The organism is Micromonospora sp. NPDC023888 (assembly GCF_040639415.1).
Lineage (GTDB): Bacteria > Actinomycetota > Actinomycetes > Mycobacteriales > Micromonosporaceae > Micromonospora.
Genome location: NZ_JBEZZW010000040.1, coordinates 1 through 56136, shown reverse-complemented (window position 1 = coordinate 56136; position 56136 = coordinate 1). Strand labels below are relative to the sequence as shown.

Genomic DNA, 56136 nt, shown 5'->3' with positions numbered 1-56136 from the left:
GCCGAGCAACCGCTCTCGGATCGCGTCACGCTCGCTGGCGGAGAACACCGCGCCACCCTATCGCCCTGGTTCCGGCGAGCGGACCAGCAGAAGCAGAAGGGCCCCCTCCCGACGACGCTGTCGGGAGGGGGCCCTTGCCTGCGGTGTGACTACGGCTTGACGTACGCGTTCACGAACGACGCGTAGCCGAAGACGCTGGAGATGAAGACCCCGCCGGCCTTGGACCCGTGCACGTTGTAGGCCACGTCCACGAAGAGCGGCACCACCGGGGCGTGCTCCTTCATGATCCGCTCGTCGAGCTTGGCCCACTCCGGGCCCTGGTCGGCGGCGGGCATCGCCTGGATGCGGTCCATCTCGGCGTTGATCGTCGGGTCGTTGAAGTAGGACTGGTTGCTGTTGCCCTCGGCCTTGATGGAGCGGCCGTCGTAGAGCACCGGCAGGATCGACGCCCCGCTCGGCCAGTCCGCCGCCCAGTTACCGATGTACAGGTCCCAGGGGTTGTCCTTCTTCTTGATCTCGTCGAGCTTCGCGTCGTCGGAGATGTTCCGCAGCGTGATCTTGAAGCCGGCGCGCTCCAGGTTGGCCTTGAGCTGTGCGCCCTGCTGCTGCTCGGTCGAGTTGTCGGCGACACCGAGGACCAGCTCCGGCGTCTTTCCGCCGAGCAGTTCCTTGGCCTTGGCCACGTCGCCGTTGGCGCCCGCCGGGTACGCCTCGTACGACTTGTAGCCGATGGTGGCCGGCGGCATCAGGGTGGTCAGCGGCGCGGCAACGGTCTGCCCGCCCATCGCCTTGATGAAGCCCTCGCGGTCGATGGCGTAGTTGAGTGCCTGGCGGACCTTCAGGTCGGTGACCCGCTGGTTGTTGATCACGAGCTGGTTGGCGCTCGGGGTCGGCGAGAGGATCGTCCGGGACTTGAGCGCGGCGTCCCCGGCCACCTTGGCGACGAGCGAGGCGGGCACGAAGTTGAAGGCGAGCGCGCTCTGGTCGGCGCCGTTGTCGGCGATCACCCGGTTGTTGGCGGCGTCCGCGGTCGGGCCGAAGCTCCACACGAACTGGTCCGGGTACTGGTGCCGGACCGGGTCGGTCTTCGGGTCCCAGTTGGGGTTGCGGTCCAGGGTGATCTGCACACCGACCTGGTTCTTGGCGACCTTGTACGGGCCGGACGAGAACGGCTGCTTGTCCAGGTTGACGCCGGTGTCCTTGTCGGCGGGCAGCGGCGCGGTGGTCGGCAGCGAGACCGCGAACGGCAGGTCACAGCGGGGCTTGGCGAACTCGAAGCGCAGCGTCTTCGCGTCCGGCGTGCTCAGGCCGGGCGGCAGCGACGTCTTGTTCTTCTTGAAGTCCCACTTGGTGTCGAACTGCGGGGTGTCGGCCAGCCACTCCTGGATGTAGGTGGGGCCGCCGGAGAGGTCCGGGTCGAAGGACCGGGCGATGCCGTACGCGATCTCCTTGGAGGTGATCGGGCGGCCGTCCTCGAACTTCACCCCGTCCTTGATCGTGAATTCCCAGACCTTGCAGTCGTTGTTGACGTTCTTGCCCGGCGTCTCGGCCAGGTCGCCGACGAGGACCAGGCCGCCCTTGCCGTCGTCCTTCCAGGTGGTCAGGTAGCGGGCGAAGAGCGGGTTGGTCATCAGACCGGCGAACGAGTACGTCCGCTGCGGGTCCAGGTGGGAGATCGGCGACTCCCGGATGATGGTGAAGGTGCCGCCCTTCGCGGCGCCGCTCACCTCGGCCGCCGGCCCCTGCGAGTCCTTGGGGTCGGTCGCGATGACCCCGGTCTGCTGCCGTTCGGTGTCCACGGTGGTGCCCTCGCCCGTGTTCTTCGAGCACGCACCCAATGCCACAACCAGAGCGATCGCGCCGCCTGCGGCAGCCGCCACGCGTGGTCTCATGAAGTACCTCCTTCACCCATGTGCCGTGCGGTTTCGCCGGGGCGAGAACCGCCGACGTCCCGAGGATCGTAAGGAAGAAAACCTACGAGTTGTGTAACAGTTGTCGATAAATTTCGCCAGCAGCCACGTGCTGGACAGCGGCCGGGTCAGCGCAGCCGGACCCGGGGGTCGATGGCCGCGTAGAGCAGGTCCACGAGCACGTTCGCCAACACCACGAAGACGGCCGCGATCAGCACCGTAGCCATGATGGTGGGCAGATCGCCCGAGCGCACCGCGTCCACCGCCGTACGCCCCAACCCCTGGATGCCGAACGTCGTCTCGGTGATCACCGTGCCGCCCAGCGCCCCGCCCACGTCCAGGCCGGCGATTGTCACCACCGGGGTGATTGCCGCGCGCAGCGCGTGCCGCCCGTACACCTTGGGTTTGGCCAGGCCCTTGGCCCGCGCGGTCCGGACGAAGTCCTCCGAGAGCGTCTCCAACATCTGCGCCCGGGACAGTCGGGCGTAGATGGCCGAGAAGAGGAAGGCAAGCGCCACCCAGGCGAGCACCAACCCGCTGGCCCACTTCGCCGGGTTGTCGAAGATGGAGGTGTAACTGGGCACCGGCAGCAGCCGCAGGTTGTAGACGAAGACCAGGAGCAGCACCGCGCCCACGAAGTAGAGCTGCAACGACGCTCCGGTGAGCGAGAAGCCGATGGCCGCCCGGTCGAGCCAGGTGCCGCGGCGCAACGCGGAGACCATGCCGAGGCCCACCCCGAGCAGCAGCCAGAGGACGGCCGCCGGGATGACGATGCTCAGCGTCACCGGCAGCACCCGGCCGATGGTGTCCGAGACGGCCTCGTTCGTGACGTACGACCAGCCCAGGCAGGGCGCGTCACACCGGCCGCCCTGAGCGCTGCCCAGGTCGCGGCCGGTGACGATGCCCTTCATGTAACCGGCGTACTGGCTGACCAGCGGGTCGTTCAGGCCCAGGTCGTCGCGGACCCGCTCCAGCCGCTCCGGGTTGCAGTTCTTCGGGCACATGCCGGTCACCGGGTCCCGCGGCAGGGCGAAGAACATCAGGAAGGTCAGCACGCTCACCGCGAACAGGGTGAGCACCGCGGAGAAGAGCCGCTTGATCAGAAATCGTGACATGAGCCCACCCCTACCGGGACGACTTCGGGTCGAGCGCGTCCCGCAACGCGTCGCCGAAGAGGTTGAAGGCGAACACCAGCGCGAAGATCATGATGCCCGGGAAGAACACGTACGCCGGGTCGGTCTGGAGAAAGTCCAGACTGTCGTAGATCATCCGGCCGAAGCTCGGCGTCTCGTCGCTGAGGCCGACGCCGATGAACGACAACGCCGCCTCGCTGGTGATGAACTGCGGCACCGCGAGCGAGAACGAGACAAGGATCGGCGCCCAGATGTTCGGCAGCAGTTGCCGGAAGATGATGTGCCCCAGCCCGGCCCCGCTGGCCTTGGCCGCCTCCACGAACTCCCGCTCCCGCAGCGCGATCACCTGCCCGCGGACCAGCCGAGCCGTGCTGGTCCATCCGAAGATGGCGAACACGGCGATCAGCACGCCGATCCCGAAGGCCGACGACACCTGCCCTCGCTCGCCGTAGAACCGCAGCGTGATGGTGGGGGTGAGCGCCAAGGCGATGATCAGGAACGGCATGGCCAGGGTCAGGTCGGTGATCCAGTTGATCACCGCGTCGAGCCAGCCGCCGAGGTAGCCCGCGAGCGCGCCGAGCGCAATACCGATCGTCGCGGTGATCAACGCGGCGGCGAACGCGATGAACAGCGACGTCCGCAGCCCGTAGATCAACCGGATGAAGATGTCCCGGCCCAGCCCCGGCTCCAGGCCGAACCAGTGCTCGCCGGTGACCCCGCCGGCGTAGCCAAGCGGCATGCCGAAGCCGTCCAGCAGGTTCTGGAACTGCTCCCGCGGACCGACGCCGTAGGCCATCTCGATCAACGGAGCCGCCAACCCCACGAGCATGAAGAAGACAAGCAGCACGCCGCTGACCATGGCCGTCCGGTCCCGGCGCAGCCGCAGCCAGGCGAGCTGACCGGGCGACCGCCCGACGACACCCTTCGTCACCGGCCCGCCCGCGTCCGTGCCGGACTCGATCTCGGCCAGCGCCACACCCTCCACCGGGGACAGGCTCACGACGGCACCTCCTCGACGACCTGGGTGATCGACCCCGCGACCTCCGGGAAGTGACACGCGGTGGCCTGGTTGCCGCCGTCGCGTGGCACCAGCGCGGGCTCCTCGCTCGCGCAGATGTCCTGCGCCTTCCAGCACCGGGTACGGAAGCGACAGCCCGACGGCGGGTCCAGCGGGGTGGGCACGTCACCGGTCAGCCGGATCCGGCCCGCCGGCCCGAGCTGGGTGACGTCCGGGATCGCCGAGAGCAACGCCCGCGTGTACGGATGCTGCGGGCGCTCGTAGATGTCGGCGCGGTCGCCGATCTCCACGATCCGGCCCAGGTACATGACCGCGACCCGCTGGCAGAAGTGCCGCACCACGGCCAGGTCGTGCGCGATGAACACGAACGCCAGGCCCAGCTCCCGTTGCAGGTCACGCAGCAGGTTGACGACCTGCGCCTGGATCGAGACGTCGAGCGCGCTCACCGGCTCGTCGGCGACGATCAGCCTGGGCCGCAACGCCAGCGCGCGGGCGATGCCGATGCGCTGACGTTGACCGCCGGAGAACTCGTGCGGGTACCGGTTGTAGTGCTCCGGGTTCAACCCGACCAGCTCCAGCAACTCCTGTACCCGGGCCTTGATCCCACCCGGCGGCTTGATCCCGTTTACCTGCAACGGCATCGCCACGATCCGCCCGACGGTGTGCCGGGGGTTCAACGAGGCGTACGGGTCCTGGAAGATGATCTGGAATTCCTGGCGCAGCGGGCGCAACTCCCGCCGGCCGGCGTGCGTGATGTCCCGCCCACCGAACTCGATGCTGCCGCTCGTCGGCTCCAACAGCCGCACCAGCATCCGGCCGGTGGTGGTCTTGCCACAACCCGACTCCCCCACCAGGCCGAGCGTCTCGCCGGGGCGCACGTCGAAGTCGAGCCCGTCCACCGCCCGCACCAGACCGGTGGCACGCAGCCCCTGGCGTACCGGGAAGTGCTTGGTCAGCCCGCGTACCCGCAGCAGTGGTTCGTCGGTCATCGGGCCACCCCCACGGATGCGATGTCCTCGGCGTAGAACGTGGCGCGCTCCTCGGCACCGAGGTGGCAGGCGACCAGGTGGCCGTCGTCCCCGGCCGCCCGCAGTTCCGGCACCTCGCTGCGGGACCGGCTGCCGACCCGGTCCGCGTACCGGCAGCGGGGGTGGAACGCGCAGCCGGACGGCAGGTTGATCAGGCTGGGAGGGTTGCCGGGGATCGGCACCAGGTCCGCGTCCGCGTCGCCGTGCAGCGACGGCACGCTGGAGAGCAACCCCCAGGTGTACGGATGCTGCGGCGAGCGGAGCACCTGCTCGACGCTGCCCCGCTCGACGGCACGCCCGCCGTACATGACAAGCACGTCGTCGGCGACCTGACCGACCACGCCGAGATCGTGGGTGATCAGGATGATCGCGGAGTGGAACTCGGCCTGGAGGTCGGCGAGCAGGTCCAGGATCTGCGCCTGCACGGTGACGTCCAGCGCGGTGGTCGGCTCGTCGGCGATCAGCAGCGCCGGGTCGTTGACCAGGGACATCGCGATCATCGCCCGTTGGCGCATACCGCCCGAGAACTCGTGCGGGTACTGGTCGAAGCGGCGCGCCGGCTGCGGGATGCCGACCCGGTCCAGCATGTCGACAGCCCGTTGGCGGGCCTCGCGCCGGTTGGCCTTCGGGTGGTGCACCCGGTACGCCTCGGCGATCTGCCGGCCCACCGTGTAGTAGGGGTGCAGCGCCGACAGTGGATCCTGGAAGATCATCGCCATGTCCCGGCCGCGCAGCCGGCGTACCTCCTCGTCGGCGAGGCCGACCACCTGCCGGCCGCCGACGGAGATCTCCCCGCTGATGGTGGTCCGTTTGGGATCGTGCAGGCCGAGGATCGCCAGCGAGGTGACGCTCTTGCCGGAGCCGGACTCGCCGACGATGCCGAGGGTGCGGCCCCGCTCGACCGCGAACGACACCCCGTCGACCGCGCGCACCACGCCGTCCTCGGTGTCGAACCGGACCCGCAGGTCACGTACCCGCAGGTAGGCGTCCTGGTCGGAGCGCTGGGCCGGCACGGTGGGGCGGTCGTCCGGTTCCCCGGACGGCACCGGTTCCGAGCTGTCCACGGCCACCTCCCTCAGTGACGAAGAGAACTTACAGGAAAGTCCTGAGGGTGAAAATAAGCTACAAAGCCGGCACGTGTCAGCGGGCCCGAGCGTAACGAGTCCGCATCGGCCCCGCACCCCCGTCACCTCGCCATCCACACCCGTTCATGCCACGACCGCACCGCGCCCCGCGCCAAGATCTACACAACTTCCCCGATGTTGCTGCCTCCGACACGCAGAGAGACAGCAACATCCCCGATGTTGCGTGGATCTTGACGACGAACACCGTCCCGGAGGGACCGGAAGGCCACCATCCGGCCGGAAGATCTGCTCCCCTGACGGGTGTCGGGCGGCTGGCCTAGGGTCGGTCCATGACCGAGTTCGACGCGGCCACCGCCGCCGTCCAGGCCGCCCTCGACGCGGGCGCACGGTACGCCGACGCCCGGGTGATGCACCGCCGCTACGAGTCGATGACCGCGCGCAACGGCGACGTGGAGGAGTTGACCCAGGACGAGAGCATCGGGCTCGGTGTCCGGGCTCTCGTCGGTGCGAGTTGGGGCTTCCACGCCGTACCCGATCTCTCTGACGCCGCCGCCCGCGACGCCGGCCGGCGCGCGACGCGGACCGCCATGGCGAGCGCGCGGGTTCCCGGCCCGCCGGTCGACCTGGTTCCGGCGCAGGCGGTCACCGCGAGCTGGGCGTCCGGTTGCGACATCGACCCGCTCGCGGTGCCCCTGTCGGACAAGGGCGACCTGCTGGTCGGCGCGACCCGCACGATGGCCGAGCACGGCGCGGACCTGGCCGAGGGCCTGTACCAGATCTGGGACACCGCGAAGTGGTTCGTCTCCAGTGAGGGTCACCGGATCGACCAGCGGATCCGCGAGTGCGGCGGCGGCATCTCGGCCACCTCGATCGGCGACGGCGAGACGCAGCGCCGGTCCTGGCCTAGCTACCGGGGGCAGTACGGGACCACCGGCTGGGAGCTGGTCGAGTCACTGGACCTGGCCGCGCACGCCGCGCAGATCGCCGAGGAGTCCCGGGCGTTGCTCACCGCGCCGCTCTGCCCGGCCGGCGAGACGGATCTGATCCTCGGCGGCGAGCAGTTGGCCCTGCAGATCCACGAGTCGGTCGGGCACGCCATCGAGTTGGACCGCATCCTCGGCTGGGAGGCCGCCTTCGCCGGCACGTCCTGGCTGGACCTGGCGCAGCTCGGTTCGCTGCGCTACGGCTCCGAGCTGATGAACATCACCATCGACCCGACCATCCCCGGCGCGCTGGGCAGCTTCGGTTTCGACGACGAGGGCTCCCCGGCGGTCAAGCGGGACGCGGTGCGCGACGGTCGCTGGGTGGGGGTGCTCGCCGGCCGGGACTCCGCCGCCATGGCCAGCCTCGACTACGGCGGCAGCGTACGGGCCGACGGGTGGGCGCGGCTGCCGATGGTGCGGATGACGAACGTCGGTCTGGAGCCCGGCCCGCACACCCTGGACGAGATCATCGCGGCGACCGACGACGGGGTGCTGATGGACCTCAACCGGTCCTGGTCGATCGACGACAAACGGCTCAACTTCCAGTTCGGCTGCGAGGTGGGCTGGGAGATCAAGAAAGGTCGGCGGGGGCGGATGCTGCGTAATCCCACGTACACCGGGATCGGCCCGCTCTTCTGGCGCTCGATGGACATGCTGTCCAGCGAGACGGTCTCCTGGGGCACGCCCAACTGCGGCAAGGGCCAGCCCGGCCAGATCGGGCACACCGGTCACCCGGCCGCGCCGGCCCGCTTCCGCAACGTCCGGGTGGGGGTGTCGGCATGACCGAGCCGGAGCTGGCTGGGCAGGTCATCGAGCTGGTCCGCCGCCTCGGTGGGCCGGCCGCGCAGGCCGAGGTGGTGGTGACGCGGGCGGACCTGGCGCTGACCCGGTTCGCCAACTCGGCCATCCACCAGAACGTCGCCGAGTCGACAGTCGGGGTCCGGCTGCGGGTGCACGTCGACGGGCGGACCGCCGCCGGCAGCGGCAGTGTGGTCACCGCCGACGGGCTGGGCGCGCTTGTCGAGCGCACCCTGGCCGCGGCGCGGCTCTGCCCGCCCGACCCGGGCTGGCCGGGCCTGGCCCCGCCGGCGCCCGCGCCGGCCGCGCCGGCAGTCGACGAGGCGACCGCGTACGCCGAGCCGGATCAGCGGGCCGACCGGGTCGCCGCTTTCGTGGCCGCCGCCGGGGGCCTCAGCACGGCCGGCTACTGCCGCACCGCGCACCGCTCGTCGGCGTACGCCAACTCGGCCGGGCACACGGCGTCCGGCCGCTCGGCCGAGGCGGCGATGGACGGCATCGCGCGCCGCGACGGCGCGGACGGGGTGGCCCGACGCCACGCCGACCGACTCTCCGACCTCGACGGCGCTGAGTTGGGCGCGCAGGCGGCGGCGAAGGCTCAGGCGGCGGCCGACCCGGTCGAGTTGTCACCGGGGCGCTACGAGGTGGTGTTCGAGCCGGCCGCCGTGGCGGACCTGTTGCAGAACCTCTCCTGGTACGGCTTCAACGGCAAGCGGTACGCCGAGCGGCAGTCGTTCGCCGAGCCGGGTACGGCCCAGTTCGACCGGGCGGTGACCCTGGTGGACGACCCGCTCGGCGCGTCGGGGCTGCCGTTCGACGCGGAGGGCACCGGTCGGCGGGCGCTGACCCTCATCGAGGCGGGCACCACCAGGGCGGTGGCGCACGACCGGCGGACGGCCGACGCGGCGGGCGCGCAGTCCACCGGGCACGCGGTCGCGGGTGGCGCCACGTGGGGGCCGATGGCCCGCAACCTGCGGCTGTCCGGCGCGACGGCCGGCCCGGCCAGCGCGACCGGCCGGAGCACCACCGGTGGGGCGGCCGGCGCGGTGGTAGACGCGGACACCGCGGCGCTTGTCGCCGACGTCCGCCGGGGGTTGCTGGTCACCGACCTCTGGTACACCCGGGTGCTCGACCCGAAGAGCCTCGTCGTCACCGGGCTGACCCGCAACGGCGTCTGGCTCATCGAGGACGGCACCGTCGTGCGGGCGGTACGTGACCTGCGGTTCACCGAGTCGTACCCGCGGGCGCTCGGGCCCGGGGCGGTGCTCGGGCTGGGCGCGCGGGTGGTGCGCCAACCGGATCGGGTGGACGGTGCGTGGTGGGCGGCCCCCTCGCTGCGACTGGCGTCCTGGCACTTCACCGGAGGCGCCTCCGGATGACCCGTGGCGGCCCGCCGTACCAAGGCATTTCCGCAGGCCAGACACACGGGACACTCCCTTGCGCGGACGGCTCGCAGAGATCGGCGTAACGTGTGTCACTTAGCTGCGTCGGTCGATCCGGCGTGGTCGTTGGTGTGCGCAGGACGTGGCAGCGGGTGCGGGTTCGCCGGTCCGCTTGCCGACCGGAGAGAGATCAGCCCGCCCGTACGGGCCCGTCGAGGAGACGACTCGAATGACTTCAACGGCAACGAAGCCGCGGGGAGCGCGGGCGCGCGCCGCGATCGCGGCGAAGACGTTGCGTACCGACCGCTGGTGGTTCGCTCCGCTGATCACCGTGATCGGGCTCAGCGCCTGGGTCGCGTACGCGACGGTGCGGGTCTTCCAACACGACAACTACTGGGTGGACGCGTACCACTACCTGACCCCGTTCTACTCCCCGTGCGTCACCGACCGGTGCGTCGAGGCCGCCTCGCACTTCGGCCGGTTCCTGCCCGGCTGGTGGGTCATCCCGGACGCCGCGCTGACCCTGCCGTTCCTGCTGCTGTTCCGGCTCACCTGCTACTACTACCGCAAGGCCTACTACCGGTCGTTCTGGCTGTCGCCGCCGGCCTGCGCCGTGCCGGACGGCCACAAGGAGTACGCCGGTGAGACCCGCTTCCCGCTGCTCGGTCAGAACCTGCACCGCTACTTCTTCTACGCCGCCGCGATCATCTCGCTGATCAACACCTGGGACGCGATCCTCGCCTTCCACTCGCCGAAGGGCTTCGGCTTCGGGCTCGGCAACATCATCCTGGTGCTCAACGTGGTGATGCTCTGGGCGTACACGATCTCCTGCCACTCCTGCCGGCACATCATCGGCGGCCGGCTCAAGCACTTCTCCAAGCACCCGGTGCGGTACAGGGCCTGGACTGTCGTCTCGGCGTTGAACGTCCGGCACATGCAGCTTGCCTGGATCACCCTCGGCACCCTGGCGCTGGCCGACTTCTACATCATGGCGCTCGCGGCCGGCTGGTTCTCCGACCTGCGGTTCATCAACTAAAGGGCCCCTGACATGACCACTACCACTCGCATCGAACGACACCACTACGACGTCGTCGTCATCGGGGCCGGCGGCGCCGGTCTGCGCGCGGCGATCGAGGCCCGGCTCGCCGGCAAGAAGACCGCGATCATCTCGAAGTCGCTGTTCGGCAAGGCGCACACGGTGATGGCCGAGGGTGGCGCGGCAGCCGCCATGGGCAACGTGAACAGCCGGGACAACTGGCAGGTGCACTTCCGCGACACCATGCGCGGCGGCAAGTTCCTCAACAACTTCCGGATGGCCGAGCTGCACGCGAAGGAGTCGCCGCAGCGGATCTGGGAGTTGGAGACGTACGGTGCGCTCTTCGACCGCACCAAGGACGGCAAGATCTCGCAGCGCAACTTCGGCGGCCACGAGTACCCGCGCCTGGCGCACGTCGGCGACCGGACCGGCCTGGAGCTGATCCGCACCCTCCAGCAGAAGATCGTCTCGCTTCAGCAGGAGGACCAGCGGGAGTTCGGCTCGTACGACGCCCGGATCAAGGTGTTCTCCGAGACCACGATCACCGAGCTGCTGCTCGACGGTGACCGGGTCGCCGGCGCGTTCGGGTACTACCGCGAGTCGGGCGAGTTCATCCTCTTCGAGGCACCGGCCGTCGTGCTCGCCACCGGTGGTGTCGGACGCTCCTACAAGGTCACCTCGAACTCCTGGGAGTACACCGGGGACGGGCACGCGTTGGCGCTGCGCGCCGGGGCGACGCTGATCAACATGGAGTTCCTCCAGTTCCACCCGACCGGCATGGTCTGGCCGCCCTCGGTGAAGGGCATCCTGGTCACCGAGTCGGTGCGTGGTGACGGTGGCGTCCTGAAGAACTCCGAGGGCAAGCGGTTCATGTTCGACTACGTCCCAGACGTCTTCCGCAAGCAGTACGCGGAGACCGAGGAGGAGGCGGACCGCTGGTACACCGACCCGGACAACAACAGGCGTCCGCCGGAGCTGCTGCCCCGCGACGAGGTGGCCCGCGCGATCAACAGTGAGGTCAAGGCCGGTCGGGGCTCCCCCGCCGGCGGTGTCTTCCTGGACATCGCGAGCCGGCGTTCGGCCGACGAGATCCGCCGGCGGCTGCCGTCGATGTACCACCAGTTCAAGGAGCTGGCCGACGTCGACATCACCGCCGAGCCGATGGAGGTCGGGCCGACCTGCCACTACGTGATGGGCGGCGTGGAGGTGGACCCGGACTCGGGTGCCGCCTTCGGTCACGTACGCGGACTGTTCGCCGCCGGTGAGGTCTCCGGCGGTATGCACGGCTCCAACCGGCTGGGCGGCAACTCCCTGTCCGACCTGCTGGTCTTCGGCAAGCGGGCGGGCGGGCACGCGGCCAGCTACGCCGACGGGCTGGCCGCCCGGCCGAAGGTGGCGGTGGGCGCGGTCGAGGCGGCCGTGGAGACCGCTCTGGCTCCGCTCCAACGGGACACCGGCGAGAGCCCGTACACCCTCCAGCAGGACCTCCAGGCGGTCATGGGAGATCTGGTCGGGATCATCCGCCGCGAGGGCGAGCTGGCCGACGCGCTGGTGCGGCTGGCCGAGCTGCGCGAGCGGGTCGCCAAGGTGAGCGCGTTCGGCGGCCGGCGCTACAACCCGGGCTGGCACCTCGCCCTGGACCTGCGCAACATGCTTGTGGTCTCGGAGTGCACCGCGAAGGCGGCGCTGGAGCGGCAGGAGTCGCGCGGCGGGCACACCCGGGAGGACTATCCGGCGATGGAGCCGAAGTGGCGGCAGGTCAACCTGGTCTGCTCGCTTGACGGCGACAGCGTACGGCTGACCCGTAAGCCGCTGCCGAAGATGCGGCCGGAGCTGATCGGCCTCTTCGACCGTGCGGAGCTGGCCAAGTACCTCACCGACGAGGAGCTGGCCGACTTCGACGCCCTCGTCGCCGACGCTGGAGAGGCGGACAACCGATGAGCGCGAAGCGTCAGTTCCGGATCTGGCGGGGCGACGAGACCGGCGGGGACCTGCAGGACTACATGGTGGAGGTGAACGAGGGCGAGGTCGTCCTCGACGTCATCCACCGCCTCCAGGCCACCGACGCGCCGGACCTGGCCTGCCGGTGGAACTGCAAGGCCGGCAAGTGCGGCTCCTGCTCCATGGAGATCAACGGCAAGCCGCGGTTGGGTTGCATGACCCGGATGTCGACCTTCGGCGACGAGGAGACCGTCACGGTCACCCCGCTGCGGACCTTCCCGGTGATCCGGGACTTGGTCACCGACGTCTCGTTCAACTACGAGAAGGCCCGGGAGACCCCGGCGTTCGCCCCACCGGCGGACGTGGCCCCGGGCGACTACCGGATGCAGCAGGTCGACGTCGAGCGCTCGCAGGAGTTCCGCAAGTGCATCGAGTGCTTCCTGTGCCAGACGGTCTGCCACGTGATCCGTGATCACGACGAGAACAAGCAGGCGTTCTCCGGCCCCCGGTACTTCATCCGGGCGGCCGAGCTGGACATGCACCCGCTGGACACCCGGACGGACCGCAAGGAGTACGCGCAGGCCGAACAGGGCCTCGGTTTCTGCAACATCACCAAGTGCTGCACCGAGGTCTGCCCCGAGCACATCAAGATCACTGACAACGGGATCATCCCCATGAAGGAACGGGTCGTCGACCGCAGGTACGATCCCCTTGTGTGGCTTGGTAGCAAGATCTTCCGTCGGGGCGAGACTCCCCAGACCAGCGTGACCACCGCCCGTCAGGGCTCGACGACGCCGGGCTCGGCCCGGGCTGGGTTGCACTCGCACGCGGGTGGTTCCCACGACCCGCGGGCCGAGGCGCAGGCGCAGAGTGGCGTGAACTGGGACCGGGAGGTGCCTCACCCGACCGCTCCGGCGGTGGACGACCGGGGCAAGCTGCCGCTGACCGAGCTCACGTTCGACCGGGCCGCCGCGCCGTCGCCGTTCGGTGACGACGTGACCTTCCCGCTGCCTCCGGAGCACCTCAACTTCGCGCACCCGGACCAAGACAAGCACTGATCACCCGAACAAAGACGGGGGCCGCGGCTATCGCCGCGGCCCCCGCCCCCATTCCGCCGTTGATCATGAGGTTGGCGAGCCCTTCGGGGCCGAAACGACCCGTCAACCTCATGATCAGCCGGGAGCTGGGGCCAGGAGGGGGCGGAGGGCGGCCACGATGGGGGCGTCGGCGGGGAGCCAGGTGACCGAGTCCAGTTCGTCGGCCGCGAGCCAGCGCAGCGCCTCGTGTTCCAGCGCCTCGGGCTCGTCGCCGTGGAGCAGGCGGGCGGCGTACACCTTGAGCACCGAACGGCCGTGCGCCATCCGTACGTTGCGGCCGACCCGATCGCCGACCTCGACGCGTACGGCCAGCTCCTCGGCGCACTCCCGGACCAGCGCGTCGGTCTCGCCCTCCCCCGGCTCGACCTTCCCGCCGGGAAACTCCCACATTCCGGCCACCTCGGGCGGGGCGGCACGCGCACAGGCCAGCACCCGCCCGTCCCGGATGATCGCCGCACCGACGATCACCTTCAGGTCCCGTCGTTCGGTCTGCCCGCCGCCATTCGCCCGTTCGGTCCGCACGGGCGTCCAGGGTGCCAGATCAATCGGCGGTTTGGGTACCGTAGCCGTCCGCTAGGCCAACAGAACACGGAAGTGTGGGCGTGGACACCCCTTCCGAGCGGCGACAGACTAGAGGACACCGACAAGACACGGGATGGCGACGATTTGGCCACGAGCCGACAACGGCGCTTGGGGGGTGCGGTGATGCGCGTGCTGTTCAACAGCAGGGCCAAGCAGGACTACCTCTCCGACGCGTTGACCTTGCTAGCTGGTTGGACGCGCGAGGGCGAGCAGATCCGGCGGACGCTCGCGATCGACGATACCCAACACGCCGCCCTGACCGAAAGGGTCAAGGTCGTCGCCGACGCGCTGCACCTGCGCCCCGAGATCAGCCGCCTGCCCGACAGCACGCAGATCCGGGTGGGGCACGGCAACGGCGAGCCGTTGACCGAGGGTGAGGTCCTGTTGGCCGCCCGCATCGAGGACGCGTACCGGGCCGTCACCGAGTCCTGACCACCGCCTCCGGATCCGACGCTGCGTCACCCGACCCCGCGTCCTGCGGGTACCAGCGCAGCTCCACCGAGTTGCCGTCCGGGTCCCGCACGTAGATCGAGGTCGCCGAACCGCGGGCGCCGAACCGGCTGACCGGCCCGGTCAGCACCGTGAAGACCCCCGACTCGATCACCTCCGCCCAGTCGAGTGGTGCCACCACCAGGCAGAAGTGGTCCACGTTCGCGCCCTGCGGCTCACCTCGGACGAGGTCGATGATGCTGCCGGGGCTGATCCGCACCGACGGGAACGGGACGCTGCCCGCGCGCCACTCGTCGACCCGTACCGGTGCCAGCCCGAGCTGGCCGCAGTAGAAGTCGAGGGACCGTTCCACGTCGGCGACTGTCAACACCAGGTGGTCGAAGCCGGTCACCCGCACCGCGCTCACGCCTCCTCCTCCAGGTTCGCCGCGGCGCGCAGCCAGCCACTGAACAGGGCCGGATCGATGTCGGCGACCTCGCGCAACTTCACGGCCGCCATCGCCCGCGCACCGGGTGTCAGCCGCCCGGACGGGTCGGCGATGTCCTGCCCCCGCCACAGCCCGAAGGTGACGTACGACCTGTACGCCTTGACGAGGCAGACCGGGCGCTGGCCGGGCCGGTCACCCAGGCCCCAGACCGGGTGCCCGTGCCACATCGCGCCGGTCGCCCCGGGCAGCGCCGCCGCGATGATCGGCGTCAGCTTCTCGCCGATCTCGCGCAGTGGGCCGGCCAGGCCGTCCAGGTAGTCGTCAATGCTCACGTCAGAGCCTTTCACTAGGTGTTCCCTGCCGCGTTTCACGATCCCCGGACGAGGGACGTCGACCAAGACCGGATGCCGCTACGATCGTTGCCCACAGGTCAACGATGGGAACGGTGTGCTGGAGCGGTACGAGGTCGAGACCTTCCTGACCCTCGCGGAGGAACTGCACTTCGGCCGGACCGCCGAGCGGTTGACCGTCAGCACCGGCCGGGTCAGCCACATCGTGAAGAAGCTGGAACGCCGGATCGGCGCACCGCTGTTCGCCCGCACCAGTCGGGTCGTCCGGCTCACCCCGATCGGCCGGCAACTCGCCGACGAGCTGGCTCCGCTCGTCGCCGGGATGGACGAGGCCGTCCGCCGCGCGACCGACGCCGCCCGGGGCGTGACCGGCACGCTACGGGTGGCGTTCCTCGGCGAGTGGACCGCGCCGGTGCTGCTCCGGGCGGTGGCCCTGTTCGGCGAACGACACCCCGACTGCCGGGTGGAGGTGCACGAGGCGCAGTTGTCGAACACCCGGTCCGGGCTGCTCGACGGCACGACTGACGTGTTGATCGCCTCGTACCCGTTCGACGGGATGTCCACCGGCCCGGCGCTGCTCTCCGAAAATCGGGTGCTGGCGGTGGCGGCGGGTCACCCGCTCACCCGGGAGCGATCGGTGTCGCTGGAGGTGCTCGCCGACCACCCGGTGGTGCAGTACCCGACAGTGACCTCGGTGGAGTTCAAGCGGGACCGCACCCCGGAGCGCACCCCGGCCGGCCGGCCGGTGCCGAAGGGTCCCGCCGGGAACACCTTCTCCGAGATGCTGTCCCTGGTCGCGCTGGGCCGGGGTGTCCTGCCGGTGGGCGAGCACACCCGGCGCTACTACCCACGTTCCGACGTGGCGTACGTGCCCATCCACGACGCGCCGGCGATCGAACGAGGGCCGGTCTGGCTACCCAGCAACACCACCAGCCGGGTACGCGAGTTCGTCCGCGCCGCGACCGACGCGAACCCCCGCTGAGACACACCGGGTCTCGGCACCACCGTCCTCGCCCGTTGGGCACGTTGGCACCGGTTTTCTAGCCTTGGACACATGGCGAACATCGCGTACGACCGCAAAGAGCAGGTCCAGCAGATCGAGAGTGGCCTCCTCGACGGTGAGCAGATCATCGCCGTCTACGACGCGGTCGGCACCGGCACCGGGTTCATCGGGCTGACGGACCGTCGCGTGATCATCCAGGACCGCTCCTTCGTCGGGAAGCGGTTCGCGATCACCAGCATCCCGTACTCGAAGATCACCAGCGTGAGTGTGGTCAGCAACAAGTCCTGGGGTGGTTCGTTCTTCTCCACCGGGGCGATCGCCATCCACGTGGGGACGCACACCTACGAGGTGGAGTTCCGTGGCGCGCAGAAGAGCCACCACGTGCACAACGTGATCCTGCACCACATCTCCTGACCGCCCCACCGCAGCGGCCCGGCACGGCATATATGCCTTGCCGGGCCGCTGCCGTCTCTGGTCTCCTCGGTCCACAGCCGCGCGAAGGGAGCAGCCACCATGCCCGTCACGACGAAGTCCCTCCGACCGAACGTCATCCGACCTGAGGAATCGAGGCTTCGTGAGCAGCTCTGCTCCGACCACCAGGGCGCGGAGGCGCGCCACTGACCCCCTGACCAACCCCGGAGGCCGCTGATGTCGGTCTTCGACGATCCCGGCCTCTTCGGCCGGCTGTGGGCCGCCGGCTACGACGACCCAGGCAACCCCGACCCGATGCCAGCGGTGGACTTCCTGGCCGATCTGGCCGACGGTGGGCCGGTTCTCGAACTGGCGATCGGCACCGGCCGGGTCGCGCTGCCGCTGGCCGCGCGCGGTTTCGACGTGCACGGTGTCGAGGCGTCCGAGGAGATGCTTGCGCAGTTGCGGGCCAAGCCCGGCGGCGACCGGATCCCGGTGGTCGTCGCGGACATGGCGGACGTACCGGTGACCGGTGAGTTCCGGCTCGCGTACCTGGTCTTCAACACACTGTTCAACCTGGTGGACGCCGAGCGGCAGGCGGACTGTTTCCGCAACGTCGCCCGGGTGCTGGCACCGGGCGGGGCGTTCGTCATCGAGACGTTCGTGCCCGACCCGCGTGACTTCGACGCCCATGAGCAGGTGCAGGTCTGGGGCGTCACCGAGGACTCCGCGACGATCCGGCTGCACAGGTACGACCGGCCGGCGCAGTCGTTCATCCGGCAGACCATCACCTTCGACGCCGACGGTGTGCACCTGAAGCCGTTCGCCATGCGGTACGCCTGGCCACACCAGATCGACGAGATGGCGCAGCAGGCCGGGCTGCGGCTCACCGAGCGGTACGCCGACTGGCACCGACGACCGTTCCAGGCCGACAGCCCGTCGCACATCTCCGTCTACCGCCTCCACTAGCGGTTTGATCGACTCGGGTTCCGGAAAGTAGGGGTGTCATGGCACGAGGCCACCCCGACGTCAAGGAACCCGAGTCGATCTCCAGCGCGCCTTACGCCCTCGGCTGATTCTGCTGGTAGCAGTAGGTGTTGATCCGCAGGTCCCGCTCCGGGTGAGCTGGCAGCATGCCGGACGCCTCCCGATTCCCGCGCTCCTCGCCGTACTGGCCGGTGGTCAGTCACCCGCAGCTCCGGCGCGTCCTACCCGGGCTCGCCGTCTCCGCGTTGGGCGACGGCATGGCTGTCGTCGCGGTGACCTGGCTCGCCATCGAACTCGCCCCGCCGGGCCAGCACGGCACCTGGATCGCGCTGGCCATGGCCGCGTACAGCGTGCCGAGCGCGGTCGGGACTGTCGTCTTCGGCCGGCTGCTGCGCGGGCGCGGCGGCGCCCGGCTGGCCGGGTGGGACGCGATCCTGCGGGCGTGCGCGCTGGCGGCGATCCCGTTGGCCCACCTCGCCGGTGTGCTCACCATCGGGCTGTACGTGGTCCTGCTTGCCGCGTCGGCCCTGCTGCACTCGTGGGGTTCGGCCGGGCGGTTCACCCTGATCGCCGAGTTGCTGCCGCAGCGACACCACCTGCCCGCCAACGCGGTGCTCGGCACCATCGCCGGGTTCGCCACGATCGTCGGGCCACCACTGGCGGGCATCCTGATCGGTTGGGTGGGACCGGTGTGGGTCATCGCCATCGACGCAGCCACCTTCGCCGCGCTGGCCCTCACGTACCGCCTCGCCCTTCCCGCCGTCGCCAGCGCACCGCGGGCCGAGCACGGCGCGGCGCGGACCGCCGGCTTCGCGGTCATCCGTCGCAACCCCGCCCTGTTCGGCCTCCTGGTGCTGAGCTTCGGGTTCTTCTTCCTCTTCGGACCGGTGTACGTGGCCATGCCGATCCACGTCACCGACGACCTGCACGCCTCCGCGACGCTGCTCGGGATCTTCTACACCGCCTTCGGCGTCGGCGGTCTCGTCGGCGGCGTGGTGGCCGGTTACCTGCGCCGCTGGCCGCTGCGGGTCACCACCATCGGCATCGTCGTCGGGTTCGGGACCACCATGCTGCCGCTGGGTCTGGGCGCGCCGCTCGGCGTGTCGTTGCCCGCCTTCGCCCTGGCCGGCCTGATCTGGGCGCCGTACATGTCCACCTCGATGGCGCTGTTCCAGCGCAGCACGTCGACCGACCAGCTCCCGGCGGTGCTCGCCGCGAACGGCGCCATCCTCGTTTTGGCGGTGCCCCTGGGCACCATGGTGGGCGGGCCGCTCGTGGGCGCCGTGGGCGCCCGCCCGGCGCTGCTGCTCTGCGCCGTGGCGATCGTGGCCCTCGGCCTGGTCGCCGGGGGGTTCGCGATCCCGCGGCGGAGCGCGCGAACCCCCGGCGACCGGACCGGCACCGAGGTCAGTGCCCGTCGCTGATCTGCACGTCGTCGGGTGCCGGCCGGCCGCGCCCGGTCTCCACAAGCGCTTTGAGGCTCAGCAGGAACGTCGCCCACTTGGTGCTGCACTGGTGCATCAGCTCGGTCGGCTCGCGCCAGCCCTCGTGCGTGAACTGGACGATCGTGAACTCGCTGCGCTGGTCCAGACGCCAGCCGATCTCGGTGCCGATCCATTCCGTCGGGCCGTCGGTGACCCGCCACCGCACCCGGCCGGCCGGGTCCAGCTCAAGGATGTCCAGCTCGAACCCGGGGTCGTCGCCGAACCGGACGGCCAACCGGCCGCCGACCTCGCTCTTGCCGGTCGTGTCGACCGACCACCAGCCGGCAACGCCCTCGGGGGTTGCCACCGCTCGGTAGACGTCGTCGAGCGGAGCGACGACGCCCACCTGATGCAGGATGTCGACCATTGTCATTCTCCTTCGTCGTGGTGGCGGTTGCGCTCGATCGCCTCGGCGATCCGCTTGATCCGCCGGAGTCGGGCGTCCCAGGTGGACCCGACCGCCGACAACTGGGCGACGGCACGGGCGAGTTGCGCCTCGTCGACCTGGTAATGACGCTCGCGACCGGCCGACTCGGCGTGAATCAGCCCGACCCGGTCCAGGACGGCCAGGTGCTTCGAGACGGCCTGCCGGGTGACGGGTAGCCGCCTGCTCAGTGACGTCGCGGTGCCCGGCCCGTCGGAGAGCAGAAGATCGATCATGGTACGACGGGTGGGGTCGCCGATCGCCGACCACAGCTCGTCGTCGACAGCGGTGCTCACGGCGTGGCGACCAGCCGTGCGACGTACCCGCCCAGCCTGGGCATGTAGTGGTCCCAGCCGTTCTCGTGGTCCTGGTACTGCGCCTCCAGGACGGCGATCTCCCAGCCCATCTCGCGGAACCCGGTCTCGGTCATCCGGATCTGCGTCCCCGTGCCGGTGGGGGTCAGGTCGAAGGTGACGAGCAGCGCCGGCCCACCCCGGTCCGGCTCCGTGAAGCACCACCGGAAGGAGAATCGCTTCGGCGGGTCGACCTCGACGACGGCGAGCGCGACGGTCGTCGTCTCGCCGGTGTCGGCGTTGCGCCACACCAGTTCGCCGGGCGCGCCCGCGACAGATTCGAACCGCGCGTCGTCCGGCCACCACTCCCGCATGTGCTCGGGCTGACTGACCACCTCGAAGACCACCTCGGGTGACGCGTCGACGTGGATGTCGCGTTCGATGGTTCCCTGCTCCATGTGCCCCAACCTTTCGCAACCTTTGGTTGCACCCAACCTACGGCAGCCTCCACCTCTCGCGCAACCTTTCGTTGCATGTCGCGGTCTCGTCGTACCCGGGGCGCACAATGCCGTGCATGTCCGAGCCATCGCCGCACCGGCACCACGCCATCGACTACGTCGAGTTCACGGTGACCAACCTCGCCGAGGCCAAGCGCTTCTACGCCGACGCGTTCGGCTGGCAGTTCAACGACTACGGCCCCGGGTACGCGGGCATCCGCAGCCCGCACGGCGACTCCGCCTCCGAGGTCGGTGGTCTCCGCCTGGACCAGGACGTCCCGGCCGGCGGCCCACTGGTGCTGCTCTACTCAAGCGACCTGGACCGGTCCGTGCAGGCCGTGAAGGAGGCCGGCGGCCAGGTGGTGAAGGGTCCGTACGAGTTCCCCGGTGGCCGCAGGTTCCACTTCACCGACCCCAGCGGCAACGAGCTGGGCGCCTGGGCCGAGCAGTAGAGCCACTCGCCGAAGATCACCTACTGCGGCAGAGCGATCCCATGGCCGGAAGAGTCGACGGGTCGATTGCGCACGAGGGTGCGCTGGGTCGGGTCCCACAGGCAATGCCCCTTCGACAGTGGCCTGACGAAGGTCCTACCGGACGCGCAGCACGCCGGTCAGCATCGGCAGGGTGAACTCGCCGTGCGCGGTCTCGGGCCTGCTCCGGAGGAAGGCGCGGATCCGGCCGAGGGTGACGTCCCGCTCCTCTTCCGCCATGACCAGCATCCCCGCCCGGGTCGCCAGTGTCGCGACGAGGGAGTCGGCGGTCCGGCGCTGCCCGTGCGGAAACTCGACCTGCTCCGAAGCGCCGAACCGGGCGTCCAACCCGGCTCTCGCAACGAACATGTCCGCCGTCGCGGCGCGCCACCTGCTCAGCGTGTCACGGGGGCCGATGGCCGCACTTCCGCTGACCCGTTCGAGTGCGGCAACCCAGTCGATCCGGTCGTCCATGACGTTCCACAGCCCGGCCAGGATGCCGCCGGGCGCGAGGACCCTGGCAATTTCCGCCCCCGCGACGGCCATGTCGAACCAGTGCAGGGCGTTGCCGGCCAGGACGGCATCGACTGACGCGGCCGGCAACGGAATCGACTCCGCGCTACCCGGCAGGGCACGGACGGCCGGTAGCGCGCGGCGTAGCTCGGTGAGCATCGCCGGGTCGGGTTCGACCGCGACAACGTCCGCGCCCAGCTCGACCAGGGTGGCGGACAGCTTGCCGGTGCCGGCGCCCAGGTCGAGCACCCGTGGGCCGGGTGCCGGCTCAAGCGCCCAGCGCACCGCCGCCTGCGCGTAATCCGGGCGGTGCTCGGCGTACGCGGTCGCCGCCGCGCCAAAGGATGATCGGAGCGGGCGCTCTTCCATGCGGTTCACCGTAGTGACGCGCCACGCCGGTGTGAACCGGCTGACGAGGATGCCCCTCCCTTACCGGGAGTTGTCGGTGCCCAGAGCCGTTGTCGCCGGTCCCTCCCTCTCGCCGACGGACCGGTAGCTGTGCACGTCGGGGTCCGGATCCCCGGCGATCCCCAGGTCCTTACGCATCAGCTCACGAAGGGCGGCATTGGCTGCCCAGAGGTTGTTGCGCGCGGTGATGTAACGGTCGCTCGAGACATCGGCATCCTGACTGAGGACCTCGCGCACGCCCTCCAGGCTTCGCGCGGCGGCGACCACGTCGTGCATGAGTTTCCGCGAACCGATCAGCGAGATGCTTTGACGCAGACGCCAAACTCCCGATGCGTCAAGGGCTTCCAGCAGTGCGTGAGATCGCTCGACCTGAGAGAACCCGGTGCGGAACGCGACGGAGCGCATGTCGGAATGGGCTTTGCTGAGAGCAGCGAGAAAGTCGACGTAAACCTGTTGGCGCGCCTGGAGCAGGCGACTCTTGTCCTCACGTCGCCAACGAAGATGATCGGCCAGGAACACGGACATGAGCCCGACAACGGCACCTACGATTGTGCCGAGGATCGTCGACCATTCCATTCGCTCACGTTACGCCGCCAGCACAAGCAGAAACGGCCTGCGGCAGGCACTACGCGGCTGTCCACATCGGATACCGTCGGGGCGTGGTGGATCCGGTTCCGCTGGCGTCGGGGCGAGACGCCGACGTCTTCCCCGTCGACGGTCGGCGGGTGCTTCGCCGCTACCGCAGGGGTGGAGACGTGGCCGCCGAGGCGGCAGTCATGGCGTACGTGGGAAGTCTGGGCTTTCCCGTACCCATCGTGTACGAGGCGCGCGGGACCGATCTCGTCATGGAACGCCTGGACGGGCGCACCATGCTGTCGGCGCTCATCGCTGGTGACCTCGACGCCCTGGCGGCGGCCGACTGTCTGGCGGATCTGCATCGTCGGCTCCACGCGTTGCCGCCCCGGCTCGGCGAACGCGACGAGGACCGGATCCTGCACCTCGACCTGCACCCGGACAACGTCATGCTGACGTCACGAGGGCCGGTCCTCATCGACTGGCGCAACGCCACCGAGGGACCGGCGGACCTCGATGTCGCGCTGTCCGCCGTCATCCTCGCCCAGGTGGCTGTGGATGGTGCGCATCCCCTGGCCTCGCCGGCCGCAACACTGTTGGATGCCTTCCTGGACCGCGTCGGCGGTAGCCTGCTGACCGTGCTGGACCGCGCCCTGACGGTACGCCGTAACGATCCGGCGCTCACCTTGAGTGAGCGGGAGCAGCTCGACGCCGCCGCCGCCCTCATCAGCGACCACTGGTGAGGCCCGGCGGGGGTTGGTGGCTTGAGGCGGGCGTCTCCGCAGCGGTACGGGCCAGGTCGTTGTCGCGGAGCATGCTCAGCAGCCCGGGAAAGCGTTGATCCACATCGTCGTAACGTAGCGTGACCAGTCGGCGGATGCCGTCGACGCGCGTGCGGATCAGGCCGGCATCGCGCAGCACTTTGATGTGGTGCGACAGCGTCGACTTGCCGATGGTGACGCCGGTCCCCCTGAGGATGTCGCTGCCACACGTCCAGTCCCCCGCCGCGTCGAGGGCACGCACGAGCGTGAGCCGCACCGGGTCGGCGAGCGCGCTGAGCACGACGTCGATGGTCACGGTCTCGATGGCGGGTTCGATCACCTCGGTCACGGAACGAAGCCTAGCCAGATCTTGCAGAAAGTTCGACTCACGTCGTACTGTTCGATGCAGCTCGAACGGTACGACGCAGATCGAACAGAGGACGGACCATGAAGGCGATCATCTACCGCGACAACGGCGGCCCCGACGTACTCCAGCTCGTGGAGCGTGCCCGACCCACGCCCGCACCCGGCGAGGTCCGTGTCCGGGTTGCCGTGTCGGGGGTCAACCCGACCGACTGGCAGGCCCGCTCCGGCACCGCCCACCGCAAGCTGTTCTCCGAGATCACCCCGCACCTCGACGGCGCCGGCGTGGTCGACGCCGTCGGTGCCGGGGTCGACCCAGGACGGGTCGGTCAGCGGGTGTGGCTGTTCATGGCCGCCGCCGGGCGGCCCACCGGCACCGCCGCCGAGTTCACAGTCGTACCCGCCGATCAGGCCGTGCCGCTGCCGGACGCGGCCGGTTTCGACGTCGGCGCGTCGCTCGGCGTCCCCGCGCTCACCGCTCATCGCGCACTCACCGTCGCCGAGGACGGGCCACACCGCCTGCGCCCCGGCGCACTCGACGGCAAGGTCGTGCTCGCCGCCGGCGGGGCCGGCGCGGTCGGGCACGCGGTGATCCAGCTCGCCCGCTGGGCCGGCGCCACCGTGATCAGCACGGTCAGCGGCCCGGAGAAGGCCACGCTGACCACCGCGGCCGGAGCCCACCACACAGTCAACTACCGCGAGGGCGACCCGGCCGCCGCCATCCGTGCGATCGCCCCCGCCGGCGTCGACATCGTCGCCGAGGTGGCGCTTGGCGCGAACCTCGCTCTCGACCTGGCCGTGCTGCGCACCCGCGGCACGATCGCGACGTACGCCAACGAGGGCGGACATCCGGTCGAGCTGAACGTGGGGCAGAACATGGTGCTGAACACCCGCCTGCAGTTCCTGGTGCTCTACACGGCTGGCCCGCAGGCACGCGCCGCAGCCGTCGAGGACGTCACCGCCGCGATCCGCGACGGCGCCCTTCCGGTCGGCGAGGAGCACGGCCTGCCACTGCTCCGCTTCCCGCTGCACCGCACCGCGGACGCGCACCGAGCGGTGGAAGCCGGCACGGTCGGCAAGGTCCTTGTGGACGTCACGCCTGAAGATCGGCCGGCCACCGCGGATCCGAATCAGTAGGTGCGTACCCGCTCATCGGCAGCACTGCACGCCGAAATTCTGACCGAGGCGGCCGCCGGGTCATCACGGTCGACGGCATCGTCTACAGCTGGCGAGTACGCGGGAAGCCAAACGTCCGGGTAATTCCGCCGCCTTGGCTACTCGCGTGGCTACGTGCCGCTCGGCTACGCGGTTGGCGCATCCGACAGGTTGCGGTCGATGTGCTCCGCGTGGAACAGCGCCTGCCGCAGCAGTCGCCGGACGTGGTCGTCGGCAGCCGAGTAGTAGACGAACGTTCCCTCACGGCGTCCTTTGACCAGCCCGGCGAGGCGAAGCTTGGCGAGGTGCTGACTGACTGCCGTCGGGGCCGCTCCGGCCAATTCGGCGAGGCAGGCCACGGAAGATTCGCCCTGCAACAACGCCCACAGAACCTTGATCCGCGTGGGGTCGGCCAGGAGTCGGAATGTCTCGGCCGCGAGATGCACCTGCTCCTCATTGGGCATGTCGAAGTCAGGCAGCGACGTGTGCATGGCCCGAGCATACCGGCCATCCCATTACTTGCGTATCTGCATGACTGCGCATGTAGTATGCCACGGTGACGACGAGCGTTGAGAACCCGTCCACCGCCCAGCCCTCACCGCCGGTTCCGAAGCGTCGAGCTGGTCAGCGGCGGACCGCCCTGTGGTCGCTGCCGGAGGTGCGCTGGGCTGCTGCCGCGACGGGCCTGTTCGTGCTGGGCCTGCTGGCACACCTGTCCCCCGCGCCGAGCTGGGTGTGGTGGGTGTTGTACCTGGCCTGCTACGTCGCTGGCGGGTGGGAGCCGGGCTGGGCCGGACTACAGGCGCTGCGCGAGCGCAAGCTCGACGTTGACCTGCTGATGGTCCTGGCCGCGATCGGTGCGGCGTCCATCGGCCAGATCCTCGACGGTGCGCTGCTCATCGTCATCTTCGCCACCTCCGGCGCGCTGGAAGCCATCGCCACCAAACGCACCGAGGACTCCGTCGGCGGTCTGCTCGACCTCGCACCCGACACGGCCACCCGCCTCACCGCGACTGGCGAGGAGACCATCGAAGCTGTCGACCTGCACGTGGGAGACGTCATCCTGGTCCGCCCCGGGGAACGGATCGGCGCCGACGGCGAGGTTGTCCACGGCGCGAGCGAGGTCGACCAGGCCACCATCACCGGTGAGCCGCTGCCCGTCGACAAGCATCCCGGCGACGAGGTGTTCGCCGGCACCCTCAACGGCACCAGTGCGCTACGCGTCCGCGTGACCCGCCCGGCCAGCGACACCGTCATCGCCCGGATCGTCGCCATGGTCGCCGAGGCCAGCGCCACCAAGGCCCGCGTGCAGTTGTTCATCGAGAAGGTCGAACAGCGCTACTCCGTCGGCATGGTCGCCGCCACGATCGCCCTGTTCGTGATCCCGCTGGCGCTGGGCGCCGAGCTGCAACCGACGCTGCTGCGGGCGATGACTTTCATGATCGTCGCCTCCCCGTGCGCGGTGGTGTTGTCCACCATGCCGCCGCTGCTGTCCGCGATCGCCAATGCCGGCCGCCATGGGGTGCTTGTCAAGTCCGCCGTGGTGATGGAACAACTCGGCACCGCCACCCAGGTCGCCTTCGACAAGACCGGCACGCTGACCGAGGGCACCCCGTTCCTGACCGACGTCCGGCTGCTGCCCCACGCCAGCCTCACCGAGAATGAGCTGCTCGCACTGGCTGCCGCCGCCGAAAGCTCCTCCGAGCACCCCCTCGCCCGCGCCGTGGTGGCCGCCGCGCGCACGGCGCAGCTCCCGCTGTCCGCGCCGGAAGTCTTCAGCTCGACGCCAGGACGCGGCGTCACCGCCCGTGTCGATGGCCGCCGGGTCGCCGTCGGTAGCCCCGCCGGACTGGACGCCGGCCAGGACGGCCCGCTGCGCACCCTCGTCGACGAGCTGGAGCAGGCGGGCCGGACAGCGGTCGTGGTGCAGGTCGACGGCGATCCCGTCGGCGTGTTGGGCTTGGCCGACAAGCTCCGCTCCGACGCCGCCACCACGGTTGCCCACCTCAACGCCATGACCGGAGCGCGACCGGTCCTGTTGACCGGGGACAACGAACGCGCCGCCCGGCGGCTCGCCGACGAGGTCGACATCCCCGACGTCCGCGCCGGCCTGCTACCTCAAGACAAGGTCACCGCGGTACGTGAGATGGAAAGCCGCGGTGACCGCGTGCTCCTGGTCGGCGACGGCGTCAACGACGCCCCCGCCCTGGCCTCCGCCCACGTCGGCATCGCCATGGGACGCTCCGGCTCCGACCTCGCCCTCGACACCGCAGACGTCGTCATCACCCGGGACGAACTCGCCACCCTGCCCGCCGTCGTCCAACTGGCCCGCCGCGCCCGCCGGCTCGTCCTCGCGAACCTCGCCATCGCGGCCACGTTCATCGCCGTCCTCGTCGCGTGGGACCTCATCGGCACCCTGCCACTGCCACTCGGCGTCGCCGGACACGAAGGATCCACCATCATCGTCGGCCTCAACGGACTACGCCTCCTGCGCCGCGCCGCCTGGGAGCGGGCAGCAGATCCAGAAGGGCGGCCATGACCATCCGCATATCCGGACTCGGACTCCAACTCCGCGAACCGGGTAGAGCCGCAGATGCACACAATTTCAGGCCGGTCGGGTACGGCTCAGTCCTTCGGGTCGATCAGCGCTTTCGCTGGGAGCCTATTCGGCCATCCGCTCATCGACAACAGCGGATGCCCAGCATCTGACGTCGGCATCGCCGGCAACGCAGATCGTGGCCGTATCCGGCGCCGCCGGTGTTCTATGGGATCAACTCAGCCACGGAAAGTGCTTCGTCCAGCCGACCAGCGGCCAGGTCGTCGTGACGGATCACGAAACCCCCGTCACTCCGGTAATAGAGCTCGTTGTCTACGGGAAAGTGGGCGAGCGACACCCACTCACTCGTCAGCCGGTGCGTTTCCTTCTCCACCTGGGAATACCATTTCGCGACCGGGATGACGATCTCGCCGGTCTTCTCGCGCCACGCGAGGGTCTGCTCCGCAAAACTCTTGATTACCTCCTCGTCGGCATACCCACCGATATAGGCGCTGGCGTACCCGTTGTCAGACGGCCAGAGGTCGTTGGCCAGAGCACAGAGTTCGTCAAGGTGCGGCAGGTCACGCTCGAGGTCACGGGCCAACTGCTGCTGGAAGGGCGACAGGTCGTCGTCGTCCTCCTCGTCCTCGTCGTCCGACCCGAACCAGTCGGGGAACTCCGCGCGCAGCGTGGCGCCGACGTCGTACTGCTCGCCGACGAACGCGTCGTCGGTGGATCCTGCCGCCACCTCGGTATCGGTACCGGCCGGCACATACACGACTCGCCCGTACCTTCGCTCCCCGGTGGCAGCGGCCTGCTCATGGTTCAGGAAGAACAGCAGCGAGCCGTCTGCCGGCAGGCCGAAGCCGTCGACTCTTGGCAGCACCGCACAGTCGACCGAGAAGATGAACGGCAACGGACTGACCCCGTCGGACGGCCAGTCCACGCCCACCGGCAGCCGGGGCAACCCACCGAACTGCCCCACCGGAACCTCGCTGGATCCTCCGCTCAACCGGATCGACAAACGGAGGTGCTGGATGAACCGGCTGACCTCGTCGTCCCGGATGCCCACCGCGAGCGCTGCACGACGAAGCTGCCCCTGATGATCCATAGCGCAACATGGTGCCACGAGGGCGAGCCCGGCGACCGGGTGCCCCACGGCCCGCACGCGCTGTCGTCGGCATCGCTGCCGGACACGTCCTGCCGGTGCGGGCTCGTCAGGCTGCCTCGGCCATCGATCGCGTGCTGGGCGAGGAAGGGACGGCGTGACCGCTTGGCTGTACTACTGCCGCTGCCCTGCTCGTTCTGTCGAATCGCGTCGGCTCATGACCGGGCCGGTCTGCTGGCTTGGCTGTACGAATGGCTGTACAGCCACACGGTTTAGGAAGTGTGGCCACGGGCGGACGCCGCTCGGCAGTGACCTGGCTTGGCCTGCGCGGCCATACCCTCGGCCACGTCCAGGAGCTGACCGCCGTTGACCCTCGGTTCCCGTCCCATCGGGCACGGATCGGGCACGCCCCGCTCCCTAGTGGTCGCCTGCGTTGCTGGCTCTCCTGCTGTACGCGCCTCTCGGATCACTGATCTCCTGTCGGCCCTCGCTCCGGCTGGTTGGGCAGAGGAGTGCAGGTGCTTTCGCCGGTTCTCAGCAACCAGAGCACCTGATCGGGTGCTGGCATGGGCAACGGGTCACCGAACGAGTAGACCTCCAGCTCCGCGAGCTGCCCGCTGGCAAGGAAGAGCAAGATTCCTCCGAACCACTGCCCTTCTTGATCGGGAAACTGTCCTTCTACGCGAACCGGAGTCTGTGCCGGTGAGGCGGGGAGGTTCTTGCCTTGTGGGAAGAGGTGGATTGTTCCGCATCCACATCCGCATCCGGGGCCGGCCATGACGTCTCGCGCTTGCACGCGGAGCTCCTCGACGCCTGCGAAGTTGTGGCGGAGAAGTGCTTCCAGGACGCCGGCCTCGTTCGCGTTTAGGTGTCGCAGTGGCGGATCTGGCTCTGTCACGGCAAAAGCTTAGGCGCAGGTGGCCGACAAGCGCCTTAAGCCCATCTCCGCCGTGAGTCCGCGCATCGTGGGACGGGCCTGTCTCCGGTGTCAACAGACAGGTTCGCCACCCACCCCACTGACGCGCTGCCGCTGCGGCTGCCACCGGCGCTGACCACGGCCCGGACCGGCCCGGAGGAGCCGCCCCCGATCACCGCCGGTCAGCTCAAGCCCGGAGCACCCATTGAGGTCGACCGGCTCGTCAACGCCATCGGCCTGGTCAGCCTCGCCGGCCGGCAACATTCCATCGGCTACCACCTCGCCGGCCGACGCGTCACCATGCGCCTCGACCACGGCGTCCTGCACCTGCTCGACGCCGACCGGGCCCTCCTGCGCGGCCTGCCCAACCCATCGCCCGGTTCAAGGTCCGCAAGCCCGAGCCTCCACGACAGCGTCGGCTAGCCTGCACCGACCGCGACAACCACGGAGCCCGACCATGAAGCTGCCGCCCGGAGCCACCGGCTTCAACCCGCCACCCGGCGACTACGCGGACCTCAAGGCCTTCACCGCGGTCTGTCACCACGCCGCCCGAGCCATCGACGCCACCGTCACCGGCGTCACTCCTGCCGGCGTCACGCCGAACTTCCACACTGTCGATATCGCCGACGCCCAGCACCACATCGCGGTGCTGCGGCACACCGCCCTGCCGTTCATCGCCTTCGCCCGCCCCCGCGCCAACGGCGACGTCACCATCACGTTCGTCGACCACCCTGACCTCGCCGCCGCCCTCACCAACCTGACCGACGCCCAGCCGCTCACCGCCGATCAGCTACAGACCCCTCTGACGCAGGTCGACCTGAGCGCTCTCGACCCCGGCGAGCACGACCAGATCGACTACTGGAATCCGACCACCGTCGGCGAGCTGCTGTTCAACTTCTGGGACTGAAAACCAGTAGCCTGAGACAAGGAACAATCAAGATCGTCTAGCCGGACGTGTCACGGATCAAGTGACAGCGATCCGTAACGCATCAAGTGGAGCCCGACATCGCCGACCGTCCGGTGTCCGGTCTCAGGACGCGCGTGACAGATCGGTATCAAGACCTGAGTGACAGTTCAACGAGGCTTAGTGCCGGCCAGCTACGAGGTTGTTCATTCCGAGACGACTCTTCCTAGCTCTGACCGGAAGTCGCGTACCTCGCGCTGGTTCCCTTCCTCACCAACCACAGCCCCTGCCCTGCGGTCAGCCAGAGCCTTGTCTCCCGCCACCGCCGCTGCGAACGCTGCTGCTTGCAAGGGTGCGGTGCCGCCGGGATAGACCTGCCGGAACGCCCCCCATGACCCCTGTTGGGCATGGACTTCGGCCGCCCACTGGCCGAAGGCGTGAAGGTCTGCGGCGTGACACAGGAAGGCGACGCCGGGTCCGGCGACGTCATCTATCAGCTTTGCTGGCAACGGTTCCTCAGATGCAGGGCGCGGGTACTCGTTGAGTTGGCGGATCGGCTCAAGGTGAGTCCATAGCGCGTCGCGGCGGAACTCCACGAGTGGTTCCGGCAGGCCCGCGATCCGAACGCCGAGGAACACCTGGATCCCCTTCCTGGCGGGGTCGCCCCACCGAGGGGTGTAGAACCGCATCTCCCGTAGGAGACCGTTGTCGGCCCGCGTGCAGCTGTTGCCGTGGCGCTCGAAGCCAAGCGGCGCCAGGACGTCGCGGTGAAGGCGGTTCACGGCACGGGGGAGGCTCCAGCGACCGGACACCCTGAGATGTTAGGGCCGGCCAACTTCCAACCACGGTTGTCACCCAGGTCCCGAGACTGGTCTGACCCGGAGGTCGTGAGACCTGACATCGCCGACAGTCCGGCTGTCCTCCGTCGACTGGAGGCGGCGCTGTTGCGACAAGAGGTCGCCCGCGCAGTCCACAACATGCGGTGAAATCGGCGGCGAACCTGCCGCCCTGGACCTGTGGAAACAGGCCGGGATCAGACGTTGAAGCGGAACTCCACCACGTCGCCGTCCTGCATGACGTACTCCTTGCCCTCGATGCGGACCTTGCCCGCCGCCTTGGCCGCCGCCATCGAACCGTGCTCGACCAGGTCGTTGTAGGAGACCACCTCGGCCTTGATGAAGCCGCGCTGGAAGTCGCTGTGGATGACACCCGCGGCCTCCGGCGCGGTGGCGCCGACCGGGACGGTCCAGGCGCGTGCTTCCTTGGGGCCGGCCGTGAGGTACGTCTGGAGGCCGAGCGTGCGGAAGCCGACCCGGACGAGCTGGTTGAGGCCGGGCTCGTTCTGCCCGATCGACTCCAGCAGCTCGCGGGCCTCCTCCTCGGGGAGGTCCACCAGCTCGGATTCGATCTTCGCGTCCATGAAGACGGCCTCGGCGGGGGCGACCAGGGCCCGCAGTTCGTCGAGGAACGCCTCGTTCGCCAGCTCGGCCTCGTCGACGTTGAAGACGTACAGGAAGGGCTTGGTGGTGAGCAGGTGCAGCTCGCGCAGGTGCTCCAGCTCGATCTTGGCGGCGGCGGCCCCGGAGTAGAGGGTGGTGCCGCCGTCGAGCACCTCGATGGCGGCCTTCGCGGCGGCGACCGCGGCGGCCCGGTCCTTGCGGAGCTTGGCTTCCTTCTCCAACCGGGGCAGCGCCTTGTCCAGGGTCTGCAGGTCGGCGAGGATCAGCTCGGTGTTGATCGTCTCGATGTCGTCGGCCGGCGAGATCTTGCCGTCGACGTGCACCACGTTCGGGTCGGAGAAGGCCCGGACCACCTGGCAGATCGCCGAGGCGTCCCGGATGTTGGCCAGGAAGGCGTTGCCCCGGCCCTGCCCCTTCGACGCGCCGCGGACCAGGCCGGCGATGTCGACGAACGACACCGGGGCCGGCAGCACCTTCTGCGAGGAGAAGATCTCGGCCAGCTTGCCCAGCCGCTCGTCAGGGAGCCCGACCACGCCGACGTTTGGCTCGATGGTGGCGAACGGGTAGTTCGCCGCCAGCACGTCGTTCTTGGTCAACGCGTTGAAAAGCGTGCTCTTGCCGACGTTGGGCAGGCCGACGATGCCGATGGAGAGACTCACGACCAGCCAGCTTACGCGGCGAGCGGTTTATGTCACGACGGGACCCGGCAGGCGTTGCTACCGTGCCGAGTTCGATCTCTCGCTGCTGGAGGTGGGATGACCTCGACGTTGCCCGAGCTGTACATCGCCGTCGATGTGGAGGCGGACGGGCCCATCCCCGGGCCGTACAGCATGATCTCGCTGGGGATGGCCGTGGCCGGCCACCCGGATCTGTCCTTCTACACCGAACTGCGCCCCATCTCCGACGACTTCGTGCCGGCGGCACTGGCCGTCTCCGGCCTGGACCGGGACCGCCTGCTGCGGGAGGCGCCCACCGCCCAGGAGGCGATGTCGGCCGCGGCGGCCTGGGTCAACGGGCTGCGCCGGATCGGCCGCCCGGTCTTCCTCGCCGCCCCCGCCGTCTGGGACGGCATGTTCGTGCACTGGTACTTCGTCCGCTTCGTCGGCCACAGCCCGTTCGGTGCCACCGGCTCGGGCGTCGATCTGCGCAGCTACTGGATGGGGGTGACCGGCAGCGAGTGGGTCCAGACCCGCAAGGGCAAGATCAAGCACGAGCTGGGCCTGCACGACGTGCCGCACACCCACCACGCCGGGGAGGACGCCGCCGAACTGGCGCAGGTCTTCGACGCGGTGCTCCGTCGCCGCCGATCCGGCGAGCAGGCGTGAACCGCGCCGGCGCTCAGCCGAGCAGGCGCGGGGCGATCACCGCCTCCCGGACGCTGCCGTCCGCGCCCCGGCTGACCTCGTACGCCGAGACGCCCTCGCGGTCCGCGATGGCCTCGACCAGCCGGGTGCCCCGGTAGACCAGGCCGACCCCGTCGTCGGTGCAGTGGCTGGTCGGCAGCGTCCCGTTGCCGACCAGCTCGTGCATGAGCGGGCGCCGCTGCCCCTCGCTGTTGTAGTGCACCCCGTTGCCGTACGGCAGCCAGGCCAGGCCGTCGGTGAAGCCGCGCAGTCGGGGGCCGAAGCTGTCGGTGGCACCGCCCACATGCCAGCAGATCGAGCCCGCGGAAACCCCCGCCAGCACCACGCCGGCCTGCCAGCACTCGCGCAGGATCTCGTCGAGCCCGTGCACCCGCCACACGGCGACCAGGTTGGCCACGCTGCCACCGTCGACCCAGATCACGTCCTGGGCGAGCAGGTGGGCGCGGACGTCCTCGACGTTCGGCATCGGGAACAGGGCGAGGTGCGACAGCCGGAACCGGGTGCCGGCGAACGCCCCGTAGACGGCGCTCAACACGGTGGGCTGGTCCCCGACGGCCTGCCCGAGGTAGCAGACCCGCGGCTGCGGACCGGCCTCGGCCAGCTCGGCCGCCAACTCGAAGACCGGGCTCGGGCGCAGGTCGGCGGGACCCCTGCCACCCCGGAAGAAGCCCATGCTGGTGGCGAGGATGGTCGGCGCGCTGGCGGGCATCGGGCGTCCTTCCGTCGGAGGTGCGGCGTCCATCCTGCCGCAGCCGGCCGGCGGCACACCGCCAACCCCGGCCGGCCGACGCGGTCAGTCGCCGTGGCGCTGGCGAGGCACCCGGGCCTCGGGCCGGAGACCCGCGGGCAGCTCGTCGAACGGCCGGTCGGCCGGTGGCAGTTGGGCCGCGGCGGCCCCGGGCAGGGTGAACCGATCGGCGGCGGCCGGGCCGGCCGAGATCGACTCACGCAGCATCCAGCGCACCTCGTCGGCCGTCCAGCCCAGCCCCGGCCGAGCGGCGATCTCGCGAACCAACCGCCGGCCGACCCGGGTGTCGTCGTCGTAGAAGCGCATGCACCAGTGGTGCGTCCACATGCCGAGTGCCCGCAGGCCCGCGTCGTCCAGGGAGCCGACCAGCCGGCCGCAGGCGGTGTCGGCGAAGCTCTGCTCGGGGTCGGTCGCCCGGTCCCGGTCGATGGCGCCGCGGGCGGCGGGCGCGACGGCCCGCATCCGGCGGTAGAAGGACTGCGCCACCGCGCGGGGCAGCGGCGGGAAGGTGCCAGGTGTCGACGCCGCCGCCCAACCCGCCACGCTCGTCATCCGCCGCACCCCTTCTTGAGTTGGTGGCCGGACGTTACCCGTCACGACCGACACTTCCGGGCCGAAAAACCCCGTCGGATCGCGGATAGCGACGATGACCTGGGGCGTCTGTATGGGTGACAACGAAATGGGGGTGGTGGGTGGACGAGGACGAGCGGGCGCGGCTGACCGAGTTCGTCGCCAGCCGGACGCCGGCCCTGATGCGGGTCGCGTACCTGCTGACCGGGGACCGCAACGCCGCCGAGGACCTGTTCCAGTCGGCACTGGCACGGACCATCCCGAAGTGGGGATCCATTCGGCACGCCGACCCTGAGGGATACCTCCGCGTGGTGATGTACCGCGAGCAGATCAGCTGGTGGCGGCGACTGCGCCGGTGGCGGGAAACGCCGCTCAACCCGGCGGACGAACCGGTCGGCGTCGATCCGAGCGGCGGCTCCGACATCCGGTTGGCGATGCGCGCCGCACTGCGCCACCTGCCACCGGCACAGCGGACGGTGGTGGTCCTGCGCTACTACGAGGATCTGCCCGAAGCCCGGGTGGCCGAGCTGCTCGGCTGTTCCGTGGGCACGGTACGCAGCCGTACCCACCGGGCGGTCACGCGCCTGCGCGAGCTGCTGCCGGAGGTCGAAATGCTGGAGGTACGGCGATGACCGATCCCTTCGAGAACCTCATCCGCTCCACCCTCACCGACCTCGCCGAGGAGGCACCGATCGTGCATGACCAGTTGAACCGAGCGGAACGGCGGGTGCGCAACCGACGCCGCACCACGGTGACCATGGGGGCGGTCGGCACCCTCGCGGCGATCCTGATCGCCACCCCGCTCGCTCTCGCCTCGACCGGCTCGGATGAGGCTCCACCTGCCGTCCCCAGCCCGGCGGGCCCGGCGGCCGTGCCCGACGCGCCCGTGCCCGATCCGTCCGCGCCGACCGTGACGCCGACGGCCGTACCGAGCCCCGGCGGCGCGAATCGGGACCCGTTCAGGCGACCGGACGCGCCCCGCCCGCCCGGCAAACCCGGTGCGCCTGGAGTTCCCGGAGACCCGTCCGCGCCCGGTGCGCCTGGAGCGCCCGCTGACCCGTTCGTACCCGGTGCGCCGGGAGTGCCCGGTGACCCGTTCGCGCCCGGTGCGCCTGGTGAGCCGTCGCCGCCGAACGCACCCGGCGTGCCCGCCAGCCGGTGAGCACACCGACCGTGGCGCGCTGAGCAGAACCGGTCAGGTCGGCGGCCTCCTCGCCCCGACCTGACCGGCCCGCCACGGCGGCAGCGCCAGGACGGTGCGGCGGGGGGCGACCGGAGATACCTGTCACCTCCACGCGGCACTTTCCCGCACCGGCGAGCGTCGCGCGCCCCCGCGGAGGGCGGGCACCGGCCCAGCGGGTTTGCCGAGGCCGGTGAGCCCGCCCATCCTTGGGCCATGAGCGATCCCGGACACCCGACGTGCGAGCTGCGGGGGCGACGATGAGCACCACCATGCCCCGGGTGCCCGCCTCGCTCACCGGGCAGATCGTCATACCCGGCGACCGCCGGTACGCGCAGTTGCGCTCCACGTACACCACCACGGCGTCGCCGGCCGCCGTCCTGCTGCCGAAGACCACCGCGCAGGTGGTCGACGCGCTGCGCTACGCGCGGGAGCAGCGGCTGCCGATCGCCGTCCGCAGCGGCGGGCACGGCTTCTCCGGGGTCTCCTCCAACAACGGCGGCGTGGTCATCGACCTGTCCATGCTCAACCGGGTGCAGGTGCTCGACGAGCGGGCCGGGCTGGTCCGGGTCGAGGCTGGCGCCCGCTGGGCGAACGTCGCGAAGGCGTTGGCACCGTACGGCCTGGTGATCAGCTCGGGTGACTACGGCGGTGTCGGCGTCGGCGGCCTGACCACCGGCGGCGGTGTGGGCTGGCTGGTCCGCGCCCACGGCCTCACCCTCGACCGCGTCCGCGCGGTGGAGGTGGTGCTCGCCGACGGGACGCTTGTCCGCGCGGACGCCACACACGAGCCGGACCTGTTCTGGCTGGTCCGGGGTGCCGGAGCTGGTGCCGGGATCGTGGTCGCCTTCGAGATCGAGGCGGTCGAGCAGCGCAACGTCGGCGTGACGCAACTGGTCGTCGAGGCCCATCCGGACGGGCGCACCATCCGGGAGTGGACGGCCTACCTCGCGCAGGCCCCACGGGAGTTGTCCGCGGCGGCCGTGGTGTACGCGCAGGGCCGCTCGGCCCTGATGTCCATCACCGCCGTGGTGGCAGCCGAGAGCCTGCGCCGGGCCCGGCCCGTGGTGGAGCCGCTGCTGGCCATCGGCAAGGTGCTCGAACACCGCACGGACCTGCTGCCCTACCCGACCCTCGTGCCGACCGCGCATCTGAACCCCAACGTCGGGCAGCAGCGCGGCACGACCACGAACGGGCTGTTCACCGGCCTGGACGACGCTGGCGCGCGGGCCGTGCAGCGGGCGGTGACCGGGCCGGGGCGGGCCGTGGTCCAGCTCCGCTCGCTGGGCGGCGCGGTCAACGACGTGACGCCCGACGCGACCGCGTACGCCCATCGCCACCAGGACACGCTCGTCATCGCCTCGGTCTTTCCACCGCAGGGTGGGGCGGCGTTGGACACCGCCTGGCGGGCCGTCGGGGCGCGGGCCGACGGCGCGTACGTCAACTTCGAGAGCCGACCCGACCCGGCCGCGTTCGCCCGGATCTACCCGGGCGAGACCGGGGTCCGGGTGCGGCGGCTGTGGAAGCGGTACGACCCGGACGGTGTGTTCCGGTCGGCCCTGCTCACCGGTCAGCAGGTCCGCGCCGTGCAGCCGACCCGATCGGGCCAGCCGCACCGCGCCGCCCAGCCCACCCGCTCCGGGTCCGGTCAACCGCATCGACGACGCCGCCGCCCTCGTTGACGGGGCCCCTGCTCACCGGCACACCAAGGTCCGATTCCCGCCAGCCGACGGCGGGTCGAGCGGGGCATCATCTGTGACATGGAGCTGGACTTCGATCGGTGTTACCGGGCCGTGGACAGTCGTGACCAGCGCTTCGACGGCTGGTTCTACACAGGCGTGACGTCCACGGGCATCTACTGCCGGCCGTCCTGCCCGGCGATCACCCCCAAGCGGCAGAACGTCCGGTTCTTCCCGTCCGCCGCCGCCGCGCAGGGTGTCGGGCTGCGCGCCTGCCGCCGCTGCCGGCCGGACGCCGCGCCGGGCTCACCCCTGTGGGACGTCCGCGCGGACGTGGTCGGCCGGGCGATGCGGCTGATCGCCGACGGGGTGGTCGACCGGGACGGCGTACCCGGGTTGGCCTCCCGTCTGGGCTACACCGAGCGGCATCTGCACCGGATGCTGAGCGCCGAGATGGGTGCCGGACCGCTCGCGCTGGCCCGTGCCCAGCGGGCGCAGACCGCCCGGATCCTGATCGAGACCACCGACCTCGGGATGGCCGAGATCGCGTTCGCCGCCGGCTTCGGCAGCGTCCGGCAGTTCAACGACACGCTCCGCGAGGTGTACGCGAGCGCACCGTCCGACCTGCGGACGGCGCGCGGAGGTCAGCGGACTCCGGCCGGTGCGGGGACCCTCGCGCTGAAGCTGGCGTACCGTCCGCCGCTGCACGCCAAGGCGCTCCTCGACTTCTTCGCGACGCGGGCGTTGCCCGGCGTGGACGAGGTCCGCGATGGGACGTACCGCAGGGGTCTGCGGTTGCCCCACGGCACCGGCGAGGTGGCGCTGACCCCGGCCGCCGGGCACGTGGCGGCGACGCTGCGCCTGACCGACCTGCGCGACCTGGCACCCGCGGTGGCCCGGTGCCGCCGGCTGCTCGACCTGGACGCGGACCCGGCCGCCATCGACGCCACGCTCGCCGCTGACCCGGCGCTCGCCCCCGCTGTCGCGGCCGAACCCGGCATCCGGGTCCCCCGCGCGGTCGACGGTTTCGAGATGGCCGTGCGCGCCGTCATCGGCCAACAGGTCTCGGTGGCCGCCGCCCAAAAAACCCTGACCCGCCTCCTGGCCGCCCACGACCCCGTTGATCATGAGGTTGACGAGGCCAATGGAGATCAAACTCCAGGCCAACCTCATGATCAACGGGGTGGGGCGGGCGGGCTGCGGGGGTTTTTGAGCGCGGACGAGGTGCTGTCGCTGCCGGACTCGGGGTTTGGGATGCCGGTGGGGCGGCGGGAGACCGTGCGCGGGCTGGCTCGGGCCGTCGTGGACGGGTCCGTCGACCTCGCGCCGGGGGTGGATCGGGAGGCGGCCGTCCGAGGGCTGCTCGCGCTGCCCGGCATCGGCCCGTGGACCGCCAACTACCTGGCCATGCGCGCCTTCGGCGACCCGGACGTCCTGCTCAGCACCGACCTCGCGGTCCGGCGCGGCGCCGCTGCCCTCGGCCTGCCCGACAAACCGACAACCCTCGACGGGTACGCCGACCGTTGGCGTCCCTGGCGGTCCTACGCAACGATGAGACTCTGGAGAGCGGCATGAGCATCGACAGCACCGTCCTCAGCACGCCAGCCGGCCCGTTGAGCATCCTCGCCGGCCCGGACGGCGACGTACGGGCGGCCGGCTTCACCCCGGACCCGGCGGCGCTGCTGCCCCTGATCCACCCGACCCTGCGGGCGCCGGTGCGCCAACGGGCCGACCTCGGCCCGGTCACCGCGGCGGTCCACTCCTACCTGGACGGTGACCTCGACGCCATCGACGCGGTGCCGGTCCGTCAGCGCACCGGCGGGGAGTTCATGGCGCACGCCTGGCAGGTGCTGCGCGAGGTGCCGCCCGGCACCCCGGTCACCTACACCGGGTACGCCGCGCTGGCCGGTCGACCACCGGCGGTGCGGGCCGCCGCGGCAGCCTGCGCCCGCAACGCGGCGGCGCTGTTCGTGCCCTGCCACCGGGTGCTGCGCACCGACGGCACGCTCGGTGGCTACCGCTGGGGGCTGGACGTGAAGAAGTGGCTTCTCGGTCATGAGCGACGCCTGACAGCAAGCTGACACCGGCGCCGCCTGCCATTGACGTTACCGTCTGGTATGCCTGTGGAAAGCGACGGCAACCCGGCCACCCGGGCTGCCGCGCCCCGGCACCCGTTGCACAACCTCTGGCGGCTGCGCCCCTACCTTCGCCCGTACGCTGCCGAGTTCGCCTGGCTGCTCGTCGCGGGCCTCGCGGGCACGGCGGCCGGAATCGCCGTACCGCTTGTCGTGCAGCGGGTGGTGGACGGCCCGGTGGCCCGGCACGAACCGGCCGGGCTGTTCCAACTCGGCGGCCTGGCGCTGCTGCTCGGCGTGGTCGAGGCGGTGCTCATCTTCATCCGCCGGTGGGTGCAGTCCTCCTCGGCGGTGGGCATGGAGGCGGCGCTGCGCGCCGACGTCTACGCCCACCTGCAACTGTTGCCGACGAGCTTCCACGACCGCTGGCAGTCCGGCCAGCTCCTCTCCCGGATCACCAGCGACCTGTCGGTGATCCGCCGGTTCCTCTCCTTCGGCGTGTTCTTCCTGGTGCTCAACGTGACCACCTACCTGGTCGTGGTCGTGCTGCTGGTCAACCTGCATCCGATGCTCGGCGCGCTGGTCGCGGCCAGCTCGGTGCCGCTGCTGCTGATCAGCCGCCGGTTCGGGCGGCACTACCATGCCGCGTCCCGGCGGATGCAGGACCAGCAGGGCGACGTGGCGACAGTGGTCGAGGAGACCGCGCAGGGCCTGCGCACCATGAAGGCGTACGGCCGGGGGCCGGAACTGGCCGCCCGCTTCGGCGTCGGGGCCCGGCGGCTGCACGACACGGGCGTCGGCAAGGCGCGGCTGCTGGCCACCACCTCCGCGTTGCTCGACCTGGTGCCCAACGTGACCCTGGGGGTGGTGCTGGTGGCCGGTGCGGCCGCGGCCGCGAAGGGCGCGCTCACCATCGGCGAGCTTGTCGCGTTCGTCAGCCTCCAGTTGATGCTCATCTGGCCGGTGCAGTCACTGGGTTGGATCATCGCCAACGGTCAGGAGGCCGCCACCGCCGCCGACCGGCTCCAGGAGGTGCTGGACACTCCACCCCAGATCGTGGACTCCCCCGGCGCGCTCGCGCTGCCCCGCGACGCGGTGCACGGCCAGCTCCGCATCGAGCGGGTCTCGTTCAGCTACCCGGGGGCCACCGCACCGGTGCTGCGCGAGATCGACCTGGTCATCGAGCCGGGCGAGACGCTCGCCCTGGTCGGCGCCACCGGCTCCGGCAAGAGCACGCTGCTCTCGCTGGTGCCCCGGCTGCACGAGGTGACCGCCGGTCGGATCACCCTCGACGGGCACGACCTGCGCGAACTACGGCTGGCCTCGCTGCGCCGACTGGTCGGGGTGGCGTTCGAGGAGCCCACGCTCTTTTCCATGTCGGTGCGGGAGAACCTCACTCTGGGCCACCCGGACGCCGGCGACGACGACGTCCGCGCAGCCCTCGCGCTGGCCCAGGCCGACTTCGCGTACGAGCTGCCGTGGGGGTTGTCCACCCGGGTCGGTGAGCAGGGGCTTTCTCTCTCCGGCGGGCAGCGTCAGCGGCTCGCGTTGGCGCGGGCCGTGCTCGGCCGACCGGCGGTGCTGGTGCTCGACGACCCGCTGTCCGCTCTCGACGTGCACACCGAGGCGCTTGTCGAGGCGGCACTGCGACAGGTCCTGCGCAAGAGCACCGCTCTGCTCGTGGTGCACCGGCCGTCGACGATCGCCCTGGCCGACCGGGTCGCCCTGCTCGAAGACGGGCGGATCACCGCGGTGGGGCGGCACTCCGACCTGCTGTCCACAGTTCCGGCGTACCGGGCGCTGCTGGCCGCCGAACCACCCACCGGGCACCCACCGCCGGCGGAAGCCGCCGGCCCGAGCCCGTTCCCCTCCGACGGGTGGGGGCTGGTGCGCTCGTGACAGTGCCGAAGCCTGCCGAACCACCGCCCGAGGAGGAGCCGGAGCTGACCCGCTGGCGCGGGACCGCCACGGACCCGGAGGCGGACCGGAGCCGAGCCGAGGACACCGCACCCGAGGCGGTGGCCCGGCTGCGCCGGCTCAGCCGGGCCCTGCTCGCCGACCAGCTCCGACCACACCGGGGACGACTCGCCGCCGCGGTCGGTCTGTTGCTGACCCAGAACGCCGCAGCGATGTCCGGCCCGTACCTGGTCATGATCGGCATCGACCGGGCCATCGCGCCGCTGCGCGCCGGGAACGCCGGCCCGCTGGTCGCCGTCGCCGGGGCGTTCGTGGTCGCCTCGCTCACCGAGTACGCGGCCCGGCGCGGGTTCCTCACCCTCTCCGCCCGGATCGGCCAGGCCGTCCTGCTCGACCTGCGGCAGCGGGTGTTCGGGCACTTCCTGCGACTGTCCGTCGGCTTCCACGAGCGGTACACCTCGGGCCGAATGGTCTCCCGGCTCACCAGTGACCTGGACTCGATCGCCGAACTGGTCGACGGTGGGATCGACAACCTGGTGATGGCGGGGTTGTCGATGCTGTCGGTGGCGGCCATCCTGCTCTGGCTGGACCTGCCGCTTGCCGCCGTGACGCTGCTCGCCTTCCCGTTCCTGTTCTGGCTCTCCCGCTGGTTCGCCCGGTCGTCGGCAAGCGCCTACCGGCGGACCCGGGACGCGGTCGCGCTTGTCATCGTGCACTTCGTCGAGTCGATGCGGGGCATCCGGGCGGTGCAGGCGTTCCGCCGGGAGCCGCGCAACCAACGGATCTTCGTGGCGCTCGGCGACGACTACCGACGGACCAGCCTGCACACGTTCCGACTGATCGCCACGTACTCGCCGGCGATCAAGCTGATCGGCAACGTCACTGTGGCGGCGGTGCTCTGCTACGGCGGGTGGCGGGTGCTCGACGGCCGGACCGAGGTCGGCGTGCTCGCCGCGTTCCTGCTCTACCTGCGTCGCTTCTTCGAGCCGATGCAGGAACTGAGCCAGTTCTACAACTCCCTCCAGTCGGCCACCGCGGCGCTGGAGAAGCTGGCCGGGGTGCTCGACGAACGGCCGGCCGTCGCCGAGCCGGCCCGCCCCACCCCGCTGCCGACCGGGCCCGGTCGCGGCGAGGTGACCTTCCGGGCGGTCTCGTTCGGTTACCGGGCCGGCACCCCGATCCTCGGCGGGTTGGAGCTGACCGTGTCGGCCGGCCAGACGGTGGCGCTGATCGGGCCGACCGGCGCGGGCAAGTCGACGATCGCCAAACTGGTCGCCCGTTTCCACGACCCGGACACCGGCAGCGTCCGCCTGGACGGGGTCGACCTGCGCGAGGTGAGCGACACCGACCTGCGCCGTGCCGTGGTGTTGGTGACGCAGGAGAACCACCTGTTCAGTGGGACCGTCGCGGAGAACATCCGGTTCGGTCGCCCGGGCGCGGACGACGAGACGGTCCAGGCCGCCGCGCGGGCGATCGGCGCGCACGACTTCATCGCCGCACTGCCCGAGGGGTACGCCACCCAGGTGCACCGCCGCGGCGGCCGGCTCTCCGCCGGGCAGCGCCAGCTCGTCGCGTTCGCCCGGGCCTTCCTGGCCGACCCGACAGTGCTGATCCTGGACGAGGCGACGTCGTCACTGGACGTGCCGACCGAACGGCTGGTGCAGCGGGCGCTCGGGACCATCCTGCGCGACCGCACCGCCCTGGTGATCGCACACCGACTCTCCACAGTGGAGACCGCGGACCGGGTGCTCGTCCTCGACGACGGGAGGATCGTCGAGGACGGCCCACCCGCTGTGCTGGCCGAGGCCGGCGGCCGGTACGCGGCCCTGCACCGGCAGTGGCGCGACTCGCTCATCTGAACCAGCGTTCCGACAACTGCGTGGCCCGACCCTCCGGCGGTGCCTACGATCACAGGATGACCGATACGGCAAGGACGGCCCGTGCCGGCGTCCCCGAGCGTCCGACCCTGGACGGGCTCGAGGAGAGCTGGGCACGCCGGTGGCAGGAGGAGGGCACGTACGCGTTCGACCGCTCGAAAAAGGAGCGCAAGGACGTGTACGCCATCGACACCCCGCCGCCGACCGTATCGGGCGAGTTGCACATGGGGCACGTGTTCTCGTACACGCACACCGACATCGTCGCGCGATACCAGCGGATGCGCGGCAAGGCGGTCTTCTACCCGATGGGCTGGGACGACAACGGCCTACCCACCGAACGTCGCGTGCAGAACGTCTACGGGGTGCGCTGCGATCCGGCGTTGGCGTACGACCCGGTGTGGCGGCCACCGGCGACTCCGGTCGACGACGCGGCCCGCCGCGACCCCACCCCGCTCTCCCGGCGCAACTTCATCGAGCTGTGCGAACGGCTGACGGCCGCCGACGAGCAGGCCTTCGAGTCGCTGTGGCGGCGGCTGGGGCTCTCGGTGGACTGGTCGTTGACCTACACGACGATCGGCCGCGTCGCCCGGACCACAAGTCAGCGGGCGTTCGTGCGCAACCTGCTGCGCGGTGAGGCGTACCAGTCGGAGGCGCCGACGCTCTGGGACGTCGGCTTCGCCACCGCCGTCGCCCAGGCGGAGTTGGAGGACCGGGAGCGCCCCGGCGCCTACCACCGGCTGCGGTTCACCGGGCCGGGCGGGCGCGAGGTGCAGATCGACACCACCCGACCGGAGCTGTTGCCCGCCTGCGTGGCGTTGGTCTGTCACCCCGACGACGAGCGGTACGCCGACCTGGTGGGCGCGACAGTGCGCAGCCCGCTGTTCGACGTCGAGGTGCCGGTGCACGCCCACCCGCTCGCCGAACCGGGCAAGGGCACCGGGATCGCGATGGTCTGCACCTTCGGCGACCTGAGCGACGTGACGTGGTGGCGGGATCTCGGCCTCGACACCCGGGTGGTCATCGGCCGCGACGGCCGGCTGCTTCCCGAGCCGCCGGCCGGGGTGCCGGCACAGCCGTACGCGACGCTTGCCGGGCAGACCGTCAACGGCGCCCGCCGGGAGATCGTCGGGATGCTCACCGACTCGGGTGACCTGATCGGCGAGCCACGCCCGATCACCCATCCGGTCAAGTTCTACGAGCGCGGCGACCGCCCACTGGAGATCGTCTCGACTCGACAGTGGTATCTGCGCAACGGCGGCCGGGACGCCGACCTGCGGGCCACCCTGCTGGCCCGGGGCGAGGAGCTGCGCTGGGTGCCGGCGCACATGAAGCACCGCTACGACAACTGGGTGGGCGGCCTGACCGGAGACTGGCTGGTCAGCCGGCAGCGCTTCTTCGGGGTGCCGGTGCCGGTGTGGTACCGGCTCGACGACACTGGCGAGCCGGACTGGTCCCACCCTCTCACGGCTGACGAGTCCGCGCTGCCAGTCGACCCGTCGAGTGACCCGGCACCCGGGTACGACGAGTCGCAGCGCGGCCACCCGGGCGGCTTCATCGGTGACCCGGACGTGCTGGACACCTGGGCCACCTCGTCGCTGACCCCGCAGATCGTCGGTGGTTGGGAGACCGACCCGGAGCTGTTCGCGCAGGTCTTCCCGATGGACCTCCGCCCGCAGGGGCAGGAGATCATCCGGACCTGGCTCTTCGACAGCGTGGTCCGTTCGCACTTCGAGCACGGGGTGCTGCCCTGGCGGGACACCGTGCTGTCGGGCTGGATCCTCGACCCGGACCGCAAGAAGATGGCGAAGTCCAAGGGCAACGTGGTCACCCCACTGGCCCTGTTGGAGCAGCACGGCTCGGACGCGGTGCGTTACTGGGCGGCCAGCGGCAAGCCCGGCATGGACCTGGCCTTCGACCCGGCACAGATCAAGATCGGCCGCCGGCTGGCCACCAAACTGCTGAACGCGTCCAAGTTCGCGCTGGGGCTGGGCGCGGCCGACGCGCTGCGCGCCCCCGTGACCACCCCACTGGACCGGGCCATGCTCGCCGAGCTGACCACCGTGGTCACCGCCGCGAGCACCGCCCTCGACGGATACGACCACACGGCCGCGTTGCAGGCGGCCGAGGCGTTCTTCTGGCGGTTCTGCGACGACTACATCGAGTTGGTCAAGGAGCGGGCGTACGGCACCGGCGCGGCCGCCGATTCGGCGCGGGCGGCGCTGGCCGCGGCGCTCTCGGTGCAGCTACGGCTGTTCGCCCCGGTGCTGCCCTACGTGACCGAGGAGGTCTGGTCGTGGTGGCGGTACGGTTCGGTGCACCGCGCGCCATGGCCCACCACCTACGAGGTGGCCCGGTCGATCGAGGAGTCGGGTGACCCGGCGCTGCTGCGGCTCGCCGGCGACGCGTTGAGCCAGGTGCGGCGGGCCAAGTCGGAGCGGAAGCTGTCGATGAGGGCGGAGGTGCCGCTGGCCGAGGCGCTCGGCCCGGCGGCCCTGCTGGAGCAGCTCAGCCTGGTCGCCGACGACCTGCGGGCGGCCGGCCGGATCGGCAAGCTCGACCTGCTCCCCGACCGCACCCCGGAACTCGTCATCGCCTGCGCCTTCTGACAGGCGTCCGCCGCCGCCACCCCCCTTCGGCGGCGGCGGACGGCCCGTCACCAGCCGCGCAGGAAGCGCAGCCCGAGCAGGAACGCCACCACGGCGGGACCGACAAGCAGGGTGATCGCCTGGAGGCGGTACGGCATCCGGTGCCGGGTCAGCTCGCCCGCGTTGCCCAGCACGATCGCCCCGGCCAGCATCAGGAACGCGCCCCACCAGCCGGTCTTCAGATGGATCAGGTCCACCCGGATCAGTTGCAGGGTCAGCCCGAGCAACGCGCCGGTAAGCGCGAGCAGGGCAACCGCCCGGTGCAGGCCGCGGGCCAGCGGGTGGGCCGCCCGCCAACCGTAGGTGCCGGCGACCGCCAGGCAGGGCAGCACCACGAGCAACGGCCACCCCCGCCCCATGACGCCGAACATCAGCAGCGCGCCCGCCGCGAACACCAGGGTGCCGACGCAGGCGAGCATGTACCCGGCGAAGGCCCGGCCGCCGCCCCGAGCCAGCAACGGGCCGCCGCTGGCCGCGATCAACGCGGCCGGGATCAGGATGAACACGGCCCACCAGTGGAACTGGCCGCTGCCCTGGGCAGCCGTGGCGACCGTGGCGCAGGCCAGCCCGGCAACAGCCAGGCTGGTCAGCCACGGCCGGCTGCTCCGGGAGTACGGCTCAGCCAACGACGTCCGCTCCGCTTCGACGCTCACGCCCAACAGCCTGGCCCGGGAGGGTCCGACCGGTCCATCCGGCCAGCCCTACCGCCGAGGGGTGGCTGGCCGGAGCACCGTTTCGCACCGCTCTCAGCTCGTCTCGCCGGCCACGCTGAACGAGCGCAGACGGTCGATGGCCAGCACGGTGAAGCCGACGCTGACAAGCGCGGTCATCACCGAGGCCACCGGCACCGACACGGTGGTCTCCAACAGCCCGGTGGGGGCGATCCGGTCGGTGAGGGCGATCACGTACTGCTGGATGGAGAGCACCTTGGTGCCGCTGACGAAGTTGCCCAGCAGCCCCTCCCAGATCAGCACGTAGACCAGGCCGAGCAGCACCGGCCGCCTGGTGACCAGGCTGAGCGCGAGGAACAACGCCGAGTACGCCAGCGCGCCGAGCGTCCCCGCGACCGCCAACGCCAGTCCGAGGCGTACCGAATCGGCGAGCACGCCCGCGACGTAGAGCGGCACCGCGACGGTGGCCGCGGTGACCCCGGCGGCGACAGCGAGCTTCGGCAGCACGATCTGCCAGCGCGGCAGCGGCTTGGTCAGGATGTGCACGACAGTGCCGTCGTCGATCTCGGCCCCCAACACACCCGTGCCGATGATCAGCGCAACCACCGGCAGCACCACGGCCAGCCCGAGGCCGACAAGCACCGGCGGCCCCCACTCGCCCGGGTCCACCCCCAGCGACCGGCAGAGCACGGCCAGCCCGAGCAGCACCAACGGCAGCGGAAGCAGCAGCAGGAACCGACGCCTGCCGAACAGCCCGCGCGCGGTGATCCAGGTAATTGTCGACATGTCAGGCCTCCACCAGGTAGGAGAAGACGCTCTCCAGAGACTCGTCGGACGGCACCAGCTGGCGCACCCGGATGCCTTGCTTGAGCGCGATCCGGGGTAGCGCCCGGGTGAAGGCGCCGTAGTCACCGGCCCGCACGGTCAGGCCGGTGGGGTCCAACTCGACACCACTGACGGACGGCTCGGCGATCAGCGCGACGGCCAGCGCCCGGTCGTTCGTGGAACGCACGGCGAACACGTGCGGGCGATTGGTCATCAACCGGCGGATGGTCCGGAAGTCGCCGGAGGCCGCCAACCGCCCGGCCACCATCACCTGCACCGTCCCGGAGACCTGCTCGACCTCCTCCAGGATGTGCGAGCTGAACAGGATCGTCCGGCCGGCGTCGCCGAGCGTGTGCAGCAACTGCATCATGTGCAGCCGCTGGCGCGGGTCCATCCCGTTGAACGGCTCGTCGAGCAGCAGCACCTGCGGGTCGTGCACCAACGCGGCGGCCACCCGGGCCCGCTGGCGCATGCCCTTGGAGTACGTGCCGATCCGGCGGCTCTGCGCCGACTCCAGCTCCACCAGGTCGATCGCCCGTCGGGCGGCCGCCGCCGGATCGGGCAGCTTGTGCAGCTTCGCGCTGGCCAGCACGAACTCGTACGCGGTGAGGAAGCCCTGCACCGCCTCCCGTTCGCTGACCAGCCCCAACCGGCGGTAGACGTCCGGGTTGCGCCAGGTCGGCTGGTCGTCGAGGGTGACCGCGCCACGCGACGGGGCGAGGAACCCGGCCATCATGTGCAGCAGGGTGGTCTTGCCGGCGCCGTTCGGGCCGAGCAGCCCCGTCACGCCCGGCCCCAGGGCCATGCTGATGTCGTTCACCGCCACCACGTTGCCGTACCACCGGGACACACCGGTCAGACTCAGCGTGCTCATCAGGAGGCGACCTTCCGGTAGCGGACCAGCAGGAGGGCGGTCGCGCCGGCGACCAGCAGCGCCGCGGCCAGGGCGTAGACCGGGCCGAACCCGCCGATCATCATCTCGCCCGGATCGCCCTCGACCAGCAGGTCACCAAGCGACCAGATGCCCACCCCCTGCACCAGCGTGGAGGGCGAGGCGAGCCCGGCAAGCTCGTTGGCGGTGCGCGACGGCAGGATGCTGAGCACCCCCACGATCGGGGTGGTCATCAGGAAGACCGCGACCACCCCACCGGCGGCGAAGGCGCGTTTGCCGGTCAGCGAGGCGACAAGCAGCCCGATGGAGGCGAAGACCACCGCCCACAGCCCGGCGTAGAGCAGGCCGGGCAGCAGGTCGAGCAGCTCGTTCCAGACCCCGCGCATGCCCTGCTTGGTGGTGAACGCGGCACCCAGGAACATCAGCAACTGCGGCCCACCGAGCAGCAGCCAGAGGGCGGTGACCAGCGCCAGCAGCTTGGCCAGCGCGTAGTCGCTGCGCGGCAGCGGTCGGGAGAAATACAGTGGCAGGACGCCGCTGCGCAGGTCCCGGGAGACCAACTCGGGCGCGGCCACCGCGACGAAGAAGATGACCAGCCAGCTCATCGCGTCGGCGAACTGGGCGTACGTGGCGACCGGCTCGCCGATCTGGCTGCGGATCGCGGCCAGGGCCACCGCGACCAGGCTGACGATGCCGACCACCAGCCACGGGAAGATCTTGGCCTTGGCGCTGCGCCCGAAACCGAACACGGTACGCAGCCCGTGCAGGTAGAGGGCGCCGAAGACGTGGCGGCGGCCCAGCCTCGGGCCCTCGTAACGCTGGTAGCCGATGTCGTGGATGACGCCGGTCGGCGCCTGACGCACGGCGGTTGCTGACGGTTCAGGCATGGGTGAGCTCCCTCGTGGCGAAGAGTTCGGCCACCCGGTGCCGGCGCTGGTCCAGTCGGTGCAGTGGCAGGTCCAGTTCGGCGACCGCGCCGAGGATCAGGTCGTAGGTGCCGTCGTCGGTGAGTGGCACCAGGAGCAGTCGCCCGTCCCGCGCCACCGGCAGCTTGAGCTCGGCGAGCCGGGCGGCGAGCTCCTCGGTGCCCTCGCTGACCTCGACGGCGAGCACGTCGGTGGCCGAGGTCATCGCGGAGATGTGGTCGGCGCGCAGCAGTTTGCCGCCGTCGATGGCGATGAGCGTGTCGCAGATCCGCTCCACCTCGCCGAGCAGGTGCGAGCAGACCAGCACGGAGATGCCGAACTCGGTGCCGATCCGGTGCACCAGCGCCAGCATGGCGTCCCGGCCGGCCGGGTCCAGGCCGTTCGTCGGCTCGTCGAGCAGCAGCAGATCGGGGTCGTGCACCAACGCCTGGGCCAGCTTGACGCGCTGCTTCATGCCTGTGGAGTAGCCGCCCACCGGGCGGTAACGCTCCTCGTAGAGCCCGACGTGCCGCAGCGCCTCGGAGGCCCGCTCGCGGGCGGCCGTGCGGGGCAGGCCGCTCATCCGGCCGAGGTGGGTGACCAGCTCGGCGGCGGACAGGTCGGGCGGGAGGCAGTCGTGCTCGGGCATGTAGCCGACGCGGGCACGGACCGCCGCCGGGTTGGCGGACGGGTCGATGCCGAGCACCGAGACCTGACCGCTGGTCGGGGCGATGAGGCCGAGCAGGATCTTGATCAACGTGGATTTTCCGGCGCCGTTCGCGCCCACCAGGCCGATGATCCCGGGCTCGACGGCGACGGTGAGGTCGGCGAGCGCGGTGACCCGACCTCCGTACGTCTTGGTGAGCGACTGGGTCGCGATCAGTGTCACGCTGCCAGCGTAGGGAGTCGACGCCCACCCCGGACACCGGCGCGCCCCCGGCGCTCCCCTGATCCTTGCCCCGACGCACCCCTAAGGTCCGCGCCGGAGGTGGTGGGACCTGTCGTCGCCGGTGGCGTGTCCGGCGCGACCCCGCCTCGGGAAACGCCCATCCGGGGTGACACCATTCACCTCCCGGCCGGCGGGGAGTCGCGTCCGCGTCACCTGGACATCGAGCACGTCCGTCACGACGACCGGTTGGCCGGTGGAGCCGGATGCGGTCGGCGACGGTCGGCGGATGCGGTGCCGATCTGCCCGACCGGGTCGTGGAGTGGCGGCCTCGACCGATCGGCGGTCGGCTGCGAAACTGTGTGCCGGTCAGCGAGTGGGGGGTGTGGATGAGCAACGGCTGGGTGCTGCCCGACGAGGTGCTGCGGGACGCACCGGCGTACACGCCGCGTCCCGGTGAGCTCGCTGATCTGGAGCTGCTGCTGACCGGTGCGTACGCCCCCCTGACCGGTTTCATGACCCGCGCCGACCTGGTGTCGGTGAGCCGGCGCGGCCGGCTGGCCGACGGCACTCCCTGGCAGGTCGCGGTGACCCTCCAGGTGCCGGCCGCGCTGGCCCAGGGCTTCGATCCACGCGACCCGGCCCGCCGGGCGCTGGTCCTGACCGACGGCGAGGGCGCGCCGGCGGCGGCCCTGGACGTGACCGACGTCTGGCCGGTACGCGAGGGCGTGGCCGGGGTCGGCGGCCAGGTCCGGCGGCTGGGCGACGGCGGCCACGGCCCGTTCCAGCGACTGCGCCGCAGCCCGGAGGAGGTCCGCGCGCTGCTGCCCCCGGGCCGGGTGCTCGGTGTGATCGCCGACCGGCCGCTGCACCGTCCACAGCTCGCTCAGATCGCCCACGCCGCCCGCACCCTGGCCGCGCACCTGCTCGTGATGATCCCGGTCGGTGAGGGTGGCGTCGGTGGGCTTCCACCAGAGGCGCTGGTGCGCACCATCTTCGCCGCCCGGGACCGGATGCCGCCCGCCACCGTGATCGCGGTGCCGCTGTCACATCGACGGGAGGAGATCAGCGACGCTCTGCTGCGCGCCCGGGTCTCCGCCGCGTACGGGGTGACCCACCTGCTCTCCACCGGGGAGATGCTCTCCGGCGCCGGGTTGCGGGTGCTGGTGCCGCGCGAGCTCGCCTACGACAACCGGGACGGGCAGTGGCGCTGGCGGGAGGACATCCCACCGCGCAACCGTCGGCTCGCGCTGACCCAGCAGGAGATCGACGACCTGCTGGATCGGGGCTTCCCCCTGCCGGAGTGGCACACCCCGCCGGCTGTGGCGAGGGAGCTGGCCCGGGCCCGGCCACCGCGCCGGCACCGGGGGCTGGTGGTCTTCCTGACCGGCCTCTCCGGCTCCGGCAAGTCGACGATCGCTCGCGGGCTGGCGGACGCGTTGCGGGAGAGCGGCGACCGCACGGTGACCCTGCTGGACGGGGACGTGGTGCGTCGGGAGCTCACCGCCGGGCTGGGCTTCAGCAAGGCCGACCGGGACATGAACGTCCGGCGGATCGGGTGGGTGGCCGCCGAGATCGCCCGGCACCGGGGGGTGGGCATCTGCTGCCCGATCGCCCCGTACGCGGCGGCCCGTGCCACCGCCCGGGAGATGGCTCTGGCCGCCGGGGCGGGTTTCGTGCTTGTGCATGTCGCCACCCCGCTTGAGGTGTGTGAGCGCCGGGACCGCAAGGGTCTGTACGCGCGAGCGCGGGCCGGCCTGCTCACCGGGATGACCGGCATCGACGACCCGTACGAGGAGCCGACCGACGCCGACCTGGTGGTGGACACCACTGACCTCAGCGTCGCGGACGCGGTTCAGGCAGTGCTGGATCAGCTCACCGAGACGGGTTGGGTGGAGCTGAAGATCGCTTCTTCCTGAGGTGTTTCCGTAGCCGCTGTCCGGCCACCGCTCAATACGCGCTAGTGTTCGTCTTTGTTGGAACACGTTTGACCGCGTGAGAGTACGGGGACCTCCGGGAGGCACGGCGAATGCTGGCTCAGCAGCGGCAGGCGGCCATCCTGGAACGGGTCCGGTCCACCGGCGGTGTCCGGGTGAGTGAGTTGGCGGGCGAGTTCGGGGTCTCCGACATGACCATCCGTCGTGACCTGGATGCCCTGCACGAGCGTGGCCTGCTGGCCAAGGTGCACGGCGGCGCCACGGCAGCCGGGCCGAGTTCGACGGACGAGCCGGGCTTTCACGCCAAGTCGGTCCGCCAACTGGCGGAGAAGGCAGCCATCGCGGATCGGGCGGCCCAACTCGTCCGGCCGGGCGCCGCGGTCGCGCTCTCCGCCGGCACCACCACCGCCGAGTTGGCCCGCAAGCTGGTGGACGTGCCCGGCCTGACCGTGGTGACCAACTCGCTGCCGGTGGCCGAGATCCTGCACGCCGGTGGTCGACCGGACCAGACCGTGGTGCTCACCGGGGGCGTACGCACGCCGTCGGACGCGCTCGTCGGCCCGCTCGCGGTCGGGGCCGTCCGGGCACTGCACCTGGATCTGCTCTTCCTGGGCGTGCACGGCATCACCGAGCGGGCCGGCTTCACCACCCCGAACCTCATGGAGGCGGAGACCGACCGGGCACTCGTGGCCGCCGCGGACCGGTTGGTGGTGCTCGCCGACCACACCAAGTGGGGCACGGTGGGCATCTCCTCGATCGTCGAGCTGGCGGCAGCACACGTACTGGTCAGCGACGACCGGTTGCCTCCGCCCGCACGACGGGTACTCGGCGAACAGGTGGGCGAATTGATCATGGTAGAAGCGAACGGGGCGGGCCGCGCGACGCGCACGCCGACGAGTGAGGGGGCGGCGCAGTGAAACGCACCGCGATCGACCTGGCCGACGGCCGGGAACTGATTTACTTCGACGAGCGCGACGACGCGGTCCGCGACCAGCCCGACCGCCGCGACCTGCCGCCGCCGCCCCCCGCGTCCCAGCTGCGCTACGACCCGCTGACCGACGAGTGGGTGGCGGTGGCCGTGCATCGGCAGACCCGCACCTTCCTCCCACCGGCGAACGAGTGCCCCCTCGACCCGTCGGTGGGCGACCGGCTTACCGAGGTTCCCGCGCCCGACTACGACGTGGTGGTCTTCGAGAACCGGTTCCCGTCGCTCAGTGGCCGGGTCGCCGAGGAGCCCGGCGAGATCACCCCGTTCACGCCGGTGCGACCGGGACTTGGTCGGTGCGAGGTGGTCTGCTTCACCTCGGACCACAACGCCTCCTTCGCAAGCCTGCCGCCGCGCCGGGTCCGCACCGTCCTGGACGCGCTCGCCGACCGCACCGAGGTGCTCGGCGAACTGCCCGGCGTGGAGCAGATCTTCTGCTTCGAGAACCGGGGCGTCGAGATCGGCGTCACGCTGCACCACCCGCACGGGCAGATCTACGCGTACCCCTTCGTGACGCCGCGCACCCGCGCGCTGCTGGCCGCGGCACGCCGGCATGCGGAACGGACCGGCGGCGGCAACCTGTACGCGGACGTGCTGGCCGCCGAGCGCGCCACCGGCGACCGGGTGGTCGCCGAGAACGAGCACTGGACGGCGTTCGTCCCGGCGGCTGCCCGCTGGCCGTTCGAGGTGCACGTCGCGCCGCACCGGGTGGTGCCGGACATTCCGGCGCTGAGCGACAGCGAGCGGGACGCCTTCGGGCCGCTCTACCTGGATCTGCTGCGCCGCTTCGACGGTCTGTTCGACATGCCGATGCCGTACATCTCGGCCTGGCACCAGGCGCCGGTGCGCATCGACCGCGAGTTGGGCCACCTGCACCTGCAGCTGTTCAGCATCCGGCGGGCCACTGACAAGTTGAAGTATCTGGCCGGCTCCGAATCCGGGATGGGCGTCTTCATCAACGACATCGCTCCGGAACGTGCCGCCGAGTTGCTCCGCGCCGCCTGAAGAAGAGACGCCTGGGGAACAGGGCGCGGGGGGCCCGGGACAGGGCCCCCCGCAGGGAAGGGACGGCTGGCTGTGCACGGCACAGCCGGGAAGGCTGGCTGATCGGCGCACGGGTGCCGCGGGTCGACCGTGGTCAACCTTCCTCGGACGCGACTGGCATCTCGTCCATCCTGGTCAACGAGGCGCGCCGACGGCGGTGACGCCAACCGGCGCGTCAGCCCCGGACACGCCGAAGCCCGCCGGCTGGTGCCGGCGGGCTCCGATGACGCGGTACGCCTGGATCAGGCGGCGATCCTGCGGGCCAGGTTCTCGTCGAGCGCGTTCATGAACTCGTCGGTGGTCAGCCACGGGGCGTCGCGCGAGATGAGCAGCGAGAGGTCCTTGGTCATCTGGCCGCCCTCGACGGTGTCGACGATGACCTGCTCCAGCGTGTTGGCGAACTCGGTGACCGCCGGGGTGCCGTCCAGCTTGCCCCGGTGAGCCAGACCCCGGGTCCAGGCGTAGATCGACGCGATCGGGTTCGTCGACGTCTTCTCGCCCTTCTGCCACTGCCGGTAGTGCCGGGTGACAGTGCCGTGCGCGGCCTCGGCCTCGACCGTCCGGCCGTCCGGGGAGAGCAGGACGGAGGTCATCAGACCCAGCGAGCCGAAGCCCTGCGCGACGGTGTCGGACTGCACGTCACCGTCGTAGTTCTTGCAGGCCCAGACGTAGCCACCCTCCCACTTGAGCGCGGCGGCGACCATGTCGTCGATGAGCCGGTGCTCGTAGGTGATGCCGGCGGCGGCGAACTCGTCCTTGAACTCGGTCTCGAACACCTCGGCGAAGATGTCCTTGAACCGGCCGTCGTAGGCCTTGAGGATGGTGTTCTTGGTGGACAGGTAGACCGGGTAGTTGCGGTCCAGCCCGTACCGGAACGACGCCCGGGCGAAGTCCCGGATCGACTCGTCGTAGTTGTACATGCCCATGGCGATGCCGCCGCCGGGGAAGTTGGCGACCTCCATCTCCATCGGGGCGCCGCCGTCGGCCGGGGTGTAGGTGATGGTCACCGTGCCCGGGCCGGGGACGACGAAGTCGGTGGCCTTGTACTGGTCACCGTGGGCGTGCCGGCCGATGATGATCGGCTTGGTCCAGCCGGGGACCAGCCGCGGCACGTTGGACATGATGATCGGCTCGCGGAAGACGACGCCGCCGAGGATGTTGCGGATCGTGCCGTTGGGCGACCGCCACATCTTCTTCAGGCCGAACTCCTCCACCCGGGCCTCGTCCGGGGTGATGGTCGCGCACTTGACGCCGACGCCGTGCTCCTTGATGGCGTTGGCGGCGTCAACGGTGACCTGGTCGTCGGTCTCGTCGCGGTGCTGGATCGACAGGTCGTAGTAGTGCAGGTCGACGTCGAGGTAGGGCAGGATCAGCTGCTCCCGGATCTGCTTCCAGATGATCCGGGTCATCTCGTCGCCGTCGAGCTCCACGACCGGGTTGTTTACCTTGATCTTCGCCATCGGCCGGCGCTCCTCTCGGGGGACACGTGCTCAAGCAGTACGAGCGTACTGCAATTGGACCGGCGGCCCCCACCCGGCCTCGGTCGGCCGGTGGAAGCGGGCTACACGGCACAGGATTCCCTGGCACCATCGCCCGATGCCACTGAGCCACACCCTCGGGTCTATCACGGTCACCGCGCTCATCGACTCGGAGGGAGCTTTCTTCCAACCTCGTACCGAGGCGTTTCCGCACGCCACGGCGGCTCACTGGCGGGAGGCGGACCGACGCGACCCGGGGGCGGTGACCGCGGACGGGCGGTGGTGGCTGCCGTTTCGCAGTTTCGCGATCCGTTCCGGGGACGGGCCGGTCACCCTTGTCGACGCGGGCGTCGGCCCCGCCGACTCACTGGCCGCGGGCTGGGCACCCGTACCGGGCCGGCTGCCCGCCGAGCTGGCCGCCGCCGGCATCGACCCCGCGGACGTCGACACCGTCGTGCTCACGCACCTGCACACCGACCACATCGGCTGGGCCGTGACCGGCACGCCGGGCCGGCCGTACTTCCCGAACGCGAGCTACCTCGTGCAGCGGGCCGACCTCGACGCGGCCGAGACGCTCAACCCGGCACTGCCGGCCGGCCTGATCGCGCCCTTGCGCGCCGCCGGCCAGCTCCGGGTGGTCGACGGCGAGACCACCCTCACCCCGGCGGTACGCCTGCTGCCCACCCCCGGCCACACACCCGGCCACCAGTCGGTGCTGCTGACCTGCGCCGACGAACGGATGCTGGTCACCGGCGACCTGCTGGTCCACGTCGTGCAACTCGTCGACCCCGAGCTGTCCTACGCCCACGAGGTGGACGAGGACCAGGCCCGCGACTCCCGGCTGACCGCCCTCCGCACCCACTCCCCCACCGTGCTGGCCACCCCCCACCTGGGCACCCCCTTCACCCCCCACCCCCACCCCCACACCCCCCGAGTTGGTTGATCATGAGGTTGACGGGGTTTTCGATCTCC

Annotated in this window: 56 protein-coding genes (1 of these 56 only partly in view); 29 read left to right on the top strand and 27 right to left on the bottom strand. The window is 70.7% G+C overall.

Features of this window, described 5'->3' with window-relative positions:
- The 6 genes from AB0F61_RS28155 to AB0F61_RS28130 form a co-directional block, all read right to left on the bottom strand.
- Nucleotides 1-9, bottom strand: partial view of a hypothetical protein gene (locus AB0F61_RS28155; protein WP_357815531.1) — the 5' portion only. It extends 723 nt beyond the left edge of the window; only the first 9 of its 732 coding nucleotides appear in the window; it begins with the start codon at nucleotides 7-9; the stop codon falls past the left edge of the window.
- A 140-nt stretch (nucleotides 10-149) separates the two neighbouring features.
- Nucleotides 150-1892: an ABC transporter substrate-binding protein gene (locus AB0F61_RS28150; RefSeq protein ID WP_357815528.1), complete on the bottom strand. Its 1743-nt coding sequence runs from the start codon at nucleotides 1890-1892 to the stop codon at nucleotides 150-152.
- Nucleotides 1893-2038: 146 nt separating this feature from the next.
- Nucleotides 2039-3025, bottom strand: coding sequence for an ABC transporter permease (locus AB0F61_RS28145; RefSeq protein WP_357815524.1), 987 nt, complete (start codon nucleotides 3023-3025; stop codon nucleotides 2039-2041).
- A gap of 10 nt (nucleotides 3026-3035) precedes the next feature.
- On the bottom strand, nucleotides 3036-4043 hold the full coding sequence (locus AB0F61_RS28140) for an ABC transporter permease (RefSeq protein WP_357815521.1): 1008 nt from the start codon (nucleotides 4041-4043) through the stop codon (nucleotides 3036-3038).
- Complete coding sequence (locus tag AB0F61_RS28135) at nucleotides 4040-5050, bottom strand: dipeptide ABC transporter ATP-binding protein (protein WP_357815518.1); 1011 nt, start codon at nucleotides 5048-5050, stop codon at nucleotides 4040-4042. The genes AB0F61_RS28140 and AB0F61_RS28135 overlap by 4 nt, the downstream gene beginning before the upstream one ends.
- Nucleotides 5047-6102 carry an ABC transporter ATP-binding protein gene (locus AB0F61_RS28130; protein WP_357815548.1) on the bottom strand — a complete coding sequence of 352 codons (1056 nt, stop codon included), beginning with the start codon at nucleotides 6100-6102 and terminating at the stop codon, nucleotides 5047-5049. The genes AB0F61_RS28135 and AB0F61_RS28130 overlap by 4 nt, the downstream gene beginning before the upstream one ends.
- 401 nt (nucleotides 6103-6503) lie before the next feature.
- Between AB0F61_RS28130 and AB0F61_RS28125 the strand changes: the two genes are divergently transcribed.
- The 5 genes from AB0F61_RS28125 to AB0F61_RS28105 all read left to right on the top strand — a co-directional run bounded on the left by AB0F61_RS28125 (nucleotide 6504) and on the right by AB0F61_RS28105 (nucleotide 13372).
- A complete protein-coding gene (locus AB0F61_RS28125; RefSeq protein WP_357815515.1) occupies nucleotides 6504-7940 on the top strand; it encodes a TldD/PmbA family protein in 1437 nt (478 codons plus the stop codon).
- Nucleotides 7937-9334: a metallopeptidase TldD-related protein gene (locus tag AB0F61_RS28120; protein WP_357815512.1), complete on the top strand. Its 1398-nt coding sequence runs from the start codon at nucleotides 7937-7939 to the stop codon at nucleotides 9332-9334. Before AB0F61_RS28125 ends, AB0F61_RS28120 begins: the two co-directional genes overlap by 4 nt.
- A gap of 232 nt (nucleotides 9335-9566) precedes the next feature.
- Nucleotides 9567-10373 (top strand): hypothetical protein, encoded by an 807-nt coding sequence (locus AB0F61_RS28115; protein WP_357815509.1) that lies wholly within the window; start codon nucleotides 9567-9569, stop codon nucleotides 10371-10373.
- A gap of 12 nt (nucleotides 10374-10385) precedes the next feature.
- Nucleotides 10386-12314 (top strand): fumarate reductase/succinate dehydrogenase flavoprotein subunit, encoded by a 1929-nt coding sequence (locus AB0F61_RS28110; RefSeq protein WP_357815506.1) that lies wholly within the window; start codon nucleotides 10386-10388, stop codon nucleotides 12312-12314.
- Nucleotides 12311-13372 carry a succinate dehydrogenase/fumarate reductase iron-sulfur subunit gene (locus tag AB0F61_RS28105; protein WP_357815503.1) on the top strand — a complete coding sequence of 354 codons (1062 nt, stop codon included), beginning with the start codon at nucleotides 12311-12313 and terminating at the stop codon, nucleotides 13370-13372. The genes AB0F61_RS28110 and AB0F61_RS28105 overlap by 4 nt, the downstream gene beginning before the upstream one ends.
- 114 nt (nucleotides 13373-13486) lie before the next feature.
- On the opposite strand, the gene AB0F61_RS28100 is transcribed toward AB0F61_RS28105, so the two are convergent.
- Nucleotides 13487-13933: a (deoxy)nucleoside triphosphate pyrophosphohydrolase gene (locus AB0F61_RS28100; RefSeq protein ID WP_357815500.1), complete on the bottom strand. Its 447-nt coding sequence runs from the start codon at nucleotides 13931-13933 to the stop codon at nucleotides 13487-13489.
- Nucleotides 13934-14116: 183 nt separating this feature from the next.
- Here AB0F61_RS28100 and AB0F61_RS28095 point away from each other — a divergent pair, with 183 nt between their 5' ends.
- Nucleotides 14117-14425, top strand: coding sequence for a 4a-hydroxytetrahydrobiopterin dehydratase (locus tag AB0F61_RS28095; RefSeq protein ID WP_357815497.1), 309 nt, complete (start codon nucleotides 14117-14119; stop codon nucleotides 14423-14425).
- On the opposite strand, the gene AB0F61_RS28090 is transcribed toward AB0F61_RS28095, so the two are convergent.
- Entirely contained in the window at nucleotides 14412-14849 is a 438-nt protein-coding gene (locus tag AB0F61_RS28090; RefSeq protein ID WP_357815494.1) for a VOC family protein, read from the bottom strand. The two genes, AB0F61_RS28095 and AB0F61_RS28090, sit on opposite strands and share 14 nt — an antisense overlap.
- Entirely contained in the window at nucleotides 14846-15202 is a 357-nt protein-coding gene (locus tag AB0F61_RS28085; protein WP_357815491.1) for a DUF1801 domain-containing protein, read from the bottom strand. Before AB0F61_RS28085 ends, AB0F61_RS28090 begins: the two co-directional genes overlap by 4 nt.
- 115 nt (nucleotides 15203-15317) lie before the next feature.
- Between AB0F61_RS28085 and AB0F61_RS28080 the strand changes: the two genes are divergently transcribed.
- From AB0F61_RS28080 to AB0F61_RS28065, 4 genes are all read left to right on the top strand, one after another.
- A complete protein-coding gene (locus AB0F61_RS28080) occupies nucleotides 15318-16202 on the top strand; it encodes a LysR family transcriptional regulator (RefSeq protein WP_357815489.1) in 885 nt (294 codons plus the stop codon).
- Nucleotides 16203-16274: 72 nt separating this feature from the next.
- Entirely contained in the window at nucleotides 16275-16637 is a 363-nt protein-coding gene (locus AB0F61_RS28075; RefSeq protein WP_203147864.1) for a PH domain-containing protein, read from the top strand.
- A gap of 234 nt (nucleotides 16638-16871) precedes the next feature.
- Nucleotides 16872-17603, top strand: coding sequence for a methyltransferase domain-containing protein (locus AB0F61_RS28070; protein WP_357815485.1), 732 nt, complete (start codon nucleotides 16872-16874; stop codon nucleotides 17601-17603).
- A 164-nt stretch (nucleotides 17604-17767) separates the two neighbouring features.
- Nucleotides 17768-19045, top strand: a complete 1278-nt coding sequence (locus AB0F61_RS28065) for an MFS transporter (protein ID WP_357815482.1) — start codon at nucleotides 17768-17770, stop codon at nucleotides 19043-19045.
- On the opposite strand, the gene AB0F61_RS28060 is transcribed toward AB0F61_RS28065, so the two are convergent.
- The 3 genes from AB0F61_RS28060 to AB0F61_RS28050 are packed head-to-tail and all read right to left on the bottom strand — an operon-like array spanning nucleotide 19029 to nucleotide 20280.
- Nucleotides 19029-19472, bottom strand: coding sequence for an SRPBCC domain-containing protein (locus AB0F61_RS28060; protein ID WP_357815480.1), 444 nt, complete (start codon nucleotides 19470-19472; stop codon nucleotides 19029-19031). The genes AB0F61_RS28065 and AB0F61_RS28060 overlap by 17 nt on opposite strands.
- Before the next feature lie 2 nt (nucleotides 19473-19474).
- Nucleotides 19475-19825, bottom strand: a complete 351-nt coding sequence (locus AB0F61_RS28055) for a metalloregulator ArsR/SmtB family transcription factor (protein WP_357377912.1) — start codon at nucleotides 19823-19825, stop codon at nucleotides 19475-19477.
- Complete coding sequence (locus AB0F61_RS28050; protein WP_357815476.1) at nucleotides 19822-20280, bottom strand: SRPBCC domain-containing protein; 459 nt, start codon at nucleotides 20278-20280, stop codon at nucleotides 19822-19824. Before AB0F61_RS28050 ends, AB0F61_RS28055 begins: the two co-directional genes overlap by 4 nt.
- Before the next feature lie 116 nt (nucleotides 20281-20396).
- On the opposite strand from AB0F61_RS28050, the gene AB0F61_RS28045 reads away from it, so the two are divergent.
- Nucleotides 20397-20771: a VOC family protein gene (locus AB0F61_RS28045; RefSeq protein WP_357815473.1), complete on the top strand. Its 375-nt coding sequence runs from the start codon at nucleotides 20397-20399 to the stop codon at nucleotides 20769-20771.
- 135 nt (nucleotides 20772-20906) lie between these two features.
- Here AB0F61_RS28045 and AB0F61_RS28040 read toward each other — a convergent pair whose 3' ends face one another.
- Nucleotides 20907-21671, bottom strand: coding sequence for a class I SAM-dependent methyltransferase (locus AB0F61_RS28040; RefSeq protein WP_357815471.1), 765 nt, complete (start codon nucleotides 21669-21671; stop codon nucleotides 20907-20909).
- Between the two features lie 60 nt (nucleotides 21672-21731).
- Nucleotides 21732-22286 (bottom strand): hypothetical protein, encoded by a 555-nt coding sequence (locus AB0F61_RS28035; protein ID WP_357815468.1) that lies wholly within the window; start codon nucleotides 22284-22286, stop codon nucleotides 21732-21734.
- An 83-nt stretch (nucleotides 22287-22369) separates the two neighbouring features.
- On the opposite strand from AB0F61_RS28035, the gene AB0F61_RS28030 reads away from it, so the two are divergent.
- Nucleotides 22370-23026: a phosphotransferase gene (locus AB0F61_RS28030; protein ID WP_357815465.1), complete on the top strand. Its 657-nt coding sequence runs from the start codon at nucleotides 22370-22372 to the stop codon at nucleotides 23024-23026.
- Here AB0F61_RS28030 and AB0F61_RS28025 read toward each other — a convergent pair.
- Entirely contained in the window at nucleotides 23010-23393 is a 384-nt protein-coding gene (locus AB0F61_RS28025; protein ID WP_357815462.1) for a metalloregulator ArsR/SmtB family transcription factor, read from the bottom strand. The genes AB0F61_RS28030 and AB0F61_RS28025 overlap by 17 nt on opposite strands.
- A gap of 98 nt (nucleotides 23394-23491) precedes the next feature.
- Here AB0F61_RS28025 and AB0F61_RS28020 point away from each other — a divergent pair, with 98 nt between their 5' ends.
- Nucleotides 23492-24544 (top strand): NADPH:quinone reductase, encoded by a 1053-nt coding sequence (locus AB0F61_RS28020; RefSeq protein WP_357815460.1) that lies wholly within the window; start codon nucleotides 23492-23494, stop codon nucleotides 24542-24544.
- Between the two features lie 164 nt (nucleotides 24545-24708).
- Here AB0F61_RS28020 and AB0F61_RS28015 read toward each other — a convergent pair whose 3' ends face one another.
- Complete coding sequence (locus tag AB0F61_RS28015) at nucleotides 24709-25053, bottom strand: metalloregulator ArsR/SmtB family transcription factor (RefSeq protein ID WP_357815457.1); 345 nt, start codon at nucleotides 25051-25053, stop codon at nucleotides 24709-24711.
- A gap of 65 nt (nucleotides 25054-25118) precedes the next feature.
- On the opposite strand from AB0F61_RS28015, the gene AB0F61_RS28010 reads away from it, so the two are divergent.
- The gene (locus tag AB0F61_RS28010; protein ID WP_357815454.1) at nucleotides 25119-27101 is read left to right on the top strand and encodes a heavy metal translocating P-type ATPase; all 1983 of its coding nucleotides are present in this window, start codon (nucleotides 25119-25121) and stop codon (nucleotides 27099-27101) included.
- Nucleotides 27102-27324: 223 nt separating this feature from the next.
- On the opposite strand, the gene AB0F61_RS28005 is transcribed toward AB0F61_RS28010, so the two are convergent.
- A complete protein-coding gene (locus AB0F61_RS28005; protein ID WP_357815451.1) occupies nucleotides 27325-28209 on the bottom strand; it encodes a DUF1963 domain-containing protein in 885 nt (294 codons plus the stop codon).
- 982 nt (nucleotides 28210-29191) lie between these two features.
- Between AB0F61_RS28005 and AB0F61_RS28000 the strand changes: the two genes are divergently transcribed.
- Both AB0F61_RS28000 and AB0F61_RS27995 read left to right on the top strand, forming a co-directional pair.
- On the top strand, nucleotides 29192-29545 hold the full coding sequence (locus AB0F61_RS28000) for a hypothetical protein (protein ID WP_357815448.1): 354 nt from the start codon (nucleotides 29192-29194) through the stop codon (nucleotides 29543-29545).
- A gap of 34 nt (nucleotides 29546-29579) precedes the next feature.
- Nucleotides 29580-30029 carry a hypothetical protein gene (locus tag AB0F61_RS27995; protein ID WP_357815446.1) on the top strand — a complete coding sequence of 150 codons (450 nt, stop codon included), beginning with the start codon at nucleotides 29580-29582 and terminating at the stop codon, nucleotides 30027-30029.
- 203 nt (nucleotides 30030-30232) lie between these two features.
- Here the strand turns inward: AB0F61_RS27995 and AB0F61_RS27990 are convergent, their stop codons facing one another.
- Nucleotides 30233-30838, bottom strand: coding sequence for a hypothetical protein (locus AB0F61_RS27990; RefSeq protein WP_357815443.1), 606 nt, complete (start codon nucleotides 30836-30838; stop codon nucleotides 30233-30235).
- A gap of 221 nt (nucleotides 30839-31059) precedes the next feature.
- Nucleotides 31060-32145: a redox-regulated ATPase YchF gene (gene ychF, locus AB0F61_RS27985; RefSeq protein ID WP_357815440.1), complete on the bottom strand. Its 1086-nt coding sequence runs from the start codon at nucleotides 32143-32145 to the stop codon at nucleotides 31060-31062.
- A 96-nt stretch (nucleotides 32146-32241) separates the two neighbouring features.
- Between ychF and AB0F61_RS27980 the strand changes: the two genes are divergently transcribed.
- Nucleotides 32242-32811: an exonuclease gene (locus tag AB0F61_RS27980; RefSeq protein WP_357815437.1), complete on the top strand. Its 570-nt coding sequence runs from the start codon at nucleotides 32242-32244 to the stop codon at nucleotides 32809-32811.
- A 13-nt stretch (nucleotides 32812-32824) separates the two neighbouring features.
- Here the strand turns inward: AB0F61_RS27980 and AB0F61_RS27975 are convergent, their stop codons facing one another.
- Together AB0F61_RS27975 and AB0F61_RS27970 are read right to left on the bottom strand one after the other, a co-directional pair.
- Nucleotides 32825-33559, bottom strand: coding sequence for a peptidase E (locus AB0F61_RS27975; protein WP_357815434.1), 735 nt, complete (start codon nucleotides 33557-33559; stop codon nucleotides 32825-32827).
- Nucleotides 33560-33643: 84 nt separating this feature from the next.
- Nucleotides 33644-34150: a hypothetical protein gene (locus tag AB0F61_RS27970; protein ID WP_357815431.1), complete on the bottom strand. Its 507-nt coding sequence runs from the start codon at nucleotides 34148-34150 to the stop codon at nucleotides 33644-33646.
- A gap of 140 nt (nucleotides 34151-34290) precedes the next feature.
- On the opposite strand from AB0F61_RS27970, the gene AB0F61_RS27965 reads away from it, so the two are divergent.
- From AB0F61_RS27965 to valS, 8 genes are all read left to right on the top strand, one after another.
- A complete protein-coding gene (locus tag AB0F61_RS27965; protein ID WP_357815545.1) occupies nucleotides 34291-34800 on the top strand; it encodes a SigE family RNA polymerase sigma factor in 510 nt (169 codons plus the stop codon).
- A complete protein-coding gene (locus AB0F61_RS27960; RefSeq protein WP_357815430.1) occupies nucleotides 34797-35330 on the top strand; it encodes a hypothetical protein in 534 nt (177 codons plus the stop codon). The genes AB0F61_RS27965 and AB0F61_RS27960 overlap by 4 nt, the downstream gene beginning before the upstream one ends.
- Nucleotides 35331-35608: 278 nt before the next feature.
- On the top strand, nucleotides 35609-37030 hold the full coding sequence (locus AB0F61_RS27955; RefSeq protein ID WP_357815427.1) for an FAD-binding oxidoreductase: 1422 nt from the start codon (nucleotides 35609-35611) through the stop codon (nucleotides 37028-37030).
- Nucleotides 37031-37108: 78 nt separating this feature from the next.
- Entirely contained in the window at nucleotides 37109-38602 is a 1494-nt protein-coding gene (locus tag AB0F61_RS27950; RefSeq protein WP_357815424.1) for an AlkA N-terminal domain-containing protein, read from the top strand.
- A complete protein-coding gene (locus tag AB0F61_RS27945; RefSeq protein ID WP_357815422.1) occupies nucleotides 38599-39108 on the top strand; it encodes a methylated-DNA--[protein]-cysteine S-methyltransferase in 510 nt (169 codons plus the stop codon). Before AB0F61_RS27950 ends, AB0F61_RS27945 begins: the two co-directional genes overlap by 4 nt.
- A 36-nt stretch (nucleotides 39109-39144) precedes the next feature.
- Nucleotides 39145-41001: an ABC transporter ATP-binding protein gene (locus AB0F61_RS27940; protein ID WP_357815419.1), complete on the top strand. Its 1857-nt coding sequence runs from the start codon at nucleotides 39145-39147 to the stop codon at nucleotides 40999-41001.
- Nucleotides 40998-42878 (top strand): ABC transporter ATP-binding protein, encoded by a 1881-nt coding sequence (locus tag AB0F61_RS27935; protein ID WP_357815416.1) that lies wholly within the window; start codon nucleotides 40998-41000, stop codon nucleotides 42876-42878. The genes AB0F61_RS27940 and AB0F61_RS27935 overlap by 4 nt, the downstream gene beginning before the upstream one ends.
- Before the next feature lie 56 nt (nucleotides 42879-42934).
- A complete protein-coding gene (gene valS, locus AB0F61_RS27930) occupies nucleotides 42935-45502 on the top strand; it encodes a valine--tRNA ligase (RefSeq protein ID WP_357815413.1) in 2568 nt (855 codons plus the stop codon).
- Between the two features lie 47 nt (nucleotides 45503-45549).
- Here the strand turns inward: valS and AB0F61_RS27925 are convergent, their stop codons facing one another.
- The 5 genes from AB0F61_RS27925 to AB0F61_RS27905 form a co-directional block, all read right to left on the bottom strand.
- The gene (locus AB0F61_RS27925; RefSeq protein ID WP_357815411.1) at nucleotides 45550-46194 is read right to left on the bottom strand and encodes a hypothetical protein; all 645 of its coding nucleotides are present in this window, start codon (nucleotides 46192-46194) and stop codon (nucleotides 45550-45552) included.
- Between the two features lie 93 nt (nucleotides 46195-46287).
- Nucleotides 46288-46998, bottom strand: a complete 711-nt coding sequence (locus tag AB0F61_RS27920) for an ABC transporter permease subunit (protein WP_357815408.1) — start codon at nucleotides 46996-46998, stop codon at nucleotides 46288-46290.
- A 1-nt stretch (nucleotide 46999) separates the two neighbouring features.
- Complete coding sequence (locus AB0F61_RS27915; protein WP_357815405.1) at nucleotides 47000-47911, bottom strand: ABC transporter ATP-binding protein; 912 nt, start codon at nucleotides 47909-47911, stop codon at nucleotides 47000-47002.
- Entirely contained in the window at nucleotides 47911-48816 is a 906-nt protein-coding gene (locus AB0F61_RS27910) for an ABC transporter permease subunit (protein ID WP_357815402.1), read from the bottom strand. Before AB0F61_RS27910 ends, AB0F61_RS27915 begins: the two co-directional genes overlap by 1 nt.
- Nucleotides 48809-49723: an ABC transporter ATP-binding protein gene (locus AB0F61_RS27905; RefSeq protein WP_357815399.1), complete on the bottom strand. Its 915-nt coding sequence runs from the start codon at nucleotides 49721-49723 to the stop codon at nucleotides 48809-48811. The genes AB0F61_RS27910 and AB0F61_RS27905 overlap by 8 nt, the downstream gene beginning before the upstream one ends.
- 386 nt (nucleotides 49724-50109) lie before the next feature.
- Between AB0F61_RS27905 and cysC the strand changes: the two genes are divergently transcribed.
- The 3 genes from cysC (at nucleotide 50110) to galT (ending at nucleotide 53647) form a co-directional block, all read left to right on the top strand.
- Nucleotides 50110-51639, top strand: coding sequence for an adenylyl-sulfate kinase (gene cysC / locus AB0F61_RS27900; protein WP_357815397.1), 1530 nt, complete (start codon nucleotides 50110-50112; stop codon nucleotides 51637-51639).
- A gap of 110 nt (nucleotides 51640-51749) precedes the next feature.
- On the top strand, nucleotides 51750-52574 hold the full coding sequence (locus AB0F61_RS27895) for a DeoR/GlpR family DNA-binding transcription regulator (RefSeq protein WP_357815394.1): 825 nt from the start codon (nucleotides 51750-51752) through the stop codon (nucleotides 52572-52574).
- Nucleotides 52571-53647 carry a galactose-1-phosphate uridylyltransferase gene (galT, locus tag AB0F61_RS27890; RefSeq protein WP_357815391.1) on the top strand — a complete coding sequence of 359 codons (1077 nt, stop codon included), beginning with the start codon at nucleotides 52571-52573 and terminating at the stop codon, nucleotides 53645-53647. Before AB0F61_RS27895 ends, galT begins: the two co-directional genes overlap by 4 nt.
- A 281-nt stretch (nucleotides 53648-53928) precedes the next feature.
- Here galT and AB0F61_RS27885 read toward each other — a convergent pair whose 3' ends face one another.
- Nucleotides 53929-55146: an NADP-dependent isocitrate dehydrogenase gene (locus AB0F61_RS27885; RefSeq protein ID WP_357815388.1), complete on the bottom strand. Its 1218-nt coding sequence runs from the start codon at nucleotides 55144-55146 to the stop codon at nucleotides 53929-53931.
- A gap of 136 nt (nucleotides 55147-55282) precedes the next feature.
- Between AB0F61_RS27885 and AB0F61_RS27880 the strand changes: the two genes are divergently transcribed.
- Entirely contained in the window at nucleotides 55283-56107 is an 825-nt protein-coding gene (locus tag AB0F61_RS27880; protein WP_357815385.1) for an MBL fold metallo-hydrolase, read from the top strand.
- Nucleotides 56108-56136: the final 29 nt, after the last annotated feature.

Coding starts and splice junctions, on each gene's coding strand:
- AB0F61_RS28150 (WP_357815528.1), bottom strand. CDS start 1,892: ATGAGACCACGCGTGGCGGCTGCCGCAGGCGGCGCGATCGCTCTGGTT.
- AB0F61_RS28145 (WP_357815524.1), bottom strand. CDS start 3,025: ATGTCACGATTTCTGATCAAGCGGCTCTTCTCCGCGGTGCTCACCCTG.
- AB0F61_RS28135 (WP_357815518.1), bottom strand. CDS start 5,050: ATGACCGACGAACCACTGCTGCGGGTACGCGGGCTGACCAAGCACTTC.
- AB0F61_RS28125 (WP_357815515.1), top strand. CDS start 6,504: ATGACCGAGTTCGACGCGGCCACCGCCGCCGTCCAGGCCGCCCTCGAC.
- AB0F61_RS28120 (WP_357815512.1), top strand. CDS start 7,937: ATGACCGAGCCGGAGCTGGCTGGGCAGGTCATCGAGCTGGTCCGCCGC.
- AB0F61_RS28115 (WP_357815509.1), top strand. CDS start 9,567: ATGACTTCAACGGCAACGAAGCCGCGGGGAGCGCGGGCGCGCGCCGCG.
- AB0F61_RS28110 (WP_357815506.1), top strand. CDS start 10,386: ATGACCACTACCACTCGCATCGAACGACACCACTACGACGTCGTCGTC.
- AB0F61_RS28105 (WP_357815503.1), top strand. CDS start 12,311: ATGAGCGCGAAGCGTCAGTTCCGGATCTGGCGGGGCGACGAGACCGGC.
- AB0F61_RS28095 (WP_357815497.1), top strand. CDS start 14,117: ATGCGCGTGCTGTTCAACAGCAGGGCCAAGCAGGACTACCTCTCCGAC.
- AB0F61_RS28075 (WP_203147864.1), top strand. CDS start 16,275: ATGGCGAACATCGCGTACGACCGCAAAGAGCAGGTCCAGCAGATCGAG.
- AB0F61_RS28070 (WP_357815485.1), top strand. CDS start 16,872: ATGTCGGTCTTCGACGATCCCGGCCTCTTCGGCCGGCTGTGGGCCGCC.
- AB0F61_RS28065 (WP_357815482.1), top strand. CDS start 17,768: ATGCCGGACGCCTCCCGATTCCCGCGCTCCTCGCCGTACTGGCCGGTG.
- AB0F61_RS28060 (WP_357815480.1), bottom strand. CDS start 19,472: ATGGTCGACATCCTGCATCAGGTGGGCGTCGTCGCTCCGCTCGACGAC.
- AB0F61_RS28050 (WP_357815476.1), bottom strand. CDS start 20,280: ATGGAGCAGGGAACCATCGAACGCGACATCCACGTCGACGCGTCACCC.
- AB0F61_RS28045 (WP_357815473.1), top strand. CDS start 20,397: ATGTCCGAGCCATCGCCGCACCGGCACCACGCCATCGACTACGTCGAG.
- AB0F61_RS28040 (WP_357815471.1), bottom strand. CDS start 21,671: ATGGAAGAGCGCCCGCTCCGATCATCCTTTGGCGCGGCGGCGACCGCG.
- AB0F61_RS28035 (WP_357815468.1), bottom strand. CDS start 22,286: ATGGAATGGTCGACGATCCTCGGCACAATCGTAGGTGCCGTTGTCGGG.
- AB0F61_RS28020 (WP_357815460.1), top strand. CDS start 23,492: ATGAAGGCGATCATCTACCGCGACAACGGCGGCCCCGACGTACTCCAG.
- AB0F61_RS28015 (WP_357815457.1), bottom strand. CDS start 25,053: ATGCACACGTCGCTGCCTGACTTCGACATGCCCAATGAGGAGCAGGTG.
- AB0F61_RS28005 (WP_357815451.1), bottom strand. CDS start 28,209: ATGGATCATCAGGGGCAGCTTCGTCGTGCAGCGCTCGCGGTGGGCATC.
- AB0F61_RS27995 (WP_357815446.1), top strand. CDS start 29,580: ATGAAGCTGCCGCCCGGAGCCACCGGCTTCAACCCGCCACCCGGCGAC.
- AB0F61_RS27980 (WP_357815437.1), top strand. CDS start 32,242: ATGACCTCGACGTTGCCCGAGCTGTACATCGCCGTCGATGTGGAGGCG.
- AB0F61_RS27975 (WP_357815434.1), bottom strand. CDS start 33,559: ATGCCCGCCAGCGCGCCGACCATCCTCGCCACCAGCATGGGCTTCTTC.
- AB0F61_RS27970 (WP_357815431.1), bottom strand. CDS start 34,150: ATGACGAGCGTGGCGGGTTGGGCGGCGGCGTCGACACCTGGCACCTTC.
- AB0F61_RS27960 (WP_357815430.1), top strand. CDS start 34,797: ATGACCGATCCCTTCGAGAACCTCATCCGCTCCACCCTCACCGACCTC.
- AB0F61_RS27955 (WP_357815427.1), top strand. CDS start 35,609: ATGAGCACCACCATGCCCCGGGTGCCCGCCTCGCTCACCGGGCAGATC.
- AB0F61_RS27950 (WP_357815424.1), top strand. CDS start 37,109: ATGGAGCTGGACTTCGATCGGTGTTACCGGGCCGTGGACAGTCGTGAC.
- AB0F61_RS27945 (WP_357815422.1), top strand. CDS start 38,599: ATGAGCATCGACAGCACCGTCCTCAGCACGCCAGCCGGCCCGTTGAGC.
- AB0F61_RS27940 (WP_357815419.1), top strand. CDS start 39,145: ATGCCTGTGGAAAGCGACGGCAACCCGGCCACCCGGGCTGCCGCGCCC.
- valS (WP_357815413.1), top strand. CDS start 42,935: ATGACCGATACGGCAAGGACGGCCCGTGCCGGCGTCCCCGAGCGTCCG.
- AB0F61_RS27920 (WP_357815408.1), bottom strand. CDS start 46,998: ATGTCGACAATTACCTGGATCACCGCGCGCGGGCTGTTCGGCAGGCGT.
- AB0F61_RS27915 (WP_357815405.1), bottom strand. CDS start 47,911: ATGAGCACGCTGAGTCTGACCGGTGTGTCCCGGTGGTACGGCAACGTG.
- AB0F61_RS27910 (WP_357815402.1), bottom strand. CDS start 48,816: ATGCCTGAACCGTCAGCAACCGCCGTGCGTCAGGCGCCGACCGGCGTC.
- cysC (WP_357815397.1), top strand. CDS start 50,110: ATGAGCAACGGCTGGGTGCTGCCCGACGAGGTGCTGCGGGACGCACCG.
- AB0F61_RS27895 (WP_357815394.1), top strand. CDS start 51,750: ATGCTGGCTCAGCAGCGGCAGGCGGCCATCCTGGAACGGGTCCGGTCC.
- AB0F61_RS27885 (WP_357815388.1), bottom strand. CDS start 55,146: ATGGCGAAGATCAAGGTAAACAACCCGGTCGTGGAGCTCGACGGCGAC.
- AB0F61_RS27880 (WP_357815385.1), top strand. CDS start 55,283: ATGCCACTGAGCCACACCCTCGGGTCTATCACGGTCACCGCGCTCATC.